Annotated in this window: 46 protein-coding genes and 1 pseudogene (1 of these 47 running past the window's edge); 22 read left to right on the forward strand and 25 right to left on the reverse strand. The window is 61.1% G+C overall.

Going from position 1 to position 57,671, the window contains the following annotated elements; genetic code table 11:
* The 11 genes and pseudogenes from GNZ12_RS33515 to GNZ12_RS33565 form a co-directional block, all read right to left on the reverse strand.
* Nucleotides 1-265 (reverse strand): annotated as a pseudogene (locus GNZ12_RS33515) (hypothetical protein); the annotation flags it as partial.
* A gap of 439 nt (nt 266-704) precedes the next feature.
* Nucleotides 705-2,876: an ABC transporter ATP-binding protein gene (locus GNZ12_RS33520; protein WP_172316297.1), complete on the reverse strand. Its 2,172-nt coding sequence runs from the start codon at nt 2,874-2,876 to the stop codon at nt 705-707.
* Nucleotides 2,873-3,751 carry an ABC transporter permease gene (locus tag GNZ12_RS33525; protein ID WP_172316298.1) on the reverse strand — a complete coding sequence of 293 codons (879 nt, stop codon included), beginning with the start codon at nt 3,749-3,751 and terminating at the stop codon, nt 2,873-2,875. The genes GNZ12_RS33520 and GNZ12_RS33525 overlap by 4 nt, the downstream gene beginning before the upstream one ends.
* A complete protein-coding gene (locus GNZ12_RS33530; protein WP_172316299.1) occupies nt 3,748-4,758 on the reverse strand; it encodes an ABC transporter permease in 1,011 nt (336 codons plus the stop codon). Before GNZ12_RS33530 ends, GNZ12_RS33525 begins: the two co-directional genes overlap by 4 nt.
* Nucleotides 4,759-4,878: 120 nt before the next feature.
* Entirely contained in the window at nt 4,879-6,543 is a 1,665-nt protein-coding gene (locus GNZ12_RS33535) for an ABC transporter substrate-binding protein (RefSeq protein ID WP_172316300.1), read from the reverse strand.
* A gap of 337 nt (nt 6,544-6,880) precedes the next feature.
* Nucleotides 6,881-7,900: a HoxN/HupN/NixA family nickel/cobalt transporter gene (locus GNZ12_RS33540; RefSeq protein WP_172316301.1), complete on the reverse strand. Its 1,020-nt coding sequence runs from the start codon at nt 7,898-7,900 to the stop codon at nt 6,881-6,883.
* Between the two features lie 18 nt (nt 7,901-7,918).
* Entirely contained in the window at nt 7,919-8,446 is a 528-nt protein-coding gene (locus GNZ12_RS33545; RefSeq protein ID WP_172316302.1) for a cupin domain-containing protein, read from the reverse strand.
* 205 nt (nt 8,447-8,651) lie between these two features.
* The gene (gene fusA, locus GNZ12_RS33550; protein WP_172316303.1) at nt 8,652-10,757 is read right to left on the reverse strand and encodes an elongation factor G; all 2,106 of its coding nucleotides are present in this window, start codon (nt 10,755-10,757) and stop codon (nt 8,652-8,654) included.
* 316 nt (nt 10,758-11,073) lie between these two features.
* Nucleotides 11,074-11,580: a DUF192 domain-containing protein gene (locus GNZ12_RS33555; protein WP_172316304.1), complete on the reverse strand. Its 507-nt coding sequence runs from the start codon at nt 11,578-11,580 to the stop codon at nt 11,074-11,076.
* 145 nt (nt 11,581-11,725) lie between these two features.
* Entirely contained in the window at nt 11,726-11,923 is a 198-nt protein-coding gene (locus GNZ12_RS33560) for a hypothetical protein (protein WP_172316305.1), read from the reverse strand.
* Nucleotides 11,924-12,377: 454 nt separating this feature from the next.
* Nucleotides 12,378-12,947, reverse strand: a complete 570-nt coding sequence (locus tag GNZ12_RS33565) for a pseudouridine synthase (protein WP_172316306.1) — start codon at nt 12,945-12,947, stop codon at nt 12,378-12,380.
* A gap of 339 nt (nt 12,948-13,286) precedes the next feature.
* Between GNZ12_RS33565 and icd the strand changes: the two genes are divergently transcribed.
* The 7 genes from icd (at nt 13,287) to GNZ12_RS33600 (ending at nt 20,307) form a co-directional block, all read left to right on the forward strand.
* On the forward strand, nt 13,287-14,543 hold the full coding sequence (gene icd, locus GNZ12_RS33570) for an NADP-dependent isocitrate dehydrogenase (RefSeq protein ID WP_172316307.1): 1,257 nt from the start codon (nt 13,287-13,289) through the stop codon (nt 14,541-14,543).
* A gap of 176 nt (nt 14,544-14,719) precedes the next feature.
* Entirely contained in the window at nt 14,720-15,976 is a 1,257-nt protein-coding gene (locus GNZ12_RS33575) for a tyrosine-type recombinase/integrase (protein WP_172316308.1), read from the forward strand.
* A gap of 145 nt (nt 15,977-16,121) precedes the next feature.
* Nucleotides 16,122-16,601: a hypothetical protein gene (locus tag GNZ12_RS33580; RefSeq protein WP_172316309.1), complete on the forward strand. Its 480-nt coding sequence runs from the start codon at nt 16,122-16,124 to the stop codon at nt 16,599-16,601.
* Between the two features lie 74 nt (nt 16,602-16,675).
* On the forward strand, nt 16,676-16,906 hold the full coding sequence (locus tag GNZ12_RS33585; protein ID WP_172316310.1) for a helix-turn-helix transcriptional regulator: 231 nt from the start codon (nt 16,676-16,678) through the stop codon (nt 16,904-16,906).
* A gap of 201 nt (nt 16,907-17,107) precedes the next feature.
* Nucleotides 17,108-17,404, forward strand: a complete 297-nt coding sequence (locus tag GNZ12_RS33590; RefSeq protein ID WP_172316311.1) for a hypothetical protein — start codon at nt 17,108-17,110, stop codon at nt 17,402-17,404.
* Nucleotides 17,401-19,857, forward strand: coding sequence for a phage/plasmid primase, P4 family (locus GNZ12_RS33595; RefSeq protein ID WP_172316312.1), 2,457 nt, complete (start codon nt 17,401-17,403; stop codon nt 19,855-19,857). Before GNZ12_RS33590 ends, GNZ12_RS33595 begins: the two co-directional genes overlap by 4 nt.
* Before the next feature lie 177 nt (nt 19,858-20,034).
* Complete coding sequence (locus tag GNZ12_RS33600) at nt 20,035-20,307, forward strand: hypothetical protein (protein ID WP_172316313.1); 273 nt, start codon at nt 20,035-20,037, stop codon at nt 20,305-20,307.
* Nucleotides 20,308-20,396: 89 nt separating this feature from the next.
* Here the strand turns inward: GNZ12_RS33600 and GNZ12_RS33605 are convergent, their stop codons facing one another.
* The 4 genes from GNZ12_RS33605 to GNZ12_RS33620 form a co-directional block, all read right to left on the reverse strand.
* Nucleotides 20,397-25,289: an NACHT domain-containing protein gene (locus GNZ12_RS33605; RefSeq protein ID WP_172316314.1), complete on the reverse strand. Its 4,893-nt coding sequence runs from the start codon at nt 25,287-25,289 to the stop codon at nt 20,397-20,399.
* Nucleotides 25,290-26,023: 734 nt separating this feature from the next.
* Nucleotides 26,024-27,580: a restriction endonuclease gene (locus GNZ12_RS33610; RefSeq protein WP_172316315.1), complete on the reverse strand. Its 1,557-nt coding sequence runs from the start codon at nt 27,578-27,580 to the stop codon at nt 26,024-26,026.
* Between the two features lie 387 nt (nt 27,581-27,967).
* Nucleotides 27,968-28,339, reverse strand: a complete 372-nt coding sequence (locus GNZ12_RS33615) for a hypothetical protein (RefSeq protein ID WP_172316316.1) — start codon at nt 28,337-28,339, stop codon at nt 27,968-27,970.
* A gap of 1,339 nt (nt 28,340-29,678) precedes the next feature.
* The gene (locus tag GNZ12_RS33620) at nt 29,679-29,885 is read right to left on the reverse strand and encodes a cold-shock protein (RefSeq protein WP_007180614.1); all 207 of its coding nucleotides are present in this window, start codon (nt 29,883-29,885) and stop codon (nt 29,679-29,681) included.
* 554 nt (nt 29,886-30,439) lie between these two features.
* Here GNZ12_RS33620 and clpS point away from each other — a divergent pair.
* Nucleotides 30,440-30,754, forward strand: coding sequence for an ATP-dependent Clp protease adapter ClpS (gene clpS / locus GNZ12_RS33625; protein ID WP_006050100.1), 315 nt, complete (start codon nt 30,440-30,442; stop codon nt 30,752-30,754).
* Nucleotides 30,751-33,048, forward strand: coding sequence for an ATP-dependent Clp protease ATP-binding subunit ClpA (gene clpA, locus GNZ12_RS33630; RefSeq protein ID WP_074282414.1), 2,298 nt, complete (start codon nt 30,751-30,753; stop codon nt 33,046-33,048). The genes clpS and clpA overlap by 4 nt, the downstream gene beginning before the upstream one ends.
* Nucleotides 33,049-33,165: 117 nt before the next feature.
* Here the strand turns inward: clpA and dut are convergent, their stop codons facing one another.
* The 6 genes from dut to GNZ12_RS33660 all read right to left on the reverse strand — a co-directional run bounded on the left by dut (nt 33,166) and on the right by GNZ12_RS33660 (nt 40,482).
* Complete coding sequence (dut, locus tag GNZ12_RS33635) at nt 33,166-33,612, reverse strand: dUTP diphosphatase (protein ID WP_172316317.1); 447 nt, start codon at nt 33,610-33,612, stop codon at nt 33,166-33,168.
* 14 nt (nt 33,613-33,626) lie between these two features.
* A complete protein-coding gene (locus tag GNZ12_RS33640) occupies nt 33,627-34,646 on the reverse strand; it encodes an LLM class flavin-dependent oxidoreductase (RefSeq protein ID WP_172316318.1) in 1,020 nt (339 codons plus the stop codon).
* 75 nt (nt 34,647-34,721) lie between these two features.
* The gene (gene coaBC, locus GNZ12_RS33645; RefSeq protein ID WP_172316319.1) at nt 34,722-35,936 is read right to left on the reverse strand and encodes a bifunctional phosphopantothenoylcysteine decarboxylase/phosphopantothenate--cysteine ligase CoaBC; all 1,215 of its coding nucleotides are present in this window, start codon (nt 35,934-35,936) and stop codon (nt 34,722-34,724) included.
* 37 nt (nt 35,937-35,973) lie between these two features.
* The gene (gene lspA / locus GNZ12_RS33650; protein WP_172316320.1) at nt 35,974-36,480 is read right to left on the reverse strand and encodes a signal peptidase II; all 507 of its coding nucleotides are present in this window, start codon (nt 36,478-36,480) and stop codon (nt 35,974-35,976) included.
* Nucleotides 36,480-39,317, reverse strand: a complete 2,838-nt coding sequence (gene ileS / locus GNZ12_RS33655; RefSeq protein ID WP_172316321.1) for an isoleucine--tRNA ligase — start codon at nt 39,315-39,317, stop codon at nt 36,480-36,482. Before ileS ends, lspA begins: the two co-directional genes overlap by 1 nt.
* A gap of 169 nt (nt 39,318-39,486) precedes the next feature.
* Entirely contained in the window at nt 39,487-40,482 is a 996-nt protein-coding gene (locus tag GNZ12_RS33660; protein WP_172316322.1) for a bifunctional riboflavin kinase/FAD synthetase, read from the reverse strand.
* 118 nt (nt 40,483-40,600) lie between these two features.
* Here GNZ12_RS33660 and purN point away from each other — a divergent pair, with 118 nt between their 5' ends.
* From purN to nadC, 6 genes are all read left to right on the forward strand, one after another.
* The gene (gene purN, locus GNZ12_RS33665) at nt 40,601-41,254 is read left to right on the forward strand and encodes a phosphoribosylglycinamide formyltransferase (protein ID WP_172316323.1); all 654 of its coding nucleotides are present in this window, start codon (nt 40,601-40,603) and stop codon (nt 41,252-41,254) included.
* Nucleotides 41,251-42,510, forward strand: coding sequence for an RsmB/NOP family class I SAM-dependent RNA methyltransferase (locus tag GNZ12_RS33670; protein WP_172316324.1), 1,260 nt, complete (start codon nt 41,251-41,253; stop codon nt 42,508-42,510). The genes purN and GNZ12_RS33670 overlap by 4 nt, the downstream gene beginning before the upstream one ends.
* Before the next feature lie 72 nt (nt 42,511-42,582).
* The gene (locus tag GNZ12_RS33675) at nt 42,583-43,938 is read left to right on the forward strand and encodes a mechanosensitive ion channel family protein (protein WP_172316325.1); all 1,356 of its coding nucleotides are present in this window, start codon (nt 42,583-42,585) and stop codon (nt 43,936-43,938) included.
* 203 nt (nt 43,939-44,141) lie between these two features.
* Nucleotides 44,142-45,338, forward strand: coding sequence for a DesA family fatty acid desaturase (locus GNZ12_RS33680; RefSeq protein WP_172316326.1), 1,197 nt, complete (start codon nt 44,142-44,144; stop codon nt 45,336-45,338).
* 142 nt (nt 45,339-45,480) lie between these two features.
* On the forward strand, nt 45,481-46,620 hold the full coding sequence (gene nadA / locus GNZ12_RS33685) for a quinolinate synthase NadA (protein WP_074282426.1): 1,140 nt from the start codon (nt 45,481-45,483) through the stop codon (nt 46,618-46,620).
* Nucleotides 46,620-47,519 (forward strand): carboxylating nicotinate-nucleotide diphosphorylase, encoded by a 900-nt coding sequence (gene nadC / locus GNZ12_RS33690; RefSeq protein WP_172316327.1) that lies wholly within the window; start codon nt 46,620-46,622, stop codon nt 47,517-47,519. The genes nadA and nadC overlap by 1 nt, the downstream gene beginning before the upstream one ends.
* An 88-nt stretch (nt 47,520-47,607) precedes the next feature.
* Here nadC and nadB read toward each other — a convergent pair whose 3' ends face one another.
* The 4 genes from nadB to radC form a co-directional block, all read right to left on the reverse strand.
* Nucleotides 47,608-49,206, reverse strand: a complete 1,599-nt coding sequence (nadB, locus tag GNZ12_RS33695; RefSeq protein WP_172316352.1) for an L-aspartate oxidase — start codon at nt 49,204-49,206, stop codon at nt 47,608-47,610.
* Nucleotides 49,207-49,444: 238 nt separating this feature from the next.
* Nucleotides 49,445-49,612, reverse strand: a complete 168-nt coding sequence (gene rpmG / locus GNZ12_RS33700) for a 50S ribosomal protein L33 (RefSeq protein WP_006050116.1) — start codon at nt 49,610-49,612, stop codon at nt 49,445-49,447.
* 10 nt (nt 49,613-49,622) lie between these two features.
* Nucleotides 49,623-49,856 (reverse strand): 50S ribosomal protein L28, encoded by a 234-nt coding sequence (rpmB, locus tag GNZ12_RS33705; protein ID WP_007180631.1) that lies wholly within the window; start codon nt 49,854-49,856, stop codon nt 49,623-49,625.
* A gap of 241 nt (nt 49,857-50,097) precedes the next feature.
* The gene (gene radC / locus GNZ12_RS33710; protein WP_172316328.1) at nt 50,098-50,976 is read right to left on the reverse strand and encodes a RadC family protein; all 879 of its coding nucleotides are present in this window, start codon (nt 50,974-50,976) and stop codon (nt 50,098-50,100) included.
* 199 nt (nt 50,977-51,175) lie between these two features.
* Here radC and GNZ12_RS33715 point away from each other — a divergent pair, with 199 nt between their 5' ends.
* The 7 genes from GNZ12_RS33715 to GNZ12_RS33745 all read left to right on the forward strand — a co-directional run.
* Nucleotides 51,176-51,631 carry an FKBP-type peptidyl-prolyl cis-trans isomerase gene (locus GNZ12_RS33715; protein ID WP_063497119.1) on the forward strand — a complete coding sequence of 152 codons (456 nt, stop codon included), beginning with the start codon at nt 51,176-51,178 and terminating at the stop codon, nt 51,629-51,631.
* A gap of 2 nt (nt 51,632-51,633) precedes the next feature.
* A complete protein-coding gene (gene ispH, locus GNZ12_RS33720; RefSeq protein WP_172316329.1) occupies nt 51,634-52,596 on the forward strand; it encodes a 4-hydroxy-3-methylbut-2-enyl diphosphate reductase in 963 nt (320 codons plus the stop codon).
* Nucleotides 52,597-53,138: 542 nt separating this feature from the next.
* Nucleotides 53,139-54,338, forward strand: a complete 1,200-nt coding sequence (locus GNZ12_RS33725; protein WP_172316330.1) for a branched-chain amino acid ABC transporter substrate-binding protein — start codon at nt 53,139-53,141, stop codon at nt 54,336-54,338.
* 230 nt (nt 54,339-54,568) lie between these two features.
* The gene (locus GNZ12_RS33730; RefSeq protein ID WP_172316331.1) at nt 54,569-55,519 is read left to right on the forward strand and encodes a branched-chain amino acid ABC transporter permease; all 951 of its coding nucleotides are present in this window, start codon (nt 54,569-54,571) and stop codon (nt 55,517-55,519) included.
* A gap of 26 nt (nt 55,520-55,545) precedes the next feature.
* Nucleotides 55,546-56,715 carry an ABC transporter permease subunit gene (locus tag GNZ12_RS33735; protein ID WP_172316332.1) on the forward strand — a complete coding sequence of 390 codons (1,170 nt, stop codon included), beginning with the start codon at nt 55,546-55,548 and terminating at the stop codon, nt 56,713-56,715.
* 57 nt (nt 56,716-56,772) lie between these two features.
* Nucleotides 56,773-57,573, forward strand: coding sequence for an ABC transporter ATP-binding protein (locus tag GNZ12_RS33740; protein WP_172316333.1), 801 nt, complete (start codon nt 56,773-56,775; stop codon nt 57,571-57,573).
* Nucleotides 57,573-57,671 carry the 5' portion of an ABC transporter ATP-binding protein gene (locus GNZ12_RS33745; RefSeq protein ID WP_063497113.1) on the forward strand. The gene runs 618 nt beyond the window's last position, so 99 of the gene's 717 nt are visible here — the first part of the coding sequence; the start codon lies at nt 57,573-57,575; its stop codon lies off the right edge, out of view. The genes GNZ12_RS33740 and GNZ12_RS33745 overlap by 1 nt, the downstream gene beginning before the upstream one ends.

Consider the following 57,671-nt stretch of genomic DNA (forward strand, 5'->3'; position numbering starts at 1 on the left):
CGGCCGCATCGTCGGCAGCGGTCGGTTCATCGGGTGCGGTGCCGGTGGACGTTGCGCCTGCCGCCGAACCGTCGTCCTGCGCGAGTTGTGTCGCGCTGTGCGCGTCGCTCGCAGGCAGTGCTGTATCGGCATGAAAGATCCACTTGGGGATCACATCGGTCGACGCTGAATACGCGACCTGCGTCACCAGCAAAATCACGCCAGCCGCGAACACCGCACCTCGCACAACCCCGAAGTAGTACTGATTGAATTTTCTGGTTTTCATCACGTCTCTCCCGAGGGAATGCCGACGCCTCGCTGCCGCCATTTCCCACGCTTATTCGCCGACGCCGGGCCCTTCTGAACGCGGGCCTCGTCGTCCCCCGAGTCTGTTTTGCGGATGCAAGTCAAACACCGTCATTGTCTTCGCGGCTCCGTAGCCGGTGCGCCGATGAGCGCAGCCATGCGCTTCAGCAGATACCGTCCGGGCGCGCTTCGTCACGTATCGCGTCTTGCCGCGGCGATTCGTACGAGCGGTGCTCCCGATTCTCTTCCGATCTATTTGGCTTCGAGTGTCTGGACAGTACTTAGCGATATCCATGCCATTACCCGCAAAGCCTTGCGACGACGGGCATCGAACAGGGGCGTGCGATGCCCGCGAAGGAAAAACGCATGAAAACGTTTCGATGATGAAACGCGTGGCCGGAAAGCCGCGTTATTGCGCGTTATTCGTTGCGCGCGGCGCTTTCCGGCGCGTTTTCCGGGCTGTTGCCGGAGGAGTTGCCGGCGCTGTCGCGCGAGGCGGCTTGCAGTGCGCGCAGTTCGTCGATGGGGATATGGCAGCGGATGCGATGCGCGGACCGCTGGGCAGGGTCGCCGCTGCCGGCTTCGAGGAAGGGTGGGTCTTGCTGCTCGCAGATCGCCCCGAGTTTGCGCGGGCAGCGCGTATGAAACACGCAACCGGACGGCGGCGATGCCGCGCTCGGCAGGTCGCCGGACAGGCGTATGCGGGCGTGGCGGTCATGCGCGTCGAGTGTCGGCACTGAAGACAGAAGCGCTTCGGTGTAAGGATGGTGCGGTCCGCCGAACACTGCCGCGGCCGGTCCGATCTCCAGCAGTCGGCCGAGGTACAGCACCGCGATGCGATCCGACAGATAGCGCACCACGTGCAGATCATGCGAGATGAACACGTAGCTCACGCCACGCTCGCGTTGCAGATCGGCGAGCAAGTTGAGGATCGCGGCCTGCACGGAGACGTCCAGCGCGGAAGTGGGCTCGTCACAGACCACCACACGCGGTTCACCGGCAAACGCGCGCGCGATCGCGACGCGCTGTTTGAGTCCGCCGGACAACTGGCGCGTGCGCGAACCGAGATAGCGCTCGGGCAAACGCACGGCCGCCGTCAACGTGGCAAGCCGTTCGTCGATCGCGGCACCACGCAACGCGGTGAGGCGCGACAACGCACGGCCGATCAGCCGCTTCACCGAATGCGCGCGATTGAGCGCCGAGTCCGGATTCTGGAACACGATCTGCAGTGACTTGACCTGCTCGTCGTTGCGTCGCGTGACGCGCGCGGCGAGTGGTGTGCCGTCGAGTTCGAGCACGCTGCCCGCATCCGGTGTGAGCAGGCCGAGCATCAGTTTCGCGAGCGTCGTCTTGCCGCTGCCGGATTCGCCGACGAGGCCGAGCGTTTCGCCACTGGCGAGATCGATCGAAACGTCGTCGACTGCGCGGAGCGGCGCGCCGGACACGTGGAACGTCTTCGAGAGTTTTTCCGCGCGCAACACGAGAGCAGGGCGCTCGCCGTCACGCAATGCACCGTCCTGCTGGGGCAATGCGCCCGCAGTCGCATGCGGCAGTTCGATTGCGCGTTCGTGGTAATGGCAGCGCGACATCTGATCGCCGTGCGCCGCGCTCACTCGATACGGCGGCGGTGCTTCATGGCGGCAACGCTCGTCGGCGAGGCGGCAGCGGTCCGCGTAAATGCAGCCTTGCGTAACCGAGCCCGGCAAGGGCAGATGACCCGCGATGGTATCGAGCCGCTCGGTGTCCTTGCTGCGCCCCGCGCCTGGCAAACAGCGCAGCAGTCCAACCGTATAGGGATGACGCGGACGCGCGAACACGTCCTGGGTTGCGCCTTCCTCGACCAGCTTGCCGGCATACAGCACGCCGACGCGCTCGCACATCCGCCCGATCACCGCGAGGTTGTGGCTGATGAACAGCACAGCCGTGCCGAGTTCTTCGCGCAGTTGCGCCACGAGGTCGAGCACTTCGGCTTCGACGGTGGCGTCGAGTCCGGTGGTCGGTTCGTCAAGGATCAGCAAGGCCGGATTCGAGGCGAGCGCCATGGCGATCACCACACGCTGCTGCATGCCACCCGACAATTGATGCGGATAGCTGTCCATCACGCGTTCGGGTGACGCGATGCGCACTCGCCGCAGTATCTCGACCGTGCGCTGCAGTGCTTCGTCACGCGAGACACCGGCCGCTTCGAATGCTTCCGTGACTTGCCGCGCGATCGTCAGTGACGGATTCAACGCGCGCCCGGGATCCTGATAGACCATCGAAATCGCGTTCGCTCGCATCGTGCGTAAAGCGTCGGCGTCGAGTTTCTGCACGTCCTGGCCGGCGATGAGGATCTTGCCCGCCTTCACCTTGCCGTTGCGCGGCAGATAGCGCAGCGCCGCCATCGCGACCGTTGATTTACCGCAGCCGGATTCCCCGACGAGGCCATACGCTTCGCCGCGCCGCACGCGAAACGAGACGTCCTGCAGCACTTCACGATCGCGTCCGCGCATCCGGTACGTAACCGTCAGGCCGACGACGGTCAGCGCATCCGTGCGATCGCTCTTCGACACGTCGAAGGCGGGGAACGAGGCGGGCGGTGGGCCATTCATCGGTCGAGCACTCCTTGCACGCTATCGGCGATCAGATTCACGCCGACCACGAGCGAAGCGATGGCGCCGGCCGCGAACACGACCGTCCACCACGCACCGCCCGCCATCAGCGCGTACGACTCGGACAGTGCGAGCCCCCAGTCGGCGGAAGGCGGTTGAATGCCGAAGCCGAGAAACGACAGCGTTGCGACCGCGAAAATGGCGTATCCGAGCCGCACGGTGGCCTCGACGATGATCGGCGGCAGCACGTTCGGCAGAATTTCCGCGAACATGATGTACGGTGCGCGTTCGCCGCGCAGTTGCGCGGCGGCGACGTAGTCCAGATGCCGTTCGGCGAATACGGCGGCACGTACCGTACGCGCGGTGATCGGCGTAAAGGTGATGCCGATCACGAGGATCACGGTGAAGTTCGATGCGCCGACCGCGGCCAGCGCGAGCAACGCGACGATGACCAGCGGCAGCGCGAGCACCGCGTCGATCGCCCGTCCCACTACGTTGTCGACCCAGCCCTCGAAGTAGCCGACGATCAACCCGAGGGCCGTGCCCGCCACCGTGCCGAGCAGGGTCGCCAAAGGCGCGATGGTCAGAATGTCGCGCGCGCCGACGATCACCCGCGAGAACACGTCGCGGCCGAGCTGATCCGTGCCGAACCAATGCGTGCTATCGGGCGGCATGAGCGAGTTGAGCGGATCGGAGGCATACGGGTCGATCCGCACGATCCATGTCCCGGCGAGCGCGCAGACGATCCACCATCCCACGATCAGCACGCCGACCACGAAGGTGGGCGAGCGCAGCAGCACGCGCAACTGGTCGAAGCGCGGTTCAGTAGCCGAACGTGGCGTAGGCGGCGTGGCCGGCGGAACGATGGTGCTCATTCGGCGCTCCTCACGCGCAGCCGCGGATTGAGCAGGACATGCAGCGCATCGGCAACGAGATTGGCGACCGTGTAGACCACGCCGATTGTCAGCACGCCCGCTTCGAGCATCGGAAAATCCTTGGCCTTGGCGGCGTTGTAAATCAACGAGCCGATGCCTTGATAGTGAAACAGCGTCTCGACCACCACGAGGCCGCCGATCATGTAGCCGAGCTGCGTCGCGGCGACGGTGATGGTCGGCAGCAGTGCATTGCGCAATACGTGCCGCCAGATCACGGTACGGCGCGGCAAGCCTTTGAGGATCGCGGTGCGCGTGTAGTCCGCATCGAGCGCTTCGACGGTGCCCGCGCGCGCCATTCTCGCGATGTAGCCGAAAAACACCAGCACCAGCGGCAGCACCGGCAGTATCAGATACCGCAATTGTTCGAGTGCGCTCGCTTCGGGCGGATACGACGCTTCGATCGGCAGCCAACGCAGCCACACGCCGAACACCAGAATCAGCACGATCGACGAGACGAACTCCGGCACCACGGTCGCCGACAAACCAACGATGCTGATGGTCCGATCGAGCCAGCGTCCCGCGTGCATGGCCGACCACACACCGCCCGCAATGCCGAGCGGCACGACGACGATAAACGCGAGCAGGCCGAGCTTGGCCGAATGCGCCAGCGCGTCGGCGATAAACGGCCCGACCGGCTCACGGTACGAATAGGAGAGCCCCATATCGCCACGCACGAAATGCGAGATCCACTCGACGTATTGCGTCATGAGCGGCCGGTCCGCGCCGAGTTGATGATTGAGCGCGGCGACCGCGCGCGCATCGGCGAGGGGTCCGAGCACCGCGCGGCCGATATCGCCAGGCAGCAACTGGCCGCCGGCGAACACGATCACCGAGAGCAGCCACAGCGTAATCAACGACAAGCCGATCCGCGTCGCCAGAAATCGCACGACGCGTCCCGCGTTGCCGCTCGGGGCCGGGGAGGCGGAAGGCGTCACCGTGGTCGACATCGTGATCTCCTGCCGAAGAATCGCCGTGCGCTCATGCGTTCAACGGTTTTTGCATTCACGGCTTTTGCGTCCACCGCATTTGCGTCCACTGCATTTGCGGCCACCGCTTTTGTGTCCACATTACGCGCTTAACACCGCGCGGTCGAAATAGAGTTGCGCGAGCGCCGTGAAGCGCACGCCGTTCACACCCTTGCGCATGGCGATGAGTTGATCGTAGAAGAACGGGATGATCACGGGCGTTTCGTCGAGCAACAGCGTCTGGATCTGTCCTGAAATTTTCCTCTGCGTGCCCAGATCGACTGCCGCGACGAACTGCGCGACCAGTTGATCGTACTGCGGGTTCCTGAAGTGTGCGGCGTTCCACGTGCCGGTGCTGGTGAGCGGCGCGTTCAGAAACACATTCGGCACGCCGCGATGGCCGTAGTCGGTGATGCCGAGCGGCGAGTCGAGCCAATCCGACTTGCCCGGCGTGCCCGCGCCGTAGTACAACGACTGGCTTTCCACTTTCAGATTAATGCGTACGCCAATCGCCTTCGCCGCGTTCTGCACGACCACCGCGAGATCGGGAATCTCCATGTACTTTTCGGTGGTCAGCGTGACGTCGAAACCGTTCGGGACGCCCGCTTGCGCCAGCAGTTGCTTCGCTTTCGCAATGTCGATCCTGCGTTGCGCGATGCCTGCATCGGATGACGGAAACACCGGTGCGAACGGACTGTCGTTACCGAGTTGCGCGCGGCCCTTGAACAAGCCACGCACCAGCACGTCACGATCGAGCGACAACGCCAGCGCCTGGCGCACGCGTTTGTCCTTGAACAACGGACTGTCGTTGCGCATATGAATCTGGCGATGCGCGCTCGACCTCACGCCGACTGCCTTGTAGTCCGGATTGTTCAGAATGCCGGCGCCGCCCTGCACGGTGAAGGTGCCCATCACGTCGGCCTGATGGCCTTGCAAGGCGAGCATTTGTGCCTGTTCATCGGCGTAGAACGAGAACTGTACGCGTTGCGGTAACGCTTTGTCGCCCCAGTAGTCCGGATTGCGCACGAATGACGCACCGACCTTCGCCTGATACTTTTCGAGCTTGAACGGACCGGTGCCGATGAAGGTCTTTTCATAACCGCCCGCATAGTTCGCGGGCAGGATCACGGCGTTGTAATTGTCCGAGGAAACGTAGTACGGGAAGTTGCCGTTCGGTGCATCGAGATGGAAAGCGACCGTGTGGTCGTCGACCACCTTTGCACCGCCTTTCGACAGCACGCCCTTGAGCACCGAGAGTGCCGCCGAACCGCTCGCCGGATCGGCGAGGCGATCGAACGTTGCGACGACGTCTTTGGCGGTGAACGGCTGGCCGTCGTGGAACTTGACGTTTGGACGCAGCGTGAAGGTCCACACGTCGCCCTTGTCGTTCGGCTTCCACGACAAGGCAAGCGCCGGCTTCAGCACGAGCTTTTCGCCGTCGTCGTCGATCAGGAATTCGCCAGTCTGGTTCAGCAGCGCGAGACTTGCGGCATCAGTCACCGTGAGCGGATCGACCGCACCGGCCGGTGTCAGATGGGCGACGCGGATCGTCTGGTTGGACGGGGCCGCCGCGCCTTGCGCGCGGGCGCGCGGCGCATTCAGAACGCCGCCGCCAGCCAGCGACAAACCGATCACGCTCGCATAGCGCAGCAAATCGCGGCGCGTGATGCGGCCGGCGATAAATTCGTCGATGGCGTGGTTGCCGTAGGCGTCGGCGGTGCGGCGGGCTGCGTCGAGTTCGGGAAATCGGTCCGCGGGAGTCTTCATCGATGGAGTGTCCAGTCCGTTCTGCTGTCGGTTCTGAAGGGCCGCGCCGGATGCGCGCGACAGGGCGACTTTATTGCAATGACGAAAAGCTGCAGCGCGCTGCAGTGGCGAAAAGCGGTTTCAGTGTAAGCGATTGCCCACCGGTTCGGAGCGCCTGCTGCACGGTCCGGTGCCCGTTTGACGGATAAAAGGGCCGGCGTGTGTCGTCCCGACAACGCCCGGCTGGGCTGTCTCGCATGGCCGGCGCAAGTGCCCAGGATGCCGCAGCGCGGAAACCGGCGTTGTGCCGCCGCTGCCGTGGAAACCTTACCGACCTGCCTTGCAGGGCAAGTTGGATTTACCGCGCAGCGGTGCCCGGGCGGCGCCAGCGATGGAACAACACCGAGCCGATCCAGCACGCCATGAACGTCGCGACGATGCCATAACCCAGCATGCCGAAGCGCTCGTTGAGGCTCGCCACCGCATCCCATACGCCGCCGTTCAGACCGAGTTTGTCCGATAGCAGTCCCAACGCTTCGACGCCGCCAATGACAATCGCCACCACGGCCGAGACGAGCGTGATGCTCGCGTTGTAGTAGAGCTTGCGCTTCGGATCGTCCATGGCCCAGCCGTAGGCGTGGACCATGAGCACGTTGTCGGTCGAATCGACCAGCGTCATGCCGCCGGTGAAGAGCGCCGGGAACACGAGGATCGAATACAGCGGCAGACCTTTGCCGGCTTCGGACGCGGCAATCGCCAGCAGACCGATCTCGGTCGCGGTGTCGAAGCCGAGACCGAACAGCACGCCGACTGGGTACATGTGCCAGCTTTTCGTCACGAGCCGGAACATTGGCCGCAGTGCACGCGACAGCAGACCGGCGGGCGCGATGCCATCCGACGTTTCAGCAGCGAGTTCGCCGCCGTGTTGGACGTGGCGATAGCGGCGCCACACGTCGCGCAGAATCACGAGGTTCACGCACGCCAGCACAAGCAGAAACACCGCCGACACGACCGTGCCGATCGTGCCGCCCACCGCCTTGAAGGTGTCGAAGCGGCCGTGCAGCGAATGCGCAGCCCATGCGATGCCGATCGTCGCCAGAATCACAATTGTTGAATGGCCCAGCGAAAACGCCAGACCCACCCCGAGTGGCCGTTTGCCCGTCTGCATCAGCTTGCGCGTGACGGCGTCGATCGCGGCGATGTGGTCCGCATCCACTGCATGGCGCAGACCGAAGCCATAGGCGAGCAGTGCGGTGCCGAGCAGCAGCGGATAGTGGCGAAACGCGATCAGCGCCCACGCCCATGCGCCGAGGTTGGCAGCGATCAGTGCGGCATACAGCGCGATGAGGCGAGGGCGCAGCGAAGCGGTCGGCGTCATGAATTGCGTGAAAGAAGTTTAGTGATCGTGTGGATGTTTGTGAATCGGATCGACCCAGAAAACCGTTTCCGGTGCTTCCACCGCGTCGATGTTCAGGTTCACCACCACCGCTTCATTGTCGCTGCGCACCAGCACGCATTCGAGTGGGTCGTCGGTGCTTGCGTTGATCTCCTGATGCGGCACATAGGGCGGCACGAAGATGAAGTCGCCCGGGCCGGCTTCGGCCGTGAACTCCAGATGTTCGCCCCAACGCATGCGGGCCTGGCCACGTACCACGTAGATCACACTTTCGAGCGCGCCGTGATGATGCGCGCCGGTCTTGGCATTCGGATGGATCGTCACGGTGCCGGCCCAGATTTTCTGCGCGCCGACGCGCGCCGCGTTGATCGCCGCCGCGCGATTCATGCCGGGCGTTTGTGCGGTATTGCTGTCGAGCTGATCGCCCTTGATGACCTTGACGCCGTGCTCGCGCCAGTCGATCGGCGCCGACGGCTGCTCGTCCTTGTGTTCATCCTTGTAGTGCGGGTGTTCGTGATCCTGGCTCATGGTGTGTCTCCTCGTGGGCGGGCGTCCGGGTGCTGGGCGCGGCGCCGTCTGGCAATTCTTGCACGTTCAAAAACGCGCGTGTTGCCGGTGGGCGTGGGCGGCGTCGCGGACGAAAAAAAGGCCCGTCCACAGGGGACGGGCCTTTTGCTGTCAGGCTTCATTGCAACGCGGGTCGCAGCACATGGCGTATTGCAACCCTTGGCGCTTACTTCTGCTTCGCGTTGATCACGGCTTCCGCGACGTTGTTCGGCGTTTCAGCGTAGTGCTTGAACTCCATCGTGTAGGTCGCGCGACCTTGCGTTGCCGAGCGCAGCGACGTCGAATAGCCGAACATCTCCGCGAGCGGCACTTCGGCGCGCACCAGCTTGCCGCCACCGCCGGCGATGTCTTCCATGCCTTGCACCATGCCGCGACGGCTCGACAGATCGCCCATCACGTTACCCATGAAGTCTTCCGGCGTTTCCACTTCGACGGCCATCATCGGTTCGAGCAGCACCGGCTTGGCCTTGCGCATCGCGTCCTTGAAGGCCATCGAACCGGCCATGCGGAACGCGTTTTCGTTCGAGTCGACGTCGTGGTACGAACCGAAGGTCAGCGTCACTTTCACATCGACCACCGGATAGCCCGCCAGCACGCCGGCCTTCAGCGTTTCCTGAATGCCCTTGTCGACGGCCGGAATGTATTCACGCGGAATCACACCGCCCTTGATCGCGTCGACGAATTCGTAGCCCTTGCCTTGTGCAGACGGTTCGAGCGTGATCACCGCGTGGCCGTACTGGCCGCGGCCGCCCGACTGTTTGACGAACTTGCCTTCGACGTCTTCGATCTTGTTGCGCACCGTTTCGCGGTAAGCCACCTGCGGCTTGCCGACGGTCGCCTCGACGCCGAACTCGCGCTTCATCCGGTCGACCAGAATTTCCAGGTGCAACTCGCCCATCCCGGAGATGATGGTCTGGCCGGATTCCTCATCCGTCTGCACGCGGAACGACGGGTCTTCCTGCGCCAGACGATTGAGCGCGATGCCCATCTTTTCCTGGTCGACCTTGGTCTTCGGCTCGACGGCCTGCGAAATCACCGGTTCCGGGAAGATCATCTTTTCAAGAATGATCACATGTTGCGGATCGCACAGCGTGTCGCCCGTGGTCGCTTCTTTTAGGCCGACTGCCGCGGCAATGTCGCCGCAGTAGACTTCCTTGATTTCCTTGCGCTCGTTCGCATGCATCTGCAGGATCCGGCCAAGGCGTTCCTTCTTTTCCTTGGTCGCGTTGTAGACGGTATCGCCCGAATTCACCACGCCTGAATACACGCGGAAGAAAATCAGCTGGCCCACGAACGGGTCGGTCATGATCTTGAAGGCGAGCGCGGAGAACGGATCGTCGTCTTTCGGATGCCGCTCGATTTCGTTGTCGTGCTCGTCGTGACCGGTAATCGCGGGGATGTCGAGCGGCGACGGCAGATAGTCGATCACCGCGTCGAGCATAGCCTGCACGCCCTTGTTCTTGAACGCGCTGCCGCACAGCATCGGCACGATCTCGTTGGCGATGGTGCGCACACGAATGCCGTGTTTGATTTCCTCTTCGGTCAGCGTCCCACCGTGCAGGTATTTGTCGAGCAGTTCCTCGCTCGCTTCAGCGGCGGCCTCGACCATCTTGTCGTGCCACTCCTTCGCGGTCGCCTCGAGCTCGGGCGGAATGTCCCGGTACTCGAACTTGATCCCCTGGTTCTCTTCGTCCCAGTAGATCGCCTTCATCTTGACGAGGTCGACCACGCCCTGGAAATGATCTTCGGCGCCGACCGGAATCTGGATCGGTACCGCGACGCCCTTCAGACGATCGCCGATCTGCCGCTGCACGCGGAAGAAGTCCGCGCCCACACGGTCCATCTTGTTGACGAACGCAATGCGCGGCACCTTGTACTTGTTCGCCTGACGCCACACGGTTTCGGACTGCGGCTGCACACCGCCCACCGAGTCGTACACCATGCATGCGCCGTCGAGCACGCGCATCGAGCGCTCAACTTCAATCGTGAAGTCGACGTGACCCGGGGTGTCGATGATGTTGATCCGGTGTTCCGGATAGTTGCCGGCCATACCCTTCCAGAAAGCAGTCGTGGCAGCCGATGTGATCGTGATGCCGCGCTCCTGCTCCTGTTCCATCCAGTCCATCGTCGCAGCACCGTCGTGAACCTCGCCGATCTTGTGGGTCACGCCTGTGTAGAACAGGATGCGTTCGGTGGTGGTGGTTTTGCCAGCGTCGATGTGGGCGCTAATGCCGATATTCCGGTAGCGCTCGATGGGAGTCTTGCGGGGCACGTGAACCTCCTTGAAATGGCGCGCCTGAAACGCTTGCCGGGCGGCAGTCTGTGCTGCCCGGGGAGCCTTGGATGCTGCTTTGCCAAGAATACTAGGATAGCGCGTCGGCCTGTCTTTTGCAGGAATCTTGCCAGCCGCGCGTGACGGCCTGCTGGTAAGGGCTGAGGGGGGCGGCGCGGACCTCTGCCGCGTGGCGCCGCCCATTGCCTGCTCCGCGCAGAACGCAAAAAAAGCCGGTGCCTCGTGAAAGGCACCGGCTTTTTCCGGAAAGCGGCCGCCGACGAAGCGGCGGGGTGTCGCCGTGGTCGGCGCGCCTTTATTGCGCGGCCGGCAACCCCTGGATTTTCATCCCCGGTTTGATGCCTTTCGACGAGAACCAGCCCTTGCTCATTTCCAACGCATACACGCCGTTGTTCTTCGGGCAGTGATTGTTGGTGGTCTCGGCCTGCATCTCGTCGATGTCGGTGACCGTGCCGTCGGCGCGCATGAAGGCGATCGACAGCGGGATCAATGTGTTCTTCATCCAGAAGCAATGCACGGCGGTTTCATTGAAGACGAACAGCATGCCTTCATTCGGCGCGAGGGTCGTGCGATACATCAGGCCCTGTTCGCGGTCCGCGTCGTTGGCGGCGACGGCCGCGTCGATCACGAACATGCCCGCGGTCAGCTTCGCGCGCGGAAAGTCGCCGGGCTGTTTCGCGCCGGCCGGCATGTCTTGCGCATGAGCGGGGGCAGCGGTCGTCGCGGCGAACGACATCGCGGCGAGCGGCAGTGCAATGGCAACAGCGAAACGCGCAATCAACGAGCGCATGGGAAATCGCACGGCATGACTCCTTGCTGGAAATTAACCCGCGAATGTTACGCGAGCGCGTCAAAAACAAAAAGGCAGATCGCCTTGCGGTGATCTGCCTTTCAACGCCGTAAGAACGGCAATGAAGCGAGTTCTTGACTGCGTTTTTACAACAAACTTACTCCGAAGCGCCCGAAGCTGCAGCTGCTGCTGCTGCCTTCTTGTGCGACTTCTTGTGTGCTGCCTTCTTCGTGGTCTTCTTTGCCGACGAAGCTGCTGCCATCGGAGCTGCCGATGCTGCCACCGGTGCCGAAGCTTGTGCGAATGCTGCCGTTGCGAAGAGGCCAGCGACCAGAGCGGCGATCAGTTTGTTCATTTTGTAAATCCTCAGCTTTAGTTAATTAACCAAATGACCCGGTTATATGTAGAGTCATGTCGGTAAACGTGCCATCCACCTTTCGGTTGACAGCCGCATCGATATTTTTTTCGACGCGTCTGTTTAGCGCTCAGACTCCCTGTACTCACCGCAAGAGCGGCTTGCGCAAAGGCCCTTAAGGCTGAATGCCGGATAGCTTCGGGCGGCATCTGCGTCGAATAACGCGTGAGCTCGCGCACCGGTTGACGTGTTTTTTGTGGAAAATTTATATGTCGACGTGCTGAAGCAAATGAATGGTTGCGTAGTGATCGTGAACGCAATTGTTTCACGCGTTTTTCATGTTGGTTTCACGGGCGAATTTGTTTGCGGATACAACGAGTTAGCTTTTTCGCTGCGAGGGAAAATACATGTTCAGTGCGGGTTCAATGCGGACGAAGTACGCAGGTAAACGCGTTCAAACGGTGCCTTCCCATGGTGCGTTCAGCGGCAATTCAACACTCTCTCCTGGCTGCAGTCCGAGTGAAAAAATGTCAAGAGCGCCGACACCGGCGCGCACGAGGCGCAACGTCGGAAAACCTACCGCCGCCGTCATGCGACGCACCTGGCGGTTCTTGCCCTCGGTGATCGACAATTCGATCCACGTGGTCGGAATCGCGGCGCGATAGCGGATCGGCGGCGTGCGAGTCCACAGCGAATCAGTCGGCTCGACGTATTCAGCGCGGCAGGGCCGCGTCACGTAATCGCCGAGATCGACGCCGCGCGCGAGCTGCTTCAGCGTGGCATCATCGACTGCGCCTTCCACTTGTGCCCAATAGCGTTTGACAAGTTTGTGGCGCGGCTCGGCGATGCGCGCCTGCAACGCGCCATCGTCGGTGAGGAGCAGCAGCCCTTCGCTATCGGAGTCGAGCCGGCCCGCTGGATAGACGCCGGGCACTTTCACCCAGTCGGCCAGCGACGCCCGCGTTTCGTGCGGCGAAAACTGACAGATGGTGCCGAACGGTTTGTTCAGGGCGAGAAGTCGCATAAGGGAATCGAAGAAGATCGAGCGGCGCCGGCTGCGGCGGGGACGTGCCACGCAGGCCGAGAGAGGTGCTGGCTCGGTAGTAAATGGCGGAATAATAATGCATAATGAGCCGCTTCAACTCTTATGTCTTATATAAGACATAAGAATAAATGCTCTGATTGATTTGATTTTCGACAATGTTGGAAAACCCCGAGCCGCTACGGGCTCGTTGCAAAGTCGGCGTGGGCTAGAATAGACAGTCTAGCCGCTCGCGGGCGTCCGGCATTGCGCGTAGCGAGGAGCACCCGGTTTTCGCAGTCTCCCATCAGCTTTCAGCACAGCTTTCACTGGAGTCCGATCATGCCGTATCAGCACATCAAGGTTCCGACGGGCGGTGACAAGATCACTGTCAACGCAGATTTCTCGCTCAATGTTTCCGACCAGCCCATCATTCCGTATATCGAAGGCGACGGAACGGGCCTCGACATCACGCCGGTGATGTTGAAGGTGGTGGATGCCGCAGTAGAAAAAGCTTACGCAGGCAAGAGGAAAATCCATTGGATGGAAATCTATGCCGGCGAGAAGTCGACCAAGGTGTACGGCCCGGACGTGTGGCTGCCGGAAGAAACGCTGCAGGTGCTGAAGGAATACGTCGTCTCGATCAAGGGTCCGCTCACCACACCGGTTGGCGGTGGTATCCGTTCATTGAACGTCGCGCTGCGTCAGGAACTCGATCTGTATGTTTGCCTACGCCCGGTGCAGTACTTCAAGGGCGTGCCTTCGCCGGTGCGCGCGCCGGAAAAGATCGACATGGTGATCTTCCGCGAGAACTCGGAAGACATTTACGCCGGCATCGAATGGCCTGCTGAGTCGGAACAGGCGAAGAAGGTCATCAAGTTCCTGCGCGAAGAAATGGGGGTGAAGAAGATCCGCTTCCCTGAAACCTCGGGGATCGGTATTAAGCCGGTGTCGCGCGAAGGCACGGAGCGCCTGGTGCGCAAGGCGATCCAATATGCGCTCGACAACAATCGCCGCTCGGTCACCTTGGTGCACAAGGGCAACATCATGAAGTTCACGGAAGGTGCGTTCCGTGACTACGGTTATGCGTTGGCGCAAAAGGAATTCGGCGCGGAACTGATCGACGGTGGCCCGTGGATGAAGCTCAAGAACCCGAAAACGGGTGGCGACATCGTGGTGAAAGACGTGATCGCCGACGCGTTCCTGCAGCAGATCCTGCTGCGTCCCGCGGAATATGACGTGATCGCCACGCTGAACCTGAACGGCGACTACATTTCAGACGCGCTGGCCGCGCAAGTCGGCGGTATCGGGATTGCGCCGGGCGCGAACATGTCGGATTCGGTCGCGATGTTCGAGGCCACGCACGGCACTGCGCCGAAGTACGCCGGCAAAGACTACGTGAACCCGGGTTCGGAAATTCTCTCCGCTGAGATGATGCTTCGCCACATGGGCTGGACCGAAGCGGCCGACCTGATCATCAAGTCGATGGAAAAGTCGATTCTGCAAAAGCGGGTGACGTATGACTTCGCGCGCCTGATGGAAGGCGCGACGCAGGTATCCTGCTCGGGTTTTGGTCAGGTGTTGATCGAAAACATGTAAGGATGTCCAACGTGTTCCGGAGAAATCCGGCGAGCCCCGATGTACACTACGTGTAGTCGGGGTTTTTGTTTTATAAGGTCCGACAAGGTGTGAGGAATTCCGGGAGTTAGTGAGGGGAAATCTGAGGGGAATTGTGAGGAATTGGCCTCGAATTCCTCACTAGTGAGGGGAGTAAAATGACCCGAAGCCGACACTTCAATTACACCCTGACGCCGACGCGGCTAAACAACGCCAAACCTCAGGAAAAACCATACAAGCTTACAGATGGCGGCGGGCTGTATGTGTTGGTGATGCCGCGCGGAGCGAAAACTTGGATTTACCAGTATTCGCTCGACGGCAAGCGGCGCGAGGTGACTATTGGGCGCTATCCAGAAATCGGTGTGGCAGATGCACGAGACCGTCACGCCGAGTACCGGGCGATGGTGGAGCACGGAAGCAACCCGGCTGCATACAAGCGGGCGGATGATGCCGAGCGTAAGGCGCGGGCGGAACTGAAGGCCGACGAAGGGCAGTTCAAAGCGTTTTCCCTCAAATGGCTGGATGAGCGGCTGGGCAGCAAGTCGGACGGCTACAGCAAACAGATGCGCTCGTCGCTGGAGCGGTTCGTGTGGCCGGACATTGGCAGCAAGGCGCTGGAGGACGTGAAGGCTGCCCATGTGTTGGCGATCATCGAGAAGCGGCGCGACACGCCGAACACCGCGGAGAACGTCCGCGTGCTCATTCAGCAGGTCTACAACTACGCGATCCAGAAGCTGTTGGTTGAGACGAACCCGGCATTGGCGCTGCGTGGCGTCATTCAGGTTCCGAAGGCTGAGCATCACAGGCACCTGAGCGAACCGGAACTAGGGGCTTTCTGGCGGGCCGTGGGAAAGCAGGGCGCGCATCCGTCCACCACGGCGGCGACTAAGCTGTTGATGTACAGCATGTGCCGCAAGGCTGAGGTGCTGCGAGCCAAATGGTCGGAGATCGACACTGACAAAGCACAATGGGATATCCCGGCCGCTCGGATGAAGTCACGCAGGCCGCATCGTGTCTACCTGTCCACCCAAGCCCTAGAATTGCTTGAAGTGCAACGAGCATTGACTGGTGCCGGCGAATACGTGTTTCCCTCCGCGTTCCGGGCCAATGTGCCGATGGCTGATGCGACGCTCAATCACCTCTTCAAGCGGCTGGATTTTGGCGTGCCTGAGTTTTCACCTCACGGCACACGCGGCACGGCGGCGACACTGCTGCGCGAACACGGTTTCAGTCGAGACGTTGTTGAGTTGCTGCTGGCGCACACCGAGCGAAGCCAGACGGCGGCGAGCTATCACCATCACGAGCTTGAGGCGGAACGGCGGCGCGCGCTGCAATACCTAGCCGACGAGACCGACCGGCAAGCCGCCATATCGGCGGCAGGAAACGTCGTGAACATCAAAGACAGAGTGGCGTAGCGAGGGGGGCGCGACAAGTCAAACAGCGCCCGGGCTGATGCCCGGAAACTAGGCTTCCTTGAGCATCGGCAGATGCGACCTCGAAATGCGAAATCTTGGGCGCACTCGCACGATATGCTTTGCCTTTTAATTACGGGACACTACCGTGAGCAATAAGCCTGACAAAGACCCACGAGCTGCAGCAGCGGACGAAAAGTACATATTCGAGCATCTATCGAAGCAGTCACCCATCGAGATCATCTTCAAGTTTCTGGAATCGTTTTCCCCTAGCACAAGCGCAAATGGCGGTGCCGCCATGGTCCAATCCGCCAAAGTCGAGCGCTACGTACTGGAAGCTCTGGCTACGCAGCTCCAACTTTTTGCTTACGCAGGCGTCACACTTGACGAAGCCTTTGGTGGAAAAACTGGGCGTCAACTACAACAAAAGCGAACAAATGAAAAGGCATATGCCGTCGCATTTGAAATAGCCTGTGCTAGGGCGGGCGGTGTCACATTTGAAAAAGCGGTCGATGAAGTCGCCAAGAAGTTGAATATGTCACCCGATACGGTGCGCGACCTATACAAGCGCTCAGGTTCAAGCGCCCCACGGAAGCGGGGTGGAAATTTCCCCGAAAATACACCCTGAAATCCCGATCCTTCGCTGGTTAGACTACGAAATACGTTCCCGGACTGGCCGGGAGCATCTCGCAGGAGCTAAGCATGACGAAGGAAATCCGCCCCACACCGACGATCATTCGTCGCAAGCAGGTCGAAGCTCTCACCGGTCTGTCACGCAGCACGATCTACCTCCGTATTTCCCAAGGCACGTTTCCGAGGAATATATCGCTCGGGGCACGTGCCGTAGGCTGGGTGGAATCCGAAATCAACGAGTGGCTCGACCACCAAATCGAACTGAGCCGCAAGGCAACCCCACCGGGCTCACTGAAGTGACCTGCATGATTGGCGACACCGAAAACGTGGGCGGGTTGTGGGAGCCGCCGTAGAACGCCCCGACGCTCACGCATCGGATGTACTTGGGCTTACGCGCCCTTCAATTTTTAGCATGAGCCGGGCGCCTCAATAAATTTTTAACTTCTATCAATATATTTAGGATTACAAATGAATAAGAAGCATAGTCAGAATTCCGCACACATGAAGCAGGCAAGCATGACACGGATCAAAGATGCTTTGGGTGTGATGAAGCCGTGGTTTGATGACCCCAAGACTCATGAGGTGGCAAACGAGTGCATGATGGTCGCGTCGTTCGTCGGCCTGTTTCGCGCGTCCGGGAACTGGGGCGCGGAAGCCGAGGCGTCAGCGATGCTCAAGCAACTCAGTGAATCTTCGAAGATTCCGTATCAGGTGCTGTCCACCTATGCGGATGGCGTGGCGGCGCTGGACAAGCATGCCAGCCGCGAATCGTTGATGACCAAGACAGGTGAACAATGACGCTGGCAACTCTCCAAAATCTCAATCACCGCGATACGCTGGTATCTTTTTTCGGCGCGGTGTTGGCCGCCCCCGTCGCCGGGGAGGTGTTCGTCGCCGCTTCGCTGTACCTGAAGAAGGGGGCTGGTGAAAAGTCCGCGATGAAACAAACCTACGCCGACACGCATGAGGAGCTCGCAAACGCGGTGCTGGCCGCGAGCAGCGACGGCAAGGACTCTTACTTTGCCCTCGCGCGCTATGTGCCGCATCAGACCGCGAGCGGCCACCCTGGCCGGCAAGGAGGCCATGTTCGCGCGCTGAAGTCGGTGTGGATGGATATCGACTGTGGTGAGGCGAAGGCAGCAGCGGGCCACGGGTACACGTCGAAGAAAGAAGCGTTCGCGGGGATGCTGCATTTCGTGAACTGCTGCGGCCTGCCTGAACCTACCTACGTTATCGATTCGGGTGGCGGGATTCATACATACTGGGCGCTGGAATCTGAAGTCGCAGTGGACGAGTGGAAGCGCGTCGCAGGCATGCTCAAGGGTGTGGCTGATGCACACGGCTTTCTTGCCGATCCCGCACGTACTGCTGATGTGGCGAGTGTCATGCGCGCGCCGCTCACAGGCAACCACAAGCTCGAAACTCCCCGTAAGACGGCGATCAAGTGGAGCGGTGCGCCGGTCCAGTTCTCCACCCTTGCGGGAGCGCTCACATTGGCTCACGCGCAGCATTTCGGAAAACTGGCTCAGAGCCCGCAGATCATGCAGCCCACCGAGCCTGGCAACCTGCTGCGTGACACCCATGATCGGCGTCCGCATGAAACTGCCGAGGAAATCTCCCGCGTCGGGGCGATGCTCGCTTTAATCCCGGCCGACTGCAACTATCCTGTGTGGCGCAATATCCTGTGGGCGATTGCCGGCACGGGCTGGAACTGCGCGGAAAGACTGGCACGGCAATGGAGTGCGAGCGTACCGGGCAAGTTCAACGAAGCCGCGTTTCAGACGGTATGGCAGTCGTTTAATCCTGCCCGCGGAATTGGCCTCGGGCCTCTGGTGCGGTACGCCGTGCAGAACGGCTACCGGGTGGATGAACCGGAACGCTTCGCGTGGACCGGTGGCGATGTTGAAAACGGACGCCGCTTTGCCGACACCTTTCGCGGCCAGATTCTCTTCGTCCCCGAAACCGACAAGGAGCTTACGTTCGATCAGAAAGCCGGGTGGGTATCTGCGCCGCCCGGTGCGGCCGAGAGCGCGGCGAAATACGTCCGCGATCAAATGCACAAAGAGTCAGTTGAACTCTACAAGGCCGCGCCGGACTCACAGCTGACGAAGCGCGCCACGGCGGAAGTGGCGCGCGTCAGCAAGGCCCCTCACCTTCGCGCGATGATCGAGATGGCAGCTTCCGAGCCTGGCATGACGCGAAGCCTCAATGATTTCGACGCGGACGCGATGCGGCTGGGCGTTACGAACGGCGTTCTTGACCTTGAGCGTCGCGTGCTGCTGGCTGTGTCCCCTGATTTGCTGGTGACCAAGCGTTGCAATGTCGCGTATGCCGCGATCGCAACCTGCCCGCAGTGGGACCAGTTTCTCATCGATGTCCAGCCTGACCCCGCTGTCCGGGAGTTCATGCAACGGTGGGCAGGGTATTGCCTGACTGGCACTGTACGGGAGCAACAGCTCATTTTCCTGCACGGCGGTGGCGCAAACGGGAAAAGCGTCTTTGTCGAACTGTTCGCATGGGTGATGGGCGACTACGCCAAGAAGATCGCCACGGAAATGCTGATGCACCATCAGCGGAATCCTCAGGCCCCCAGCCCGGACATAGTCTCCCTTAAAGGCATGCGGTTCGTGTATGCGAATGAAACTGAAGAAGGCCGGAAGCTTGCCGAAGCGAGAGTCAAGGAAATGACTGGCGGCGACACCCTGACCGGTCGCGCGCCCCACGCCAAGGCCGATATTACGTTTGCTCCGACGCACAAGCTAGCGATCGTGGGCAATCACAAGCCTGAAATCAGCGACACCAGTCATGGCATGTGGCGACGGATCTGCCTGGTGCCATTTGAGGTGACGATTCCCACAAACAAGCGTGATGGGAAGTTGCTGGAAAAGCTCAAGCAGGAGGGCTCGGGGATTCTCAACTGGGCGTTGGCCGGGCTGCAGAAGTATCAGAATGGCGGGCTCGCAATCCCCAAATCGATCGATGCAGCGACCGCCGGTTACCGGGATGAGCAGGACATCATCAGTGAGTGGATCCGTGACCACTGCACGACTGGCCCTGGCCTCAAGATGAAGAAAGATGAGGCATACCGGGCATACGTGAAGTGGTGCAGCCAGAACGGCCATCGCCACCTTGCGCAGCAGCGTTTCACGCGGAGGCTCGGTGACCGCAAACATCGGCTTCTGCCTGACAAGCGGACCATCGGCGGTCTGGAGCTGAACCAGGACGGAGCTGTCGCCGCGAAGCTGTGGTAGCAGGTTGCGTAGCTTGCGTGGTTTGCGTGGTTTGAGGCTCAAATACAAAAACTTTCTCTTTCTTCTCCCATAGAGAAGTTTTAGAAAATAGCCTTCAAACGACGCAAACCACGCAAACGGTATGCGTCTACACCGTCACCAAATATGCAGGATCACTAACCACCACCGGGGATGAACATGAGTGCATACATCAAACAGCTACAGCGGGAGGCGACATCGGGCTCGCCTGCCAAATTGCCACTTCAGCAGCAGTTCATGGAGTGGTACCGCTCGCTGCCGGAAGTCGCACGGAACCGGCCGTTTTCGATGGTCGAGTTCGAGCAGGCGCTCGGCACGCAGGGCAAGTACATTAGCCCAGTGTTGCTTGAGTTGGGCTGGCAGCGTAAGCGCCGTTGGAGTTCGCACGGCCAGTATCATCGCTACTGGGTGCCGCCTCAGCTCGGCCACTGAGGTCGCCGACGTCGCTGTGCAAGAAACATCCACCGCCGGCGCCAGTTCTGCGCCCCATGCTCCCTGTCCCATTGTCCAGGCTGTCTGCATCAGCCAAGTTCAAGCCCAGCGGACACAGCATCCAGCAGGGTGGTGCGTGCCGATCGCCATTGATCGGCTATCGCGTCATAGCCGGCGACTGGCAATCGCTGACCGGTGCCAAATGCCTGAAGAAGATCGAGCGCCCTGCTACGCGCGTCGGGACCGAGCTTGCCGGCCGCCGCCAGAAAACGCGCGAAGCTGCCGCTGATGCTCGGATCGACGTCCTTCCCGATCCTTGCGCTCAACAAGCCTTCGAGCTGCGAGTCCCGCTGGAGCCTTTCCTCGATCGCCAGATTAGTGATCTGCTGCGCATCGAATTGTGAGCGCCACCGCCGAGTCACTATAGCCTCAAGCAGCTTGCAAAAGGCGGCGCTGTCAGCTCGGCGGGCCGCCACGTGAACCGCCACCGTCCAATCGGCGAACTCGTGACCGAGCGCGTCGAAATCTATGGCAAGTGGCAACTCCTCAGCATCGGGCGCGAAGATCGCGAGCGGGATTGCAGTGGCGACGACCGGCATTTCCTTAAACCGCTTTACGAGCTGTTGACGCACACCTGTGTCTCCAGCGAAGTGGTCACGCAAAATTAGGCCGACGTCGGCATTGACCATCGCGCGGTCATTGCGGCCATCGCGGACGTCGAGCACGTTCCAGCAGCGTGCGAGCAGAAGGTCGCTGCGGGGGCGTTCAGCGGCCAGCGCGCGCAGTGCACGTGCCGCGTACAGTGTGTGCTGGATCTCGCTACGCTCGACAAGCGCGAGGAATGCTGCTCGGGCGGCAGGCGAGGCGCCCGGCGCCGCTGATAGGATCTCGATGAGTCGGTTGCCGTGTCCAACCGATCTGAACCGCTCGGGCAAGCTGTCGCCGAAGACCGCCTCAAACTCGGCGAACCGCTCACAAATCAACCGCTCAACTGAGGGGATGCCTTCAATAAGGCCGCCAGTCTCGAGAAGGACCGGCTTGCCATGATCCTGGAGTGTCGCCAGTACGTCGAGTGCGCCGATTGTCACCAGCCCGGCGAGCGCCGCGGCGCGAACCGATTCATAGTTGTGACCAACCTCAACCGCCTTGGCAACGAGCGCTTGCCTAGCCGCGTCGTGTGCATTTGACGGCAGGGCGCGGTAATGGGCAATGACCATGCGTGCGCGCAACTCGGGATCGGCCTCGAGCATGGCTTGGCCCAAAACTGCTTCGAGCGCCGTTCCAGTCGCGCCGGTCGCGGCGACCTCAATGACCTGCGTACGTAAATCTACTGACAATGGTACCGCTGCATCGAACAGCACGGGCGCGAACTCGGGGTCGTCCGGGTACGCGGCTGCAATTGCGGCGAGTGGTCCGTCCGCCTCGCGGACTCGCTCCAGCGCAAGCGCGCGAACGTTGGCATTTGCGCCGAATGCGCGAAATAGGGGGTAGGATGCATCGTCGTTTAGCTGCTGCGGGAAGGCCAGGATCGCCGCTACGGCCTCATTGTCGGCGGCATCACAGCCACATGCCTCTAGTCCTATGGAGAGCAGGTCACGCCGTACCTCTCGACGAGTACCCATGCGAATCAGTCGCTCGCGCGCCACAGCCTTCTCTTGCATGATCACGGGAAGCAGGGAGGCGAGATCGTCCAGATCCTCGTCGGCCGCATCCGCAAGCGCGTCGATGGCGGACTTGACCTCGGGATGGCCCCGCCCCCAGCCAGCAAGCAGCGCGGTCAGTGCCCAATAGCGGTTGAATCCGTTCTTCTTTTCGCCCAGAAGCTCGATCAGCACCGCAGCGACCGCTGGATCGGCGACCTGTGCAACATAGCTAGGTATGTTGTACATGCCGATGAGCTGGTTCTTGGGCTGACACCAGTAGGCGTTGGCAGCGAAGCGTATCTCGGGATCGGCGGCAGCGAAACGTCCGACCTGGGACCAGATGCGCTGGTTGCCAACGACGCTGAAAGGAAAGTCACGACCGAACTCAGCGAGGATCCAGGCGCGAACATCAGCGCGGTCGACGGGTGACTCCATGAGGTAGGCGCATGCGACGTCCCACTCCCAAGGTGAATCGAAATTGCGCGACGCACGCTTGAGCGCTCCTTTGATGAGCATGTCATTGCCGGGCCAGTACTTCATCAGCATCGTCGCGGCGAGCTCGCGATGCGGATAGGAAACATCCGACCAGAAACTCTGGGCGCGCAGCACGGAATCGATCACTTCGTCGGTTGCCCTACCCGTCGCAGCGAGCCCGAGGATTCCGACCAAGCAGATCTCACCGCCGTGCGAGCGCAAAGCTTCATCGAACAATGGCGCTGCCTCGGGCATATCCTGCCAACCGAGTGTCAGGCTCTCGAGAAGTGCGGCGGCAGTTGCAAGATCGCGCGTGCGGACCAACCCGTCGAGAAGCCGCTGACTGGCCTCAGTAGAGGCTGAGAAGGCCGAGGCGTAGGTAGCCGCCGCGGCCCGCTGAACACCCCGGTCCTCATCGTGCATCGCCTGAAACAGAAGATCCTGGAGTTGTGCAGTCGGCTGCCATCCGTTGAATTTAGCGATCAGAGTTGCTCGACCGGAAAATCGTGCAGGCAGCCAGCGGCTGAGCCGTTCCTCGATGTCGGTCTTCAACGCGGGATCGGGGAGACCTTTCAGCACTGACGCCAGCGCTTCACGACGGGCGGGTAGCCAGTCCTCGGTTTCGACCCGCTGCATTGTCGCGAGCGCCAGCCGTCTAGTCGTCGCGGTCGCGCGCATCGCTGCACCGAATGCGATGTCGCCGAGCAGAACCTGGCGGTGAAAGCGCGCGAGCTCGTCGGAGTCGGCTGTCTCTATGATCGCTACCAGCCGGTCGAACTCGTCGCGTCGCTCGATACGACCAAGAAGGTTGGCAATGACGTTTCGCCAGCGCCCCTCGCCTGCATGCGCAACGACGAACGCTGCAATCTCGCTGAAAGGCCAGCCGCCGATATGCTCGGCACCGAGAAATTCCTCGAAGCTGGCATGAACGAATCCAACCTCACCGGGCGCCTTTTCGACGAGCAGCCCCTGGGTTTCGGCATTGACGGAAAGGATCTCACCGGCCGCGGCTGCGGCATCGGCGTCGGCGAGATCGAAACCCTGTGGCGATGCGAGATAGGTGCGCAGGACATCTCGTGCGACAGGTAGCGGCATGCCGCTACCACCAGTGTGCATGCGCGCCGCGTACGCTAGTGTGGCGATCGCCGCGCGCCTTTGGAAAGGATCGGTCGCATGGCGGAAGCGCGACTCGGTGTCACCTGAGGCCGTCGCACGTCTGTCGGGATGGATCTCGAGCAGGACGCGCACTAGCTGGTCGTAGATGTCGCTCCGGGTGCGCGGAAGAGTCTGGCCGCGTAGTGCGAGGATCACCAGGCCGACGAGCAGCAATGGCACTGACGCGAGCGCCCCCAGGTTGGCGTCGCGCGCCAGCTCGGCCATGAATCTGCTGGTGCGCAGGCTGGCATCAGACATCCCGGTGCCGCCAGACGAGGCTGCCGAATAGCGCTCGAACCAGCGTCCCGCGATGACGCGCTGTTGGGCGGCGGACAGGGGGGCAACAGTACCGCGCTTCCAGTTGGCGGGAAGCGAGCCGATGCGGCTTAAGCCCCGGGGTCGACCAGAGACGATCACGGGAACGTCATGCGCCTCCACGGTAGTGACCAGCGCACTCAGTGTCGAGCGGGCGGCCTGCTCGCCGCTCCACTCGTCAAGGCCATCGATGAGCAGAAGGACGCGCTGCTCATCGATGGCGCGATCGAGCAGATCGACGATCGAGCCGGTGAGAAACTGCTCGAGCGAGCGCCGGACAATCTCCTTGATGCCGATCGGATGGCGGTCTCGGGCGACCTGGGAGGACCAGCGCGCGAACGGGACATAGACAGGAATGTGCTGACCCCAGCGCGTGGCGAGCTCGGGAAAATGTGACTGGCCGTGAAGCAGATCGAGCGCGACGACGCGCAGCAGCGTGCTCTTGCCACAGCCCGCGTCGCCCAGCAGTACCAGCCGCTGGCTGTCACCCAGCCATTCGACAAGCGGCATGCGTCGCATGCGGCTGCTGGCGAGGGCGTCGCTCGGCCTAGTGCCGTCGGGCGATACGATTAGCGGCGAGACCGCAGCGCTGGTACTCCGCTCGCTCGCTGTCTCAGCGATATGGGCACGCTCGAGGGGCTGTGCGGTTTCACGCACCAGCATGTCGGGTTTAAGGAACCGTTCGAGCAAGGTCAGTGCGGGACGGCCATCCTCGTCGCTGATCGATCCGAAGCTGCCGGGATCGAAGTGCTGGAACTGTGCCTCATAAACGCGAGCGAGCTGCGCGCGGACACGCGCGAAGGCAGCGCCGTCGAGCCGCGAGCCGAGGCCGTCGGCAACGTCCTGTCCCAGCAGTGCAGCGACCCAGGGGCGTCCGAAAAAATCGTCGACGAGTAGCGGCTGGCTGCGCAAGCGGTCGGTGAGGTCCTCGCTGTCGAGCGCCGCAAAGGCGATGCCGCGCACCCTAAGCAGTTCTGTCTGGCGTTCGATTTCCTCTTGCACTGCAATCGACCGGAGCGATGCCTGGACTGCAATCGTAAAGCGGGCGGCACGGGCAGGCCAACTGCCAGCAATGAACAGGTTGACCGCATCGCGCAGTTTGGCAGCGCCGAAGCTGCGATGGCGCTTGGCCTGAAGGCAATGGTAGCGGCCGTCTGCCTGACGCGCAAAGATGTCGATGCCTTCCTGCGCATCGCCCTGCCGACCGTAGCGCGCACAATGTTCGACATCGCCGTCGAGTCCGGTCAGCCGGTGACAAAGACGCTCAAAATTCTCCCAGGTCAGCTTATCGAACGGCAGGATCTGGACGCGCGTAGCTACGGGAGGCTCTGAAGGCACCCCGTCGGGTGGGCCAAGTACGGCAAGCGACTCATGGATGGATGGCGTAGCGGGCATCACTATATTCTGGCATCGCGACCTGTGCCTCGCCAGCGCAATTTGGACTGACACAGCGGTAAGCGGGTTCCCGTGCGCTCTGGACCGATAGTTCCGCGACGCACGTTTCCAAAAGTACGGCATGCAGCGTCATCGGGATTTTTCTGCCTAAGACAAGCAACGTTTCCTCCATTCTGACAAACGCGCGACTGCTACCGACGCAGGTCCGAAAAGCAAAAAGCCGCTGCCGAACGCTACCGCAAGGAGCGGCTTTACTGCGATTTCACCGAAAGCCTTGATGGCCTTCATGAATCTCATTCACGACACCCACGTGAACTCCCGTTACGCGTTGGTGGTTCTTCTTGACGATCTCAATGCGAAAAATACATAACCATCGAGAACACAAATGCCAGCGCTATCAAACAAGCCCAAAATTTCTGCCACCCTGGGCTCGATCGATTGATCGCCTCGGCTAAGTGACTCTTTCGTTGATATTTTCGACGCGCCATACGAAGACTCCAACTTTGAAAGGGTATGCCGCGGCAGCGGCATCCTGATCCATTGTTACTGTGGAATCAGCCTGCATCCGCAATTTTTGCACTTGCAGCCGTCTCTTAACACAAGCTCGCGGCAGTCAGGTTGGGAATTTGTATCGCTCATACGCAGCCTCGTCGCTCAGCACTTCGGATTGCCCTAATTGCCAGTTGCTGACATGCCGTCACATTCTCTCCCCGATAAGATTGGTACCCGTTCGTCTACGAGTCGGACACCGGATCTTTCCAGTCATCGGGCATTACGATTTTCGCCGTGATGCCCGCGTGCTGCTCCAGAAGGAAGAGCAAATTGCTGCCGCTTAACAGTTCGATCGGCTTATTGTTGGCAAAGTCGAAGGCCGCTTTGCCGTATCCGCTCGTGGTGACGAGGATGCCCTTTGAAGCACCTTCGTTTTGCATGGTCCCGAACAAATCACGAACCGCGCTAACACCAACGGTATTCTTGTACCGCTTTGCCTGGATAACAACTTTACCGCCAAAAATTGGGCGTGGATCGTAGGCAACGCAGTCCACGCCGCCATCGCGAGAGGCTTGCGTGAGCTTGGTTTCAAGCCCCATTTTTTCGAAGAGGTTTGTGATTAACGATTCGAAGTCGCTTGGCGTCAGGTCCATGAGGTTGGCACGTTGATCGAGCGTCGAAATGACGTCCCGTTCCTCAATGAATCGCGGATCAACCATATTGAATTCGAGGATTGGTCTAACCGGAGCCAACTCGGAGGGACTCTTTGACAGCGAGGCATTGAGCGTCCTAAGGCACGCAACAGGATCGACTTGACTGAGATCGAGACCGTCGAAAATCTCGCGAGTTGTCCGAACTGTAACGAGACAAGGGCGGATGCCCCGACCCGATCCTCGATCGATCGTATCAACGAATCCATTGACAATGATTGATTCAATCTGACCGTAGTAGTCCACGGAAAACATTTCGTGTAAGACGCGGATGACCATCTGCGCTACTACTGAGGTGTATAGCGCTCGTCGCTGAGCTTCCGTGCGCGCAGTCTCGGCGATGGAGTCGGTAGCTTTCACGTACTTGTATGCCTTGACGCTGGGTATGGCTTCGTCGAATTCGGGAAGATCAAACTCGACGACGAGCTGTTTCGACTCGGCGACGTATGCAAGTTTGCCATTGCCCTCGAACCCCTCCGGCAGATGCTGAAACGACTCTTTTTGAATCCTCTCAAACAATTCTTGCATCACGTCAGGGACACCCTGCTCCAGATCGGCCATCCACTTTTTTACGGCTGAGAGCCTTTCGCTTTCGGCGGCTTTCAAATCGGCAACCATGCGATCATGCTCGTCGCGCTTTTTCGCGATCTCCGCCAGCCGAGCCTGTTCTTTCTGGGCGTAGTCAATTTCTTCCTGCGCAAATTTCGACCGGGCTTCGTCAAAACGTTTTTGATATCCGGCTGCGACCCATGGGAGCCAACCGATCAACCGGCTGGGTTGATCGGGAAACCACATTTGAGGTTTAGTGAACTCTAAATCTAAGCTGCCCAAGGACAGCCTAGGATATTCTCGCTCGGTCAGCATCTTCTTGAAATCAACCTTCATCGGCTGCTTGACCCTCGCGGCGAGGATGTTTTCAAGATCAAATATCCTCTCGTCCAACTCGACATTGAGCGCTGCCACTTCCTGCATCCTGGATTCGAGATAGTCTTGCTTGGCCTCTTTGGCTTGCCGCACCACCTCGCGTTCGTACTCGCGAGCGGCTCGCGCGCGGGCGCGTTCAGCTTGAGCCGAATAGTTCTGTGCCATAAACTGGTCCCCCGGAGATCGAATGATTCTTTTTCGTGGTCGCAATTGCGCTGCGGGAACATAATAACAATTGCAACTATGTCCATGGGGGCGAAAATTCTATGGGCTACCCCCGGCCCCTGTAGTTGGCGAGCCGCGCTTGGCGGCGTACTGGGAAAAGGAATTCTTTCTCCGAGCGAGGGATCGGGGCGCTTATCGGTTCCTTTTCAATGGTCGAGTTCGAAAGGATGCTCGGTACGCAGGGGAAATACATAAGCTCAGCATTGCTTGCGCTTGGCCAGCCAAGCGCGCCGCCGGGTTCAGGAGGACAATATCATCGGTATTGGGTGCCGCCCCAGCGTGAAACTCGAGTACTTGATCGCAGCATCGTCTAGACTCGCGACTGCACTACGATGCCGAGGCCATAATCGCTCGTGTCAGTGCGTCGGCGCGCGCGCCGAACCCGAGATCGACAGGGTACATGCTTGCTACAAACACTCGCCACATGTTCCCCTGCGCGCCGCGAAACACGTACAGCCTCGCATACTCTGATTTCCCCTGCACATTTCCGGTCATCTCGGCAAACCAGACAGGATGCGTTCCGATTGCGCCGGAAATTGGACTTCCAGTAATGCCAAATCCTGGCATCGCCGTCGCGACTTGTGAGCCATATTGCTCTAGCGTAAGTCCCGTTGAACTGAAGTCGAACATCGCCGCCTCTCGCTGTCCGTTGTAACTAGCGTAGGTCGCGCCAGCAAACGCCCCTTCCGGTGGCGTCATGGCCTGCCAGTTACTATCCAGGTAGATTGTCGTGTGGCTGGATGCGTTGCCCCACGGGGTAGTTGTCGGCGGAGGAGGAGCGGACGCAGGGGTCGCCGTTGCACTCGGCGCCGCGTTAGCGACTTGGGCAGATTGCGCGATTTGGGCGGGTTGTGACTGGCTGCCCTGTGAGGCGAACGAAGATATGCCTAGTAGCCTCGCGTCTTGCCCTTCCCTGAGGTCAACGCCAAACTGGATTAGCCCCCAAGCGATATTGAATACAAGGATGCACCGCGCTACCAGTGTCCAAACCGGCCGCTCAACATTTGTGGCACAACGCCATGCCATATAAGCCCATGCAGCCCATATCCCGAGCACCACCAGTAACGCCCCTGCTTGATCGCTCGGACTGTCGGCAGACGGTGTCTGTGCGCGACGAATAATCCCATCAGCCGCCCCGATGAGGGCGATATTCAGGGGAGTACCGATAGTCCACCATACCTTGGCTAACCGTTCTTCACCGGCCCATGCCCGCTGTAGCATCCCCATCGAATCCCCCGTGTAGTCGTCGCCTTTCGTTTCGCATGAGGCTATATCCCTCACATCGTCCTTTCTGCGCGCCACCCCACGTAATAGCCTGTCCCGATCCGCGTTATCTGGAAATTGTCCACAATCTTAGATTTGTAACTATCGGCCTTTTTAGAAAAAATCTACGGGCTACCATGGAGACCACCCCGCCCCCGCGGTCGGTTAGCCCCCTTGGGGGGTGTTCCCGTATTCTGGGAAAAGAATTCTTTCATCAAGCGAAGGATTGGGGAGTGCCGGGGACGTGGAAATCGGGCGACACTAAAACCGCGTCGCTAACGATAATGGCCGGCAGCTCCTCGGCTTCCACCGCAAAACGCAGAAGAGTGACCGCCCCGCAAAACTGTGGATTTGCTGCACGGAATCATTGCGCCGACGCAAGCCGCCATGATCGGGCTGGAGCTTGTGGATGAGTGGGTAGCTGGGAGATAGTGAGGGGAATTTGGAGGGGAATTCGAAGTGTATAACTGACGAACCTAGTGCTGGCGGGGATTTTCGGGCGATTTACATATAATGATCGAGTAAGCGATTCGCGCTGGGTTCTCCCGTTCGAATTCAAAACCCCGGCGTCGTGAGGCGGCCGGGGTTTTTTCGTACGGTCGCCAGTGGGTGAGTGCAGAAAGCGTTTGGAAAGGAATGCCGGTGCCTGGTATTTGAGACATTCGCTTGATCGATGTCGCAAGCCGCGGTAGCGACTCACCTCAAATTAGAACGCACCGCCCAAAAAAGAAACCCGGCACGGAGCCGGGTTTCAAAGGACGGGTAACGAACAGTTTCAGGCAGGTGCCTGGATGTTCGATGCCTGTTTGCCTTTCGGGCCTTGCACGACCTCGAAGGTTACTTTCTGACCTTCCTTGAGGGTCTTGAACCCATTCATCTGGATGGCCGAGAAGTGTGCAAACAGATCCTCACCACCTTCGTCAGGCGTGATGAATCCGAAACCTTTTGCGTCATTGAACCATTTGACCGTACCAGTTGCCATTCCAACTTCCCCTGTAACTCATGTCACTACCACGAGCCCTCGAAAAGCTCGACGACCGCGGGATGCAGCCGCTCCCTCCTCACAAGCTCACCATCGGCATTTTTTCGAATTATGGCTCAGTGAAAAAAGTGCCAGCTTGATTGTTGAGGCTCTTTATTCGAGTGTCAAGAAAATTTTGAGATGCCGTTGCCGCGTTGCAAACAGGCGTTTCCAGGGTTTTTCCCGCTTTTGTTTTGTTATGTGCGGTTGCCCAAGCGGGCGGTCTTGAAAAGTCGCATAATCGACGCACATGCTGTTCTGCGGGTCGCACACCGTCCGCTGGCCGGGCGAGCGCCTTCAGCCAGCACTGACAGGTTGTGCGATACTCGATCCGACTGCGGCGCAGCACGGCCGCGATGCATCACTGGATAGGGGCCGGCTCCGCAATCGGCTCGTCGAATGACGCAACGCTTTTGGGGGTAATCACCCATCAGGCGGGTGCGAACGGGCTCACCGGCCGGTCGGCCGGGTTTTGACAGGATTGCGGGCCTGTCCTAGTTGTTTAGAATGGGTGTATGGCGATTATCCCGGACAAGCAGGACGGCACCGTACTGGAGCGGCAGGAAAAGAAGCTGAAGCCGCCGTCCATGTACAAGGTGGTGCTGCTGAATGACGACTTCACGCCGATGGAATTTGTCGTGATGATCGTGCAGGAATATTTCAATAAAGATCGTGAAACCGCAACGCAGGTCATGTTGAAGGTGCATCGCGAGGGCAGGGGAGTTTGTGGGGTCTATACGCGGGACATCGCGTCGACCAAAGTCGAGCAAGTCGTTACCCACGCACGGCAGGCCGGGCATCCGCTGCAGTGTGTGATGGAGGAAGCATGATTGCCCAGGAACTGGAAGTCAGCCTGCACATGGCGTTCATGGAAGCACGCCAGGCGCGGCACGAGTTCATCACGGTCGAACATCTTTTGCTGGCACTGTTGGACAATCCAACGGCTGCAGAGGTGTTGCGTGCATGCGCGGCCAATATCGAGGATCTGCGCCAGAACCTGCGCAATTTCATTCATGACAACACGCCAACCGTGCCTGGCACGGACGACGTCGACACGCAGCCCACGCTGGGTTTCCAGCGTGTGATCCAGCGCGCGATCATGCATGTGCAATCCACCTCGAATGGCAAGAAGGAAGTGACCGGCGCGAATGTGCTGGTGGCGATCTTCGGCGAGAAGGATTCGCATGCGGTGTACTACCTGCAGCAGCAGGGCGTCACGCGTCTGGATGTGGTGAATTTCATCTCGCATGGCATCGCCAAGACCAGCAGCACGGACGCCGCGAAAGCGAGCGACGCGAATGCCGAGTCCGACGAAGCCGCCGCGCAGAAGGAAACGCCGCTCGCCCAGTTCACGCAAAACCTGAACCAGATGGCGAAAGACGGCCGCATCGATCCGCTGATCGGGCGCGAGTCGGAAGTCGAGCGTGTGGTGCAGGTGCTGTGCCGCAGGCGCAAAAACAATCCGTTACTGGTCGGTGAGGCCGGGGTCGGCAAGACGGCGATCGCCGAAGGGCTCGCCTGGCGCATTACGCGTGGCGAAGTGCCGGATATTCTGGCCGATGCGCAGGTGTATTCGCTCGACATGGGCGCGCTGCTCGCCGGCACCAAGTATCGCGGCGACTTCGAACAGCGCCTGAAAACGGTCCTCAAGGAATTGAAGGAACGTCCGCACGCGATCCTGTTCATCGACGAAATTCATACGCTGATCGGCGCGGGCGCTGCGTCGGGCGGCACGCTGGACGCATCGAATCTGCTGAAGCCGGCGTTGTCGTCGGGCACGCTCAAGTGCATCGGCGCGACCACGTTCACGGAATATCGCGGCATCTTCGAAAAAGACGCGGCTTTGTCGCGCCGTTTCCAGAAGGTCGACGTGACCGAGCCGACCGTCGAACAGACGGTGGCGATCCTGCGCGGGCTGAAGTCGCGTTTCGAAGAGCACCACGGCGTGAAGTATTCGTCGGGTGCGTTGTCGGCCGCGGCTGAATTGTCGGCACGCTTCATCACGGATCGTCATCTGCCGGACAAGGCGATCGACGTGATCGACGAAGCAGGCGCGGCGCAACGCATCCTGCCGAAGTCGAAGCAGAAGAAGACCATCGGCAAGAACGAGATCGAAGAAATCATCTCGAAGATTGCGCGCGTCCCGCCGCAAAGCGTGTCGCAAGACGATCGCAGCAAGCTGCAAACGCTGGATCGCGATCTGAAGAGCGTGGTGTTCGGGCAAGACCCGGCCATCGACGCGCTGTCGGCCGCGATCAAGATGGCGCGTGCGGGCCTCGGCAAGCTGGACAAGCCGATCGGTGCGTTCCTGTTCTCCGGCCCCACGGGCGTCGGCAAGACGGAAGTGGCGAAGCAACTGGCGTTCACGCTGGGGATCGAGCTGATCCGCTTCGACATGTCGGAATACATGGAGCGTCATGCGGTGAGCCGTTTGATCGGTGCGCCGCCGGGCTATGTCGGTTTCGATCAGGGCGGTCTGTTGACCGAAGCCGTCACGAAGAAGCCGCACTGCGTGCTGCTGCTCGACGAAATCGAGAAGGCGCATCCGGACATCTACAACGTGCTGTTGCAGGTGATGGACCACGGCACGCTGACGGACAACAACGGCCGCAAGGCGGATTTCCGCAACGTCATCATCATCATGACGACGAACGCGGGCGCCGAGGCAATGGGCAAGGCGGTGATCGGCTTCACGAACCGTCGGGAAACCGGCGACGAAATGGTCGACATCAAGCGCATGTTCACGCCGGAGTTCCGTAACCGTCTGGACGCAACGATCAGCTTCCGCTCGCTCGATGAAGAAATCATCATGCGTGTGGTCGACAAGTTCCTGATGCAACTGGAAGATCAGCTGCATGAGAAGAAGGTCGACGCGCTCTTCACCGACGCGCTGCGTGCTCACCTCGCGAAACACGGTTTCGATCCGTTGATGGGCGCGCGGCCGATGCAGCGTCTGATCCAGGACACGATCCGTCGTGCGCTGGCCGACGAGTTGCTGTTCGGCAAGCTGATGAACGGCGGCCGCGTGACGGTCGACGTGGATGCGGAAGACAAGGTGCAGTTGACCTTCGACGAACATCCGGCACCGCGCAATCCGAATCCTGAAGCGGTTGAGGTCGAGTAAGTTCAGGTTGTACCTGAAAGCAGAACGGCGCGGGTTCAACCCGCGCCGTTCTGCTTTTTGCCTTGTGCAAAGCGCTTCCCGGAAGCAATGCCTTTGCGCTTAGGACATCCTCGTGCCTTAGTGCTTGCCCGTGCTGCCGAACCCACCCGCGCCACGCTCGCTGGTTTCGAAATCGTCGACGATATTGAACTCGGCCTGGACCACTGGCACGATCACGAGTTGCGCAAGGCGCTCCATCGGATTCAGCACGAACGTCGTCTCGCCACGATTCCACGTCGAGATCATCAGCTGGCCCTGGTAATCCGAGTCGATCAGGCCGACCAGGTTGCCCAGCACGATCCCATGCTTATGGCCCAAGCCCGAACGCGGCAGAATCAACGCCGCATAACCCGGATCGGCAACGTGAATCGCCAGACCCGTCGGCACCAGCGCGGTTTCGCCGGGTTTCAGCGTCAACGGCTCGTCGAGGCAGGCGCGCAGGTCGAGGCCCGCGCTGCCGTTGGTGGCGTAGGCCGGGAGCTGGTCGCGCATGCGCGCATCGAGAATCTTCAGGTCAAGTTTCATGCAGGTTCGAAGGTTTAGGGGGTGGAGGCCGGGCGCCCGAGTTGGAACGCATCGGCAAGGAGTTCATAGGAGCGTAGCCGGGCGCGGTAGCTGCCCGCTACGGTGAGCACGATCAGCTCGTCGGCCTGGAACTGCTCCTGCAAGGCATGAAGCCGCTCAGTGACCGTTTCCGGCGTGCCGATGATACTGCGCGGCTTCTCGCGGTCGATCACCAGTTGCTCGCGTATGCCGTATTCCTGCGCCGCGCCTTGCTCGACCGTCGGAATCGGTGCATTCAGCCCAAGGGCCATCTGCACGCGGCGCAGGTCGACCGCTTTTTCCAGGTCGGCGGCTTCCTGTTCGGTGTCAGCGCAAATCACGAACACCGAGGCGGCCAGATAGGGCTGTTCTGTTTCCAGGCTAGCCCTGAAACGTTCACGATAAGCCAGCGCCACCTGCTGTCCGAAATGCGCGTTGATGAAATGCGCGAATGCGAAGCGGATGCCGAGTTGCGCCGCCAGCAGGCCGCCGAATTCACTCGACCCGAGCATCCACAATTGGGGATGCGTAGCGATTTGCGGCTGAAGCAGCACGCCGTGCGCAAGGTGATCCTCGGGCAGCGTGCCGTGCATCAGGCCGACCAGATCGGCCACCTGCTGCGGAAAAATTTCGCCGCGATTGTAGGCGCCGGCGGCGACCGCCTGCGCCGTGCGCATGTCGCCGCCCGGCGCGCGTCCCACGCCCAGATCGATACGGTTCGGAAACAGGGCCTCGAGCATCATGAATTGCTCGGCGACCTTGAAGGGGCTGTAGTACGGCAGCATCACGCCACCCGAGCCCAGGCGAATGCGCTGGGTCACGCTGCCGAGGCGTGCGAGCATCACCTCGGGGCAAGGGTTTGAGACACCCCGCAGGCCGTGGTGTTCGGCGCACCAATAGCGCGTGTAGCCGAGGTCGTCAGCCAGCTGCGCGAGTTCGACGGTGGCGGCGATTGCGTCCGCCACTGAGTGCCCGTCGATCACGGGCGTTTGATCGAGCACGGAAAGTAGCGTCATGTCAGCACTGCTCCAGATGATTCGGTGCGCGAGAGCCGCTGGCGGCGCGTTCAGCGTGCGCCGCCTCGTGCGGCCTTAGCGGATCAGACTTGTGTCGGGCAGACGCTTCGCAATTTCTACGATCAATGCGCGCGCGAGCGTCTGCTTGTCGGCGCGCGGCAGCTTCGTTGCACCACCCGCTTCGAACATGATCACCTCGTTGTCGTCGAGGCCGAACGTCAGCGGACCTAAATTGCCGATCAGAAGCGGCACGTTCTTGCGCACGCGCTTTTCTTCGCCGTGCACTTCAAGATCGCCGCTTTCCGCCGCAAAGCCGACGGCGAACGGCGGATGCGGCAGCTTGGCTACCGCGGCCAGAATGTCCGGATTCTCGACAAACGTGAAGGTGGGCAGTGCGCGCTCGGCGGTCTTCTTGATCTTGTGTTCGCTGGCGTGATCGACGCGCCAGTCGGCCACCGCGGCCACGCCGATGAAGATGTCAGCGTCGGCCACCGAGCGCATCACCGCGTCGTGCATGTGCTGCGCGGTTTGCACGTCTTCGCGGAACACGCCCCACGGTGTTTCCAGCGCGACAGGGCCGGCGACCAGATGCACCTCGGCGCCCGCTTGTTGCGCGGCGCGCGCCAACGCAAAGCCCATCTTGCCACTCGAACGATTGGTGATGCCGCGCACCGGATCGAGCGGCTCGAAGGTCGGGCCGGCGGTCAGCAACACGCGACGGCCGGACAGGATCTTCGGCGAGAAGAATGACGCAATCGCTTCGTAAGTCGCGGCCGCTTCGAGCATGCGCCCGTCGCCGACTTCGCCGCATGCCTGCGGACCCGAATCGGGGCCGAGCACGTCAATGCCGTCCGCGCGCAGCTGCGTGACGTTGCGTTGGGTGGCCGGGTTTTGCCACATCTGCCGGTTCATCGCCGGCACGACGAGTAGCGGACAATCGCGCGCGACACACAGCGTCGACAGCAGATCGTCGGCCATGCCGTGTGCCAGTTTGGCGAGGAAGTCGGTCGAGGCGGGCGCAATGACGATCGCGTCGGCTTCACGCGACAGATCGATGTGCGCCATGTTGTTCGGCACGCGAGCGTCCCACTGGCTCGTGTAGACCGGCCGGCCGGACAGCGCTTGCATCGTGACGGGGGTGATGAACTGCGTGGCCGCTTCCGTCATCACGACCTGCACGGTCGCGCCGGCCTTGGTCAACAGGCGCGTGAGCTCGGCGATCTTGTAGCAGGCAATGCCGCCTGTCATGCCGAGGACGAGGTGTTTTCCTGCGAGTTCTGCGGTTGCCAACGAAAGCCTCCGACAAAGCGTGGTGTACCTATGCCCGTTAGCGCGAGCCGCGTACGCGCCGCAACTCGTCGAGCACGAGCAGGATCGCGCCGATCGTGATCGCGCTGTCGGCGAGATTGAACGCCGGCCAGTGCCACGTGCGGACGTGGAAGTCGAGAAAGTCGATCACATGGCCGTACGCGAGCCGGTCAATCACATTGCCGAGCGCGCCGCCGAGAATCAGCGAGAGCGCCGTGCAGAACATTTTCTGTCCGCCGTGACGCTTGAGCAGGTAGCAGATCACAAGGGCCGCGACCACGCCGAGCGCGGTGAAAGCCCAGCGCTGCCAGCCGCCCGCCATCGCGAGGAAGCTGAAGGCGGCGCCACGGTTGTACACGAGGATCAGGTTGAAAAACGGCGTGACCTCATGCGGAACACCGTAGGCAAACACCTTCTGGACCGCGATTTTCGTCAGCTGATCGAACAGGATCACGATCAGCGCGACGCCAAGCCACGGTGCCAGCGAATTGCCGCCGGCCGACGTTTTCGACATGGTTTTTGCCATTATGCCGCGCTCCGCGTTTCGCCGTTGCCGAACAGGTTGCTGAAGCAGCGGCCGCACAGGGTGGGGTGCTCGGCGTTGGCGCCGACGTCCGCGCGGTAGTGCCAGCAACGTTCGCACTTCAGATACTTCGAGGCGATCACTTCGACGCCTTCTTCCGCTTCGCTGTCGACCTTCACGACGTTCGCCGCCGACGTGATCAGCACGAACTTCAGGTCGTCGCCGAGGCTCGCAAGTGCGTCGTAACGCGCGCCGCTCGCGCGGATTTCGACTTCCGCCTGCAGCGACGAACCGATCAGGTTCGCGACGCGCGCTTCTTCCAGTGCCTTGGTCACGTCGCTACGCGCGGCGCGCAGCAGCGTCCATTTGTCGAGCAGGTCACCGGCTTGCGGTACGGCCGGGAACGCGTGATAGGTCTCGGTGAAGATCGTTTCGCTGTTCGGCGCGAAGATCTTCCACGCTTCTTCCGCGGTGAACGACAGGAACGGCGCCATCAGGCGCAGCAGGCCGTGCGCGATATGATACAGCGCGGTCTGTGCCGAACGGCGCGCGACGGAGTCGGCAGCCGTGGTGTACAGACGGTCTTTCAGCACGTCCAGATAGAAGCCGCCCAGGTCTTCCGAGCAGAACGTTTGCAGTTTCGCGACCACCGGGTGGAACTCGTACTTGTCGTAGTGCGAGAGGATGTCGTTCTGCAGATTCGCCGACAGCGCCACCGCGTAACGATCGATCTCGAGCCAGTCTTCGACCGGACGCGCGTGTTGCGCGAAGTCGAAGTCCGACAGGTTCGCGAGCAGGAAGCGCAGTGTGTTGCGGATGCGGCGATAGCCTTCCGTCACGCGCTTCAGGATCTCTTCGGAGATCGCCAGTTCGCCCGAGTAATCGGTCGAGGCGATCCACAGACGAATGATTTCCGCGCCAAGGCGGTTCGACACTTCATGCGGATCGATACCGTTGCCGAGCGACTTGCTCATCTTGCGGCCTTCGCCGTCGACGGTGAAGCCGTGCGTGAGCAGCGCGTTGTAGGGCGGGCGGCCGTCGAGCATCGAAGCCGTCAGCAGCGACGAGTGGAACCAGCCGCGGTGCTGGTCCGAGCCTTCCAGATACAGGTCAGCCGGGAATTGCAGTTCGTCTTTATGCGAGCCGCGCAGCACGTGCCAGTGCGTGGTGCCCGAATCGAACCAGACGTCCAGCGTGTCACGGTTCTTCTCGTACATGTTGGCGTCGTCGCCAAGCAGTTCGCGCGGGTCGAGCGTTTGCCACGCCTCGATGCCGGCCTTCTCGACGCGTTGCGCGACTTCTTCGAGCAACTCCAGCGTGCGCGGATGCAGCTCGCCGGTTTCCTTATGCACGAAGAACGCCATCGGCACGCCCCATTGACGCTGACGCGACAACGTCCAGTCCGGGCGATTCGCGATCATGCTGAACAGGCGCTGCTTGCCCCACGACGGATAGAAGGCGGTGTTCTCGATGCCTTCGAGCGCGGTTTCGCGCAGCGTTTTGTCGGAGTCGTTCGGCTTCACGTCCATGCCGGCGAACCACTGCGAGGTCGCGCGGTAGATGATCGGCGTTTTGTGGCGCCAGCAGTGCATGTAGCTGTGCCGATAGCTCTCGGTGCGCAGCAGCGAGCCGGCTGCCTGCAGGGCTTCGACGATCTGCGGATTGGCCGCCCAGATCGACAGGCCGCCGAACAGCGCGAGCGATTCGATGTAACGGCCGTCGCCCATCACCGGATTGATGATGTCCGAATCCGCCATGCCATGCGCCTTGCACGACACGAAGTCTTCCACGCCGTACGCCGGTGACGAGTGGACTACACCCGTACCCGATTCGGTCGTCACGTAGTCGCCGAGATAAACCGGCGCCGTACGCTTGTAGGCCGGATGCGCGGCTGCGAGCGGATGATTGAAGCGCAGGTTGACGAGCTTCGCGCCCGGCGTGGTCGCGACGATCGAGCCTTCCAGTTCGTATTGCTTCAGGCACGCTTCAACACGCTCTTCGGCCAGGATCAGCAAGCCGCGCGGCGTGTCGACCAACGCGTAGACGATTTCCGGATTCAGGTTCAGCGCCTGGTTGGCGGGGATGGTCCACGGCGTGGTGGTCCAGATCACAATGCCGCCTTCGTTGCGCGGCAGTGCAGTCAGGCCGAATGCCTGCGCGGTCTTTTCCGGTTCGGCGAAGCTGAACAGTACGTCGATGGTCGGATCGGTCTTGTCCGCGTATTCAACTTCCGCTTCGGCCAACGCCGAGCCGCAGTCAAAACACCAGTTGACCGGCTTCAGGCCGCGATACACATAGCCCTTTTCCATGATCTTCGCGAGCGCGCGGATTTCGCCGGCTTCGTTCGTGAAGTTCATGGTCTTGTACGGATTGTCCCAGTCGCCGAGCACGCCCAGGCGGCGGAAGCCGACCTTCTGCTTCTCGATCTGTTCGGTCGCGTAGGCGCGCGCCTTCTGCATCACTTCAGCGGCCGGCAGCGACTTGCCGAACTGCTTTTCGATCTGGATTTCGATCGGCATGCCGTGGCAATCCCAGCCCGGCACGTAGACCGCGTCGAAGCCCGCCAGATTGCGTGCCTTGACGATCATGTCCTTCAGGATCTTGTTCACCGCATGGCCGAGGTGGATGTCGCCGTTCGCATACGGCGGGCCATCGTGCAGGATGAACTTCTTGCGGCCCTTGGAGGCGGCGCGGATCTTCTCGTAAACATTGCCTTCCTGCCATTCCTTGACCCATTGCGGCTCGCGTTTGGGCAGGTCGCCACGCATCGGGAACGGCGTGTCGAGCAGGTTGACCGGGTAGCGTGACTGCGGTTTCGAATCGGCTTTCTTGTTGCTCATGATGAGGTCGCGGTGAATTCTTTCTAAGCGCAGCGAAGCTGCGGTATGCGCATGAAGCGCAGGGCGTTGGGCGCGCCCGGCAGGCATGTCGCGTGATCCACGGACGCCCTTCGATGCGCGCAGCGGTGGGTACATGCAGCACTTGGCGCGCTCGCATGTACCGCGGCGGCTATCTAATTCGGTCGGTGGCCGACGTGGCGAAACCGGTGGAACGGCTGCCGGGCGTGCCGGCGCCGACGGCCGCGAACCACGCGCGCGCATTGGCGACGTCGCGCGCGATGGCGGCGGTCAGCGTTTCGAGGTCGACGTACTTTTCCTCGTCACGCAGCTTTTTCAGGAATTCGACGCGCACGAGTTTGCCATACGCATCGCCATGCCAGTCGAGCAGGTGCACTTCGAGCAGCACACGGCCGGAATCGTCGACGGTGGGGCGCAGGCCGAGGCTGGCGACGCCCGGCAACGGTTCGTCCGTCACACCATGCACGCGCACTACGAAGATGCCCGCCAGTGCCGGACGCTTGTGCGCGATCGGCAGATTGAGCGTGGGGAAACCGAGATCGCGGCCGAGCTTCATGCCATGCACGACGTGGCCGCTGATCAGGTAGTCGCGGCCCAGCGCAGCGCGCGCCGAGTCGAGATCTCCCCCCACCAGCGCCGTGCGCACGCCCGAGCTGGAAATGCGCGCGCCCGACGGATCAGCCACGGTGGCCATCTGCTCGACTTCGAAACCGTATTGCTGACCCGCGGTCTTGAGCGACGCGAAATCGCCCGCGCGCTTCGCGCCGTAGCGGAAGTCGTCGCCGATCATCACCCAGCGCGCATGCAGCCCGTTGACGATGATCCGTTCGACAAACGTATCCGGCGACTGGCTCGCGAAGGTGTGGTTGAAATGCTCGACCACGACCCGGTCGACGCCGTTGGTGCGCAGCGCCTCGAGCTTGTCGCGCAGCATCGCGATTCGCGGCGGCGCGCCAGCCGGGTTGAAGAACTCGCGCGGATGCGGCTCGAAGGTCATCACGCAGACGGGCAGGCCGCGTGCATCGGCTGCGGCTCGGACGTGGGCGAGCAAAGCCTGATGGCCGCGGTGGACACCGTCGAAGTTGCCGATGGTCAGTGCGCAGGGCGCACGGCTTTCAGCATTGGGAAGACCGCGGAAGACTCTCACGATAGCGGGTTTGAGGTAGGGCGGCTGAGGTGCCGCAAAACAAACGATTATAAACGCTCAGCGCACGAGACGGCGGCGCGTCGCCGTTTCAGTGTCCCCCGAATGATAAAATCCACGGATGAAAAAACTCGTCATCCTGATTTCCGGACGGGGAAGCAACATGGAAGCTATCATTCGCGCCTGCGCGGACGAGGGCTGGGCGGCGCAAGTCGCCGCCGTGATTGCCAACCGCCCTGACGCCGCGGGCCTTGCGTTCGCAGCGTCGCACGGCATTGCCACGGCGGTGGTCGACCACCGCCAGTTTCCCGATCGCGACAGCTTCGACACCGCGCTGGCGCAAGAAATCGACAGTTTCGGGCCCGATCTGGTCGTGCTGGCCGGCTTCATGCGGGTGCTCACAGCCGGTTTCGTCGACCATTACGCGGGGCGCATGTTGAACGTGCACCCGTCGCTGCTGCCGAGCTTTCCGGGCCTGAAAACCCATCAACAAGCCCTTGACGCCGGCGTGCGCTTGCACGGCGCGTCGGTGCATTTTGTCACGTCGCAGCTGGATCACGGGCCGATCGTCGCGCAGGCGGCTGTCCCCGTTGAGGCTGGCGACACCCCCGCCATGCTCGCGGAACGCGTGCTGGCAACCGAACACATTATCTATCCACGCGCGGTGCGCTGGTTCGTCGAAGGGCGTCTTGCCCTCGACGGCTTGCGTGTCACGCTTACGCCGCCGGAGCCGCAATGGCTCTTTGCCGGTCACACCGCCGAAGAGGGCGCATGAGATTACATGGTTTTTTGATTGGACAAACCGAGACTTTGCTGGCTGAAGTCCTGAAACTGAACGGCCCGGCCGACGCCACGACGAGCCGCTTTTTCCGCGCGCATCCGAAGCTCGGGCATGGCGAGCGCGGCGTGATCGCCGAGGCGGTCTTCGCGGTGCTGCGTCGCCGGATGGAGTTCGCGCACCTGGCCGAAGGCGGCGCGGGCAGCCCGGCCCGCCGTATGGCCTTGCTGGGACTGATGCAGACGGCGGGCCGCACGGCCCTCAAGCCGTTCTTGTCGGAAACCGAATCGCACTGGCTCGAACACGTTGCGAAGATCGACCCTGAAAGCCTGCCGCTGCGGATTCGCCTGAATCTGCCCGACTGGATCTATCAGGCGCTCTCCAAGCGTTTCGAACCCGCGGAACTGGCGCAACTGGCCGCCGCGCTGAACTATCCGGCGCCGCTGGACCTGCGCGCGAATCCGATCAAGGCAAGCCGCGACGACGTGCTGAACGCGCTGTCGAAGGCCGGCATCGAAGGTGGCGCGACGCCTTTCGCGCCGTTTGGCGTGCGGGTGGTCGGCAAGCCGCCGCTCACCAAGCTCGACGCGTTCCAGCACGGCTGGGTTGAGGTCCAGGACGAAGGCAGCCAGTTGCTGTGTTCGCTGGTCGCGCCCAAGCGCGGCGAGATGATCGTGGATTTCTGCGCGGGCGCGGGCGGCAAGACGCTAGCGTTGGGCGCGGCGATGCGCTCTACCGGGCGTCTGTACGCATTCGACGTCTCCGAGCGCCGTTTGGCCAAACTCAAGCCGCGCCTCGCGCGCAGCGGACTGTCGAACGTGAATCCGGTGCTGATCGACAGCGAACACGATGCGAAGATCAAGCGTCTGGCCGGCAAGATCGACCGCGTGCTGGTCGACGCGCCGTGCAGCGGCCTGGGTACGCTGCGCCGTAACCCGGATCTGAAATGGCGCCAGTCGCCGGAGTCGGTCGCCGAACTGGCGCCGAAGCAGGCGTCGATTCTGGCGAGTGCCTCGCGTCTGGTAAAGAAGGGCGGCCGTCTCGTCTACGCGACCTGCTCGATTCTGGAAGCGGAAAACGAAGCCGTCGTGCAGCAGTTCCTCGCCGACCATCCGGACTTCGCCTTGGTGCCGGCGCGCGACGTGTTGGCCGAGCAGCGCATCGACATGGAGATGGGCGATTACCTGTCGCTGTGGCCGCACCGTCACGCCACGGACGGTTTCTTTGCAGCCGTGCTGGAACGCCAGAGCTAAACGCAACAGCGTGTCTGCCGGTGCGGCCGGGTTCCTCCTGAACCTGGCCGCACCGGCGATTTCGGCGACATCATGCAAAACCGCATTTTTCCTCACATGTTCGGCGACCTCGCGCGCGACTTCGGCCAGCCGGTGATGCTGTGGCAGGTCGGCGTGCTGCTCGGGACGCTCGGCGTTGCGTGGCTGCTCGCGCGCCTGTTACGCCGCACGCTCGATCTGCGGCGCCAGACGCGGTACCAGACCCTGCGTTTCGGCGCGGAAAGCCTGAACCGCGCGTTCTTTCCGCTGATCGGGGCGGCGCTCGTCTGGCTCGCGCAGGCGGTCACCGGCAAGTTCATGCACACTGCGCTGCTCGATCTGGCGCTGGTGCCGCTGATCGGTATCGGCCTGATTTACATCGTGTTTTTCTTCGCGCGGCGGGTTTTCAGCCAGGACGGCGCGAACCATCCGTGGCTGTTCCTGGTCGAGAAGATCGTCTCGCTGGTCGTCTGGATCGGCATGGTGCTCACGGTAATGGGCATTCAGGACGACGTGATCGCCTGGATGGGCAGCGTGCGCTTCAGGGTCGCGAATGCGCACATGACGCTGCTCTCGCTCACCACGGGCCTCCTGTGGGTGTGCGTGACGATGATCGTCGCGATGTGGCTCGGCGCCACGTTCGAAGACCGCCTGATGCGCTCCAACACGCTCGATGCCAACCTTAAAGTGGTGGTGGCGCGGGTCGGGCGGGCCGCGTTCGTGCTGGCGGCGGTGCTAATCAGCCTGTCGCTGGTGGGCATCGATATCACCGTGCTGGGCGTGTTCGGTGGCGCGCTGGGTGTGGGGCTTGGGTTCGGGCTGCAGAAGATCGCCAGCAATTACGTCTCGGGCTTCATCATCCTGATCGACCGCTCGCTGCGCATCGGCGACACGATCAACGTCAGCGGCCTGCAGGGCATGGTCACGCAGATCCGCACGCGTTATACGGTGGTGCGCGGCCTGGACGGCATCGAAACGCTGATCCCGAACGAAAAGCTGATTACGGACGTGGTGCAGAACCAGTCGTCCTATCTGACGCGCGGCTACGCCAAGGTGGCCGTGCAGGTCGCGTACTCCTCCGACGTCGAGCAGGCGATGGCGTTGCTCGCCGAGGCCGCACAGGGCGTCGCGCGGGTGCTCCAGGAGCCGGCGCCTACGCCCTATCTGGCAAGCTTTGGCTCCGACGGCATCAACCTCGAGCTGGGCTTCTGGATCGATGAGGCGGCAACAGGCACGGCAGGCGTGCGCTCGGCCGTCAATCGCAACATCTGGCGTTTGTTCTCCGAACACGACATCTCGATTCCTTTCGCGCAACGCGAAGTGCGAATCGTCGGCAATGTGAGCGACGCGATGCCGCAAGCGGTAACAATGACCGCTCCTGCGGCCAATCAGGCCGACAGCGGCCACTGACGGGCACTTCGAACCCGCCGGCGGGTCTAAAAATGACCACCGGCGCGTTCCATCCGGTTGATGCCGCACAAAAAATCTCTATTTGTTACAAACACTTGGAACGCTTCAAGTAGAATGTCGTCCAATCCCGCTGTATGCTTTCACTTTCTTGACATGCGTATTTCGCGTGTGTCTGGCGTCTCTTGTTCCACAGGTAAATTGCCTTGTTGAATTCCTTGCTCGATTTCCTTGCCCACGGCCTGTTGCACTTTTCGTGGTGGCAACTTGTGCTGTACACGCTGGTCGCGACGCACATCACGATCATTGGCGTAACGGTCTATCTGCATCGCTGCCAGGCGCACCGCGCGCTGGAGCTGCATCCGGTCGTCAGTCATTTTTTCCGTTTCTGGCTGTGGATGACCACGGGCATGCTGACCGGCCAATGGGCCGCGATTCACCGTAAGCACCACGCGAAGTGCGAGACCGAAGAAGATCCGCACAGCCCGCAAACGCGCGGCATCTGGAAGGTGCTGCTCGAAGGCGCGGAGCTGTACCGTACCGAAGCCAAGAATGAGGAAACGATGCGCAAGTTCAGTCACGGCACGCCGAACGACTGGATGGAACGCAACGTCTACACCAAGTACCCGATCCTCGGCGTGAGCCTGATGATGGTGCTGAACGTCGCGCTGTTCGGCGTCGTCGGCCTGACGATCTGGGCCGTGCAGATGGTATGGATTCCGTTCTGGGCAGCCGGTGTGGTCAACGGCCTCGCGCACTTCTGGGGCTACCGTAACTTCAACTCGTCGGATGCCAGCACGAACATTTTCCCGTGGGGCATCATCATCGGCGGTGAAGAGCTGCATAACAATCACCACACGTATGCAACGTCGGCCAAGCTGTCGAACAAGTGGTACGAGTTCGATATCGGCTGGATGTACATCCGCATCATGTCGGCATTCCGTCTGGCCAAGGTGAAGAAGGTCGCGCCTACGCCGCGTCTGACCACCGGCAAGCTGGTGCTCGATCAGGACACGCTGCAAGCAGTGCTGGCGAACCGCTATGAAGTCATGGCGCGTTACGGCAAGGCGCTCAAGCGTGCCTATCGCCAGGAGTTGGCGCATCTGAAGGAAGTTGGCGCGCGCGAGAAGTATCAGGTGATGCGCGGCGCGCGTAGCTGGTTCCACAAGGAGGAAGCGGGTCTCGATGAGCCGCAGAAGCGCCAGTTGCCGCAAATCTTTGCGAACAGCCAGAAGCTGAAGACCTACATCGACATGCGCAATGAACTGGCGGCGATGTGGGAGCGCTCGAATGCGTCGCGCGATCAACTGCTGATCCAGTTGCAAGACTGGTGTCATCGCGCCGAGCAGAGCGGTATTAAAGCGCTGCAAGAATTCGCGATGCGCCTGCGCCGTTATGCTTGATCGTATGCCTGACCGCGAAATCTATTAAAATTTCGTTACGTCACAAAACCCCGCGTTGGCGGGGTTTTGCTTTTTGGGCCGCGGTAAATTCAACGACACGCGATTGAGAGTCCGCGGCGGCAGAGCGAAGGCAGAGGAGATCATGGATCAGCAGGCGATCAGGACCGTCGAATACGACCGGCCACAGGCGCAGGGCACAACCTGCGGGATCGGGCAGGCGTGGGCGAAGGTGCCCGACGTGCCGTCCGCGGAACAGAAGGTGGCGCTGAAGGAGCGCATCCGCGCATTGCTCAAGCGCGAGAAAGCCGTGCTCGTTGCGCATTATTACGTCGACGCGGAATTGCAGGAACTCGCCGACGAAACCGGTGGCTGTGTGGCCGACTCGCTGGAGATGGCGCGTTTCGGCCGCGATCACGAGGCGCAAACGCTGGTGGTGGCAGGCGTGCGCTTCATGGGCGAGACCGCAAAGATCCTCAGCCCGGACAAGCGCATTCTGATGCCTGATCTCGACGCGACCTGCTCGCTCGACCTCGGCTGTCCGGTCGATGAATTCTCGGCGTTCTGTGACGCTCACCCGGATCGCACGGTGGTCGTGTACGCGAACACCAGCGCGGCTGTTAAGGCCCGTGCGGACTGGATGGTGACATCGTCGATCGGGCTGGAAATCGTTGCCGATCTGCACGCACGCGGCGAAAAGATTATCTGGGCGCCGGATCGGCACCTCGGCAGCTATATCCAGAGCAAGACCGGCGCGGACATGCTGCTGTGGCAGGGTTCATGTCTCGTGCACGACGAATTCAAAGGCATTGAACTCGATCTGCTGCGTGCTGAATATCCTGGCGCGAAAGTGCTGGTGCATCCGGAGTCGCCGGCTAACGTGGTCGCGCAAGCGGACGTGGTGGGTTCGACAACCCAGTTGATCGACGCCGCGCAAAAACTCGACGCGACGCACTTCATCGTGGCGACCGACCTCGGCATTCTGCATAAGATGCAGCTCGCCGCGCCCGGCAAGACGTTGATCGCCGCGCCGACGGCCGGCAACAGCGCGACCTGCAAGAGCTGCGCGCATTGCCCGTGGATGGCGATGAACGGCCTCGCCAATCTCGCCGACGTGCTCGAGCGCGGTCACAACGAAATCTTCGTCGATCGCGCGATCGGCGAGCGGGCGCGTCTGCCGATCGACCGGATGCTCGACTTCGCGGCGCGTCACAAGAAGCGCGTGCAAGCCAGCGGCGATCTCGCGCGCGACGCGCAACTGTATTCGAACGTGGGGGCGGCGTAATGGGGGCGGTGGAACGCAATCAGATCGAGGCGGTGTCACCGCTGTTCGCTGAGATTCATGCGCAGTATGGCGCGGCATTCGATGCCGCGTTAGAACGCAACGTCGCCGACGCGCTGAGCGAAGATGTGGGCGCAGGCGATCAGACTGGCCGCCTTGTCCCCGCAGACGACGTGCGTGATGCGCGCATCATCGTGCGCGAAGATGCCGTGCTGTGCGGCGTGCTCTGGTTCAACTCGGTGATGCGCCACGTCGATCCGCGCATCGATGTGCAGTGGCACTATCGCGAGGGCGATCGGATGACAGCGGATACGCCGGTCTGCGCGCTGCGTGGTCCTGTTCGTGCGCTGTTGACTGCTGAACGCAACGCGTTGAACTTCCTGCAACTGCTGTCGGGCGTGGCGAGCGCAACGCGCCGCTACGTCGATGCAATTGCTCACACGCAAACGCGCATCCTCGATACGCGTAAGACCTTGCCGGGTTTGCGGCTCGCGCAGAAATACGCGGTGCGCGTGGGCGGCGGGGCGAATCAGCGGCTCGCTTTGTACGACGGCATTCTGATCAAGGAAAACCACATTGCCGCAGCCGGCGGCGTCGGCGCGGCCATGGATGCGGCGCTTGCGCTGAATGCGGGCGTGTCGATCCAGATCGAGGTCGAAACCCTGGCGCAATTGGAAACCGCGTTGGCGCATCGCGCGCAATCCATTCTGCTGGACAACTTTTCGTTCGATGCGATGCGCGACGCAGTACGTATCACGGCGGGGCGGGCGGTGCTGGAGGTGTCCGGCGGAGTGAACTTCGAGACGGTGCGGACCATCGCGGAAACGGGCGTCGATCGCGTGTCGATCGGTGCGTTGACCAAAGATGTGCGCGCAACGGATTACTCGATGCGGATCGTCTGAGCCGCGCACCTAAGCTTAAGCTTTCGCAATCAGTGAAAAGGCCATCGCCGGAGAGCCGGCGATGGCCTTTTCATTTCAGCGCCAGAAATCACACATTGCGGTTACGCACATGCTCCGGCGACAGCACCGTCGGCAGCGCCTTAGGTAGCGTGGCAGGCCAATCGCGGCTGAAGTGCAGGCCGCGGCTTTCACGCCGTGAGCGGGCGCCTTCGACGATCAGCGACGCCACGTCGACCAGATTGCGCAGTTCAAGCAAATCGCGGTTCACCTTGAAATTCGCGTAATACTCGTGAATTTCGTCACGGAGCAGGGCAAGCCGATGCTTGGCTCGCGCGAGCCGCTTGTCCGTACGCACGATGCCGACGTAGTTCCACATCAAGCGGCGTAGTTCATCCCAGTTGTGCGCGACCACCACTTCCTCGTCCGGATCGGACACCCGGCTTTCGTCCCAGTCCGGTAACGGCGCATGGACGGCGGCGCCGAAGCCTTCTTCCTCGATGGCCTGCGCAGCGGAGCGGCCGATCACGAGGCACTCGAGCAAGGAGTTGCTGGCAAGCCGGTTCGCGCCGTGCAGGCCTGTGCACGACGTTTCACCAACCGCGTAGAGGCCGGCGAGATCGGTCTTGCCGGCCAGATCCGTCACGACGCCGCCGCACGTGTAGTGCGCGGCAGGCACAACCGGAATTGGCTCTTTGGTGATGTCGATGCCGAATTCCATGCAGCGGGCCAGAATCGTTGGGAAGTGTTCGCGCAGGAATTCAGCCGGCTGATGGCTGATGTCGAGATAGACGCAATCGATGCCGCGCTTCTTGATCTCGAAGTCGATCGCGCGCGCGACGATGTCGCGCGGCGCGAGTTCGGCGCGTTCGTCGTGGTTCGGCATGAAGCGCGTGCCGTCCGGCAACTTCAGAATGCCGCCTTCGCCGCGCACGGCTTCCGAGATCAGGAACGACTTCGCGTAAGGATGGAACAGGCAGGTCGGATGGAACTGGATGAATTCCATGTTCGAGACGCGGCAGCCCGCGCGCCAGGCCATCGCGATGCCGTCGCCGGTCGCGGTGTCGGGGTTGGTGGTGTACAGATAGACCTTGCCGGCACCACCGGTGGCGAGCACGGTATGCGGCGCTTCGATTGTCACGGTGCGGCCGCTTGCCAGGTCGAGTGCATACAAACCGTGGCAGCGGCGCCCCGGCAACCCAAGGCGATCCGACGTGATCAGATCGATCGCGTAGTGATCTTCGAGCAGGGTGATGTTCGGATGGCGGCGTACACGCTCGCTGAGCGTGGCGACCACTGCATGGCCCGTTGCATCCGCGGCATGAATGATCCGGCGATGGCTATGGCCGCCTTCGCGTGTCAGATGAAAGCCGAGTTCGGCGGCGTCGTCTTTGGTGAACGGCACGCCTTGCTCAATCAGCCATTCGATCGCGGCACGCCCATGCTCGACGATAAAGCGTGTCGCCGCCTCGTCGCACAGACCGCCCCCGGCGATGAGTGTGTCGCGGACATGGTTTTCGATGCTGTCCGCCGAATCCAGTACGGCGGCGATCCCGCCTTGCGCCCAATCGCTCGCGCCTTCGGTCATCGATCGCTTGGCGACCACCGCAACCCGCCGGGTCTCCGCGAGATTGAGCGCGACGCTCAAACCTGCCAGACCGCTACCGACAATCGCTACGTCGAATTCCATCGCCTGCATCTCCGTCTTTCGTTTTGCCATGGCGGCATGCTGTGTGCATGCCGCTAAAACGAGAAAGGATACGCGTCGCGGCGAATGAGGGAAAGCTGGCCGAATGGGATAAGACTGTGCTGGCCGGTAAAAGGACAGCTAAACAGCGCAATATTGAGGCGCAGAAACAAAAAAGCCCCGCACGAATGCGAGGCTTTTTTGCAAATCTTTTTTGCCTTCGTCAGGCAGGAGCCAAGACTTACTTAATCTTGGTTTCCTTGTAGTCAACGTGCTTACGGACGACCGGATCAAATTTCTTGATCAGCATCTTTTCCGGCATGTTGCGTTTGTTCTTCGTCGTCGTGTAGAAGTGACCCGTGCCTGCGGTCGATTCCAACTTGATCTTGTCGCGTGCGCCTTTCGCCATGATTTACTCCTTAGGCTTCACCGCGTGCGCGCAGATCTGCGAGCACAGCGTCGATACCGTTCTTGTCGATCAGGCGCAGGCCGGCGTTCGAAACGCGCAGACGCACCCAACGGTTTTCGCTTTCCACCCAAATACGGCGGTTTTGCAGGTTCGGCAGGAACCGGCGCTTGGTTTTGTTGTTCGCGTGGGAAACGTTGTTGCCGCTCATCGGCGCTTTCCCAGTTACTTGGCATACGCGTGCCATGAGAGCACTCCTAATACGCTAATTCTGAGTTCGAACGCCGTGAAAGTTTCCCGAGAAGAGCCGCGCTGAGTTTTGCTGAAACCGCAGACGCTTTTTCTTTCCCGGAAGGCCTTAATGGCTTCGGAACAGGGGGTTGGAAATAGGCAAACCGGAATTCTAGCAGAAAAAAAGCCGCAAAATCAAACCTTATTTGCGATGCCGAACACGGCATAACGTTGTCGCGACCCTGGTTTGCGACCTGTCACGGCCAGCCGGCGCGGGCAAACGAGTACGTGCGATCTGCGCTAATCACCAGATGATCGATCAATTGCACGTCGATCAGCGCAAGGGCGTCGCGCAGCGTATGCGTCAGCCGGCAGTCGCTTGCGCTCGGCTGGACGGCGCCGGAAGGGTGATTATGCGCGACGATCAGACTGGCCGCGTTCAGACTCAGCGCTCGCCGCACGATCTCACGTGGATACACCGCCATGCGCGTCAGCGTGCCGCGTGCGCTCTCGTCACAGTGGATCAGCCGGTGCCGGGCGTCGAGAAAGAGTGACATGAAGACTTCGTGCGGACTGCCGCCGATCCGCAGGCGCAGGTAGTCTTGCACGGCTTCAGGCGAGTTCATCAGCGAGCGCTCGCGCAGCTTATCGACCAGCGAGCGTCGCGCCATCTCCATGATGGCCAGTAACTGGGCCTTTTTCGCCGGACCGATGCCGCGCAGGCCGTCGAAGTCCGCGTAGCTCGCATCGAGCATGGCGCGCAGCGAGCCGAAGCGGTCGAGCAGCGTGCGTGCGACGTCGAACACGTCGTGGCCGGGCAGGCCCGCGCCGAGCACCAGTACGATCATTTCGGTATCGGACAGCGCACCGGCTCCTTTCTCGATCAGCCGTTCACGGGGCATGTCGTGTTTAAGCCATTTGCCACGCACGAGCTTTCGGGCTGGGCGTCTGCCGGAAGGCGCCGCGGCGACGGCAATGCCGGGCGCGGGTCCAGCGGATTGGGGGCTCACTGTGTTGCAAGGAAAGGCCGGTGAGCGAGGCGGTGACAACGCCGGCGTTGCGGCTGTGGACGGCGCAGGCCGCGGCAGGGCGGCTTCCGGCGGCGTTTCATCTATCGTACAGGCGTGGTCGGCCATCTATCTTGCGTCCTCCGGTTTCGGGGTTGGGGGCGGCGGCCGACGCGCGGCCTTGCCGCAGCGCGCGACGGACGCAAGCCGCCGCCCGCTAGGTGGCTTACAATAGACGCTTTGCGCACGGCACCCCGACGGTGTGCCACACGCGTCGCCTGCGCCCGCGGCGCATGCGTGCAGCGCGCATCGACTGAGCGAGCATTGCATGAGCATCATCGACATTTCTGAAGTGAAACCCGGTTCACACGTGACGCTTCATTACCGGCTTTCCCTTGCCGATGGCGCTGAAGTCATCAATACGTTTACTGACAGGCCGGCTACGCTGCTGCTCGGCGCGGGGCAACTGGCGCCGCCGCTGGAAGATATTCTGCTAGGTTTGAAGGTGGGCCACCATTCGACCTTTCAGCTAACGCCGGATCAGGCGTTCGGTCCGCGCAATCCTGAGCTGATCCAGCGGGTCTCGCTGGCTACGCTGCGCGAAAACAGCATGATCGGCGAGGATTTTTCGCCGGGTGATCTGGTCGAATTCAACGCGCCGGGTGGCGGCCGTTACGCCGGTGTCCTGAAGGAAGTCGGCGAAACGTCGGCGTTGTTCGATTTCAACCATCCGCTTGCCGGCCAGGCGCTGGCGTTTGAAGTGAAAATCATCGGGATTCTGTAAACATGAGCATCACGGATACGACTCTTGCCGAAGCCGAGATCCTGCTGGCGCAGCCGCGTGGGTTCTGTGCCGGCGTCGATCGGGCGATCGAAATCGTAGAGCGGGCCATCAAGCTGCACGGTTCGCCGATCTACGTGCGTCACGAAATCGTCCATAACGCCTATGTCGTCGAGGATTTGCGCAAGAAGGGTGCAATCTTCATCGAGCAGTTGGAAGAAGTGCCGGCCGGCAACACGGTCATTTTCAGCGCGCATGGCGTGTCGAAAGCAGTGCGTTCGGAAGCCGAGTCGCGCGGCCTGCGGGTGTACGACGCCACCTGTCCCCTCGTGACCAAGGTCCATATCGAAGTCGCGAAGATGCGCCAGGACGGCTTCGACATCGTGATGATCGGCCACAAGGGCCACCCTGAAGTCGAGGGTACGATGGGGCAGGCAGGCGAAGGCATGCATCTGGTGGAAGACATCGAAGATGTGCAGGCCTTGCGGCTGGCCGATCCCGAGCGGATCGCGTTCGTGACGCAAACCACGCTGTCGGTCGACGACGCAGCCGAGATCATTGGCGCCCTGAAGGCGAAATATCCGGCGATCCGCGAGCCGAAGAAGCAGGACATCTGCTACGCCACGCAAAACCGCCAGGACGCGGTCAAGTTCATGGCGCCGCAATGCGACGTCGTGATCGTGGTCGGCAGCCCGAATAGTTCGAACTCGAACCGGTTGCGCGAGCTGGCCGAAAAGCTCGGCGTGCCTTCCTATATGGTGGACTCGCCGGATCAGATCGATCCGGTCTGGGTTGAAGGCAAGCGCCGGATCGGGGTGACGGCGGGCGCCTCGGCGCCGGAAGTGCTGGCGCAAGCGGTGATCGGCCGGTTGCGTGAGCTCGTCGGCGTGCGCAACGTGCGTGCACTTGAAGGCATCGAGGAAAACATCGCGTTTCCGCTGCCGCGCGGGCTGGGTCTGCCTGCCTGACAATTAGCTGACGTTTCTGAAAGGAAGGCGCGCCCTTGGGCGCGCTTTTTTTACGTCTGCAGATTCGCGAGCTTGCCGACAATAAAGTGCCAGATCATCGAATCAAGTCGTTTTAAGTGTTCTCCCACACAAATTCTTTTGAATTGTGATGTGGCTTTTAATCGATATCGCGATGATATGACCCCGTTTAAATCATCTCAAACGCGTTACGCTCATTTTTGACGCACTAAAATAGTGCGTACGCCTTGATATCAATGAAAACGTAATACTTAACGCAAACCACGGTGCAATCGGGGATCGGGCCATATCGCTGCAACACTTGATGCCATTGGGTGCAACGGTGGTGCAACTGATGCACGAAAAATAGTCGCAACCCGGTTGCGCCTATTGTCGGATTCCTCTCTCAAAATAAGGTTGCAATGCAGGAAAACCCCACCGTTTCAACAATATTGCCCGTCGCATAATTGGAGTTACAATGCGCGCGTTCTCAAGGCCTCCGGGTCCCGAACAATAGATTTTGCAAGGCGCAGGAGACCTACCTAATGCGAGTCAAGTTTGCTTACGCCGTATCCATCGTGGCTGCGGTTGCGATGTTGACCGCGTGCGGCAAGAAGCAGGATGGCGAGGCGGGAGCCGGTGCATCGGCTGCCACGGCAGCGGCGGCCCCCGCGAGCGAAGTGACTATCGTGAAGATCGGTCATGCGGCCCCATTAACGGGCAGCATTGCGCATCTTGGCAAGGACAATGAAAACGGCGCGCGTCTGGCGGTCGAGGAAATCAACGCGCAGGGCTTGACCATCGACGGTCACAAGATCCAGTTGGAGCTCGACGCACAAGATGATGCAGCGGACCCGAAAACGGGTACGGCGGTCGCTGAAAAATTCGTCGACGATCATGTTGTCGCCGTGGTCGGGCACCTGAATTCGGGCGTCTCGATTCCGGCGTCAAAGATCTATAGCGATGCCGGGATTGTGCAGATCTCGCCGTCGTCGACCAATCCGGGGTACACGCAACAAGGTTTCAAGACGACGTATCGGGTGGTCGCGACCGATGCCCAGCAGGGTCCGGCGCTGGCCAACTACGCGACGAAAGTGCTCGGCGCGAAACGCATCGCGATCGTCGACGACTCGACCGTATACGGTAAGGGACTGGCTGACGAGTTCGCGAAGGCGGTACAGGCGAGCGGCGCGAAGATCGTCGCGCGCGAAGCCACGAATGACAGGGCTACGGAGTTTCAGGCCGTCCTTAGGAAGATCAAGAGTGTTCAGCCGGACGTGATCATGTTCGGCGGCATGGACGCAACGGGCGGGCCGTTTACCAAACAGGCGGCGGCGCTCGGTATCAGGGCAAAAATCCTTGGCGGCGACGGTGTGTGTACCGACAAGGTAGGTGAGCTGGCGGGAACCGCCGTGCAAAACCTGGTCTGTTCGGAGGCGGGACTTGCGCTTTCGAAAATGGATAAGGGAGCGGACTTCGAAAAGAAGTACGTCGACCGCTTCCACACACCGGTGCAGATTTACGCACCGTTCACGTATGACGCTGTGTACGTGATTGTCGATGCAATGAAGCGCGCTAATTCGATCGAGGCGCCCAAGGTGCTGGCTGCGATGCCGTCCACCGATTACAACGGGGTAATCGGCCACATCGCGTTCGACGACAAGGGTGATTTGAAAGAGAGCGCCATTACGCTTTACGACTTCAAGGACGGCAAGAAAGCGGTTCTCGACGTCGTGAAGATGTGATGACGGGACGTTCAGCCTGACGGCACCGAAACCACCCAACGGTGCCGTTTTTGCATCCGCCATCGGCAAGTCCGCGACTGCATCCCAGTCGTAAGACGAACCGGGCAGCGGATAACCCTTACCGGTCTTTTACATCAGTACCCGCAGTGCCGTTGAGATTGGCGTACCGCATCACCGCCCACCGGCTGATGAAGAACGCGAATCCAGTCGCACGGGCTAAGGAGCATTAAATGGATATCTTCATCCAGCAGGTCCTCAACGGGCTGGTGCTTGGCAGCGTTTACGCCATCATCGCACTGGGCTATACGATGGTTTACGGCATCTTGGGCATCATCAACTTCGCGCACGGCGATGTGTTGATGGTGGGCGCGATGGTTGCGCTCTCAGCCATAGGCGTGCTTCAGAACCACTTCCCCGGCCTCGGCAATGTGCCGACGCTCATCATCGCGTTGATCATCGCGGCAGTGGTTTGCTCGCTGGTCGGCTACACGATTGAGCGCGTGGCCTACCGGCCGTTGCGTAAAGCGCCGCGTCTCGCCCCGCTGATCACCGCGATCGGCGTGTCGATTCTGCTGCAGACCCTCGCGATGATGATCTGGTCGCGCAACCCGCTGCCGTTCCCGCAGCTGTTGCCCACCGACCCGATCAACGTGATCAAGGCCACCGACACGACGCCAGGCGCTGTGATCTCGATGACCGAAATCGTGATCATCGTGGTGGCGTTCCTCGTGATGGGCGGCCTGCTGCTGCTGGTTCACAAGACCAGGCTGGGCCGCGCGATGCGTGCGATCGCTGAGAACCCGGGCGTTGCCAGCCTGATGGGCGTGAACCCGAACTTCGTGATTTCGGCGACCTTCATGATCGGCTCGGCGCTGGCTGCTCTGGCTGGCGTGATGATCGCGTCCGAATATGGCAACGCACACTTCTATATGGGCTTCATCCCAGGTCTGAAGGCCTTTACCGCGGCGGTGCTGGGCGGGATCGGCAATCTCGGCGGGGCGATGGTGGGTGGCGTGCTGCTCGGCCTGATCGAACAGTTGGGGGCGGGTTATATCGGCAACCTGACTGGCGGGGTGTTCGGCAGTAACTACCAGGACGTGTTTGCGTTCATCGTGCTGATCATCGTGCTGGTGTTCCGTCCGTCGGGTCTGCTCGGCGAACGTGTTGCGGATCGCGCTTGATCCCGGGCCATAAGGAGTAAACAGACATGACCTCAATTCAACCGATCGAGCCGTCCACGACGCTCATTCCTGAAAAGAACCTGACGAAGACGCTGACCGTCGGCATCATTACCGCGATCTTCGTGATCGCGGCACCGATGATCATCGGCGCGGCCGGCGGCAACTACTGGGTCCGCGTGCTCGACTTCGCGATGCTGTACGTGATGCTCGCGCTGGGCCTGAACGTGGTGGTCGGCTTCGCCGGCCTGCTGGACTTGGGCTACATCGCGTTCTACGCCATCGGCGCGTACACCGCGGCGCTGCTGAGCTCGCCGCACCTGACCTCGCAGTTCGAGTGGATCGCGCACCTGTTCCCGGGCGGCCTGCATGCGCCGATCTGGATCATCGTGCCGATCGCCATGGGCCTCGCCGCGACCTTCGGCGTGCTGCTCGGCGCACCGACGCTGCGTCTGCGTGGCGATTACCTCGCCATCGTGACGTTGGGCTTCGGGGAAATCGTGCGGATCTTCATGAACAACCTCGACCGTCCGGTGAACATCACCAACGGCCCGAAGGGGATCACGGGGATCGATCCGGTGTCGGTGGGCGGCTTCAGCCTCGCGCAAACCCACTCGCTGTTCGGCTTCCAGTTCCCGTCGGTGTACTCGTACTACTACCTGTTCGTGCTGTGCGCGCTGTTCGTGATCTGGACCTGTACGCGTTTGCAGCACTCGCGGATCGGCCGCGCATGGGCCGCGATCCGTGAAGACGAAATCGCCGCCAAGGCAATGGGCATCAACACCCGCAACGTGAAGCTGCTGGCGTTCGCGATGGGCGCATCGTTCGGCGGTCTGTCGGGCGCGATGTTCGGTTCGTTCCAGGGCTTCGTGTCGCCGGAATCGTTCACGTTCTGGGAATCGGTCGTGGTGCTGGCTTGCGTGGTGCTGGGCGGTATGGGGCACATCCCTGGCGTGATTCTCGGTGCGGTGCTGCTCGCCGTGTTCCCGGAATTCCTGCGCTCGACGATGGGTCCGCTGCAGAACGCGATCTTCGGCCATGAAATCGTCGATACCGAAGTGATCCGTCAGTTGCTGTACGGCCTCGCGATGGTCGTGATCATGCTGTATCGCTCGGAAGGCCTGTGGCCGTCGCCGAAGCACGAAGACAAGATTGCGAAACTGGCGAAGCGCGCTGGCAAGAAGCCGGTGCGCGCCTGAGGCATGGGACCAGAGTAAGCGCTAAAGCGCTAACTCTGGTCGACAGGAGAAAATCATATGAGCGATAACGTAAACAACGGCGTGGGCAGCGATCAGATCCGCCTGTCGGTAAAAGGCGTGAACAAGCGCTTCGGTGGCCTTCAGGCACTGTCCGACGTCGGCCTGCAAATCAAGTCGGGCCAGATTTACGGCCTGATCGGTCCGAACGGTGCCGGCAAGACGACCTTCTTCAACGTGATCACGGGTCTGTACACGCCGGATTCGGGCGAGTTCAAGCTCGACGGCACGGAGTACACGCCGACCGCCGTCTATCAGGTGGCGAAGGCGGGGATTGCGCGTACGTTCCAGAACATCCGTTTGTTCGGTGGCATGACCGCACTGGAAAACGTGATGGTTGGCCGTCACGTGCGCACGAAGCACGGTCTGATCGGCGCGGTGTTCCAGACGCCGGCTGAGCGCAAGGAAGAGCGCGAGATCAAGGAACGCGCAATCGAACTGCTGGAATACGTCGGCATTGCGCAGTACGCGGACTACACGTCGCGCAATCTGTCGTACGGCCACCAGCGTCGTCTGGAAATCGCCCGCGCACTGGCAACGGATCCGAAGCTGCTCGCACTGGATGAACCGGCTGCCGGCATGAACGCGACGGAAAAGGTCGAGCTGACCAAGCTGCTCGACAAGATCCGCAGCGACGGCAAGACGATTCTCCTGATCGAGCACGACGTGAAACTGGTGATGGGTCTGTGCAACCAGATGACGGTGCTCGACTACGGCAAGGTGATTGCGCAGGGTCTGCCGTCAGACGTGCAGAAGGATCCGAAAGTGATCGAAGCTTATCTGGGTGCGGGGGTCCACTAATGGCAACGGCAATGTTGAAAATCAAGGGCCTGCAGGTCAATTACGGCGGCATCCAGGCAGTCAAGGGTATCGACCTCGAAGTCGCGCAGGGCGAACTG

The organism is Paraburkholderia solitsugae (genome assembly GCF_013177695.1).
In the GTDB taxonomy this organism is placed as follows: Bacteria; Pseudomonadota; Gammaproteobacteria; order Burkholderiales; family Burkholderiaceae; genus Paraburkholderia; species Paraburkholderia solitsugae.

What these genes read in the sequence shown, in the direction of transcription:
- GNZ12_RS33525 (WP_172316298.1), bottom strand. Translation starts at nt 3,751, where the DNA reads ATGAGCACCATCGTTCCGCCGGCCACGCCGCCTACGCCACGTTCGGCT.
- GNZ12_RS33590 (WP_172316311.1), top strand. Translation starts at nt 17,108, where the DNA reads ATGAAGCAGGCAAGCATGACACGGATCAAAGATGCTTTGGGTGTGATG.
- GNZ12_RS33670 (WP_172316324.1), top strand. Translation starts at nt 41,251, where the DNA reads ATGAGATTACATGGTTTTTTGATTGGACAAACCGAGACTTTGCTGGCT.
- purN (WP_172316323.1), top strand. Translation starts at nt 40,601, where the DNA reads ATGAAAAAACTCGTCATCCTGATTTCCGGACGGGGAAGCAACATGGAA.
- rpmG (WP_006050116.1), bottom strand. Translation starts at nt 49,612, where the DNA reads ATGGCGAAAGGCGCACGCGACAAGATCAAGTTGGAATCGACCGCAGGC.
- GNZ12_RS33730 (WP_172316331.1), top strand. Translation starts at nt 54,569, where the DNA reads ATGGATATCTTCATCCAGCAGGTCCTCAACGGGCTGGTGCTTGGCAGC.
- GNZ12_RS33600 (WP_172316313.1), top strand. Translation starts at nt 20,035, where the DNA reads ATGAGTGCATACATCAAACAGCTACAGCGGGAGGCGACATCGGGCTCG.
- GNZ12_RS33585 (WP_172316310.1), top strand. Translation starts at nt 16,676, where the DNA reads ATGACGAAGGAAATCCGCCCCACACCGACGATCATTCGTCGCAAGCAG.
- GNZ12_RS33675 (WP_172316325.1), top strand. Translation starts at nt 42,583, where the DNA reads ATGCAAAACCGCATTTTTCCTCACATGTTCGGCGACCTCGCGCGCGAC.
- clpS (WP_006050100.1), top strand. Translation starts at nt 30,440, where the DNA reads ATGGCGATTATCCCGGACAAGCAGGACGGCACCGTACTGGAGCGGCAG.
- icd (WP_172316307.1), top strand. Translation starts at nt 13,287, where the DNA reads ATGCCGTATCAGCACATCAAGGTTCCGACGGGCGGTGACAAGATCACT.
- GNZ12_RS33540 (WP_172316301.1), bottom strand. Translation starts at nt 7,900, where the DNA reads ATGACGCCGACCGCTTCGCTGCGCCCTCGCCTCATCGCGCTGTATGCC.
- GNZ12_RS33605 (WP_172316314.1), bottom strand. Translation starts at nt 25,289, where the DNA reads ATGCCCGCTACGCCATCCATCCATGAGTCGCTTGCCGTACTTGGCCCA.
- ispH (WP_172316329.1), top strand. Translation starts at nt 51,634, where the DNA reads ATGAGCATCACGGATACGACTCTTGCCGAAGCCGAGATCCTGCTGGCG.
- nadA (WP_074282426.1), top strand. Translation starts at nt 45,481, where the DNA reads ATGGATCAGCAGGCGATCAGGACCGTCGAATACGACCGGCCACAGGCG.
- GNZ12_RS33740 (WP_172316333.1), top strand. Translation starts at nt 56,773, where the DNA reads ATGAGCGATAACGTAAACAACGGCGTGGGCAGCGATCAGATCCGCCTG.
- lspA (WP_172316320.1), bottom strand. Translation starts at nt 36,480, where the DNA reads ATGGCAAAAACCATGTCGAAAACGTCGGCCGGCGGCAATTCGCTGGCA.
- GNZ12_RS33565 (WP_172316306.1), bottom strand. Translation starts at nt 12,947, where the DNA reads ATGCGACTTCTCGCCCTGAACAAACCGTTCGGCACCATCTGTCAGTTT.
- nadC (WP_172316327.1), top strand. Translation starts at nt 46,620, where the DNA reads ATGGGGGCGGTGGAACGCAATCAGATCGAGGCGGTGTCACCGCTGTTC.
- GNZ12_RS33575 (WP_172316308.1), top strand. Translation starts at nt 14,720, where the DNA reads ATGACCCGAAGCCGACACTTCAATTACACCCTGACGCCGACGCGGCTA.
- GNZ12_RS33520 (WP_172316297.1), bottom strand. Translation starts at nt 2,876, where the DNA reads ATGAATGGCCCACCGCCCGCCTCGTTCCCCGCCTTCGACGTGTCGAAG.
- GNZ12_RS33620 (WP_007180614.1), bottom strand. Translation starts at nt 29,885, where the DNA reads ATGGCAACTGGTACGGTCAAATGGTTCAATGACGCAAAAGGTTTCGGA.
- rpmB (WP_007180631.1), bottom strand. Translation starts at nt 49,856, where the DNA reads ATGGCACGCGTATGCCAAGTAACTGGGAAAGCGCCGATGAGCGGCAAC.
- GNZ12_RS33535 (WP_172316300.1), bottom strand. Translation starts at nt 6,543, where the DNA reads ATGAAGACTCCCGCGGACCGATTTCCCGAACTCGACGCAGCCCGCCGC.
- GNZ12_RS33560 (WP_172316305.1), bottom strand. Translation starts at nt 11,923, where the DNA reads ATGAACAAACTGATCGCCGCTCTGGTCGCTGGCCTCTTCGCAACGGCA.
- GNZ12_RS33640 (WP_172316318.1), bottom strand. Translation starts at nt 34,646, where the DNA reads ATGACGCTACTTTCCGTGCTCGATCAAACGCCCGTGATCGACGGGCAC.
- nadB (WP_172316352.1), bottom strand. Translation starts at nt 49,206, where the DNA reads ATGGAATTCGACGTAGCGATTGTCGGTAGCGGTCTGGCAGGTTTGAGC.
- GNZ12_RS33725 (WP_172316330.1), top strand. Translation starts at nt 53,139, where the DNA reads ATGCGAGTCAAGTTTGCTTACGCCGTATCCATCGTGGCTGCGGTTGCG.
- GNZ12_RS33595 (WP_172316312.1), top strand. Translation starts at nt 17,401, where the DNA reads ATGACGCTGGCAACTCTCCAAAATCTCAATCACCGCGATACGCTGGTA.
- GNZ12_RS33715 (WP_063497119.1), top strand. Translation starts at nt 51,176, where the DNA reads ATGAGCATCATCGACATTTCTGAAGTGAAACCCGGTTCACACGTGACG.
- radC (WP_172316328.1), bottom strand. Translation starts at nt 50,976, where the DNA reads ATGGCCGACCACGCCTGTACGATAGATGAAACGCCGCCGGAAGCCGCC.
- GNZ12_RS33735 (WP_172316332.1), top strand. Translation starts at nt 55,546, where the DNA reads ATGACCTCAATTCAACCGATCGAGCCGTCCACGACGCTCATTCCTGAA.
- GNZ12_RS33610 (WP_172316315.1), bottom strand. Translation starts at nt 27,580, where the DNA reads ATGGCACAGAACTATTCGGCTCAAGCTGAACGCGCCCGCGCGCGAGCC.
- GNZ12_RS33530 (WP_172316299.1), bottom strand. Translation starts at nt 4,758, where the DNA reads ATGTCGACCACGGTGACGCCTTCCGCCTCCCCGGCCCCGAGCGGCAAC.
- GNZ12_RS33615 (WP_172316316.1), bottom strand. Translation starts at nt 28,339, where the DNA reads ATGACGCCACCGGAAGGGGCGTTTGCTGGCGCGACCTACGCTAGTTAC.
- ileS (WP_172316321.1), bottom strand. Translation starts at nt 39,317, where the DNA reads ATGAGCAACAAGAAAGCCGATTCGAAACCGCAGTCACGCTACCCGGTC.
- clpA (WP_074282414.1), top strand. Translation starts at nt 30,751, where the DNA reads ATGATTGCCCAGGAACTGGAAGTCAGCCTGCACATGGCGTTCATGGAA.
- GNZ12_RS33545 (WP_172316302.1), bottom strand. Translation starts at nt 8,446, where the DNA reads ATGAGCCAGGATCACGAACACCCGCACTACAAGGATGAACACAAGGAC.
- dut (WP_172316317.1), bottom strand. Translation starts at nt 33,612, where the DNA reads ATGAAACTTGACCTGAAGATTCTCGATGCGCGCATGCGCGACCAGCTC.